The following is a 52,980-nucleotide window of genomic DNA, read 5'->3' as shown; positions in this document are numbered from 1 at the left end:
CGGGCGGGGGATCAGCGGGGAATCGTCGGCCCGCGAGTCGGCGTTGGCGGCCTCGACCGCCCGGGCGACCAGGTCGTGATCGGGCGACAGATGGCAGACCGGGTCGGTGCGGGCGGCGTCGCCAGTGAGCTGGAACGCCTGGCAGCGGCACCCGCCGTAGTCCAGCTCCCGCCGGACGCAGCTCCGGCAGGGTTCCGGCATCCAGTCCGTCCCACGGAACGCGGTCATCACCGGGGACTCGGCCCATATCCGCTCCAGCGTGTCCTCCCGCACGCTGGCCCGCGGGAACGGCAGTGACTGCGCGGCCGGGCAGGGCAGGACATCGCCGTTCGGCGTCACGGTCAGTTGCCGGGACGCCCAACCGCCCATGCAGGGCTTCGGGTAGCGGCTGTAGTAGTCGGGGATGACGTAGATGACGTCCATGCGGTCCCGCAACCGCTCGCGGGCGGCCCGCACGACGACCTCGGCCGCCTCGAGCTGAGCCCGGCTCGGCAGCAGCGCGTCACGGTTCCGCCAGGCCCAGCCGTAGTACTGGGTGTTGGCCAGCTCCACCCGGTCGGCGCCCACCTCCTCGGCCAGCTTGAGCACTTCAGCGACCCGGTCGATGTTGAGCCGGTGCAGCACCACGTTCATCGTGAGCGGCCAGCCCAGCTCCTTGACCACGCCCATCGCCTCGATCTTGCGTTGGAAGGACGGGGACCCGGCGATCCGGTCGGAGGCGGTCGGCTCGTCGGCCTGGATGCTGATCTGCACATGGTCCAGGCCGGCGGCCCGCAGCTGCTCCGCCTTCGGACGTGAGAGCCCCAGCGCGCTGGTCACGAGGTTGGTGTAGAGGCCCAGGTCGTGGGCGTCCGCCACGATCTCCACCAGGTCGCGGCGCAACAGCGGTTCCCCGCCGGACAGGTGGCACTGCAGAACCCCCATCTCGCCGGCCTCGACCAGCACGCGCCGCCACTCGTCGGTGGCCAGCTCGTCCTGGTAGTCACCCATGTTCAGTGGGTTGGAGCAGTACGCGCAGGCCAGCGGACAGCGGTAGGTGAGCTCGGCGAGCAAGCCGAACGGGCTATCCATCGGCGAGCTCCAACCAGCGTCGGGCGACGAGCCGGGTCAAGAACTGCCGCACCTCGTCGTCGGGGACCGTCTGGTAGCGCGTGCCCAGCTCGGTCACGATCTCGGCCACGGTGCGCCGCCCGTCGCACAGCTCGAGGATGTCCGCGCCGCTGCCGTTCAGAACCACCACCGTCTCGGGCTGCAGCAGGATCTGACACTGCCTGGTCCGGCAGAAGGTCAGCCGGACATGGCGCGCCAACCGGGGCCGGTCCGAGCCGGACACCCCGACGCCGGGTCGGGTCCTGGTTCCGGTCTGGGGCGTTCCGGTCTGGGTCGCGTCCATGGTGCTCACTCCGGATAGGCGTGGTCGATGGCGTCCATCAGGCTCCACAGGACGTCGCACTTGAACGACAGCGCGTCGACGGCACGCGCCTGCGACTCGGCGGAGCGGCAGTTTGCGGTGACCACCTCGAGGGCGTGCTCGCAGTCGCGGGGGGCCTGCTCCAGGCGGACGCGGAAGTACGCAAGGCCCTCGGGGTCGATCCACGGGTACCAGCGCTCGAACGCGGCCAGCCGGGCCGCCATCAGGTCGGGCGCGAACAGCTCGGTGAGCGAGGAAGCCACCGCCTCCACCCACGGGCGGGTCCGGGTGAAGTTCACGTAGGCGTCGACGGCGAACCGCACCCCGGGCACCAGGTGCCGGTGGTCCAGGACCTCCTCGCGGGTCAGCCCGGCGGCCTCGCCGAGACGCAGCCACGCCTCGATGCCGCCCTCGCCGGCGGCGGTGCCGTCGTGGTCGACGATCCGTCGGATCCAGCGGCGGCGGACCGCGAGGTCGGGGCAGTTGGAGAGGATCGCGGCATCCTTGCGAGGGATGTTCTCCTGGTAGTAGAAGCGGTTGGCCACCCAGCCCCGGATCTGCCGGCGGCTCAGCAGGCCGGCGTTCATCCGGACGTGGAACGGGTGCTGGTCGTGGTACCGCCGCGAGTGGGCCCGCAACGTTTCGACGAAGCCGTCGGCGCCGGTTCTCGTGGTTGTCGTCGTCACGGCCCTACACCTGGACCTCGAGGCTGTCCATGGCCACCTCCATACCGCTCTCCTCCAGGACGCGCCGGTCGGGCGCGTCCTCCGGGAGGGTCGGGCCGGTGTCGTCCATGCGCACGAACATCGTCCGCCCCGTGCTCAGCGACGGGAGCCGCACCGGGCTGCCCTCCGGCCGTCGACGGGCAGCCGGCCCATCTCCCCGGACGTCCTGGCGGCCAGGCCGAGCCGTACGATCTTGTCGTCGGCCCACTGACCCCGTCGACCAGTGGGCATGCGCACCCCTCGATCGTCCGTCGCCGGCCCGGCCGGCCTGGCCGTCCCGCGCGCTCGGAGGGCGCCGGACCAGGCCGGCGCCGCCCGACGTCCGCTACTCCTCCAACTGAGCGACGTACATGGTCACCTCGGGCGCGACCTTGATCTCATCGAACTCGGGCGTCTCCCACACAGCGAGCTGAGACTCCATGGATTCACCTCCTCACTGCCGATTGCGGCAGGCTCCGGTCACCAGCTACGACGTTTCCGGGAGCGCGAAGACGATCAGGGCGCTTCCGTGCCCCGCGCCGAGCATGCCGGGAAGGAATCCCTCGGCCCATCCGCCCCAGCCGACCGGCACGGCGATGTACTGCCTGCCGTCGACCATGTAGGTGGTCGGGCTGCTGTGGTGGCCGCTTCCGCACTGGAACTGCCACAACTGCTCCCCGGTGCGGGCGTCGAGCGCGTTGAACTCCCCGGAGGCTTCACCGGCGAACACCAGGTCACCGCCGGTGGCCAGCACCGAGGCGCACATCGGGAGTTCGTTGCGCCAGCGCCACTTCTCCTCGCCCGTGGCGTCGAAGGCGCTGATGGACCCGGCCATGTCCTCGATGTCCACCTGAACGCCCGCGCCCCAGTAGGGAATGCTCTCCTTGAACTCCCGGCGTCGCCGGGTGGCCGTGGCGCCGGTGTCCTGGACCGGGACGTAGAAGAGCTCGGTCTTCGGGCTGTAGGCCGCGTGCGTCCATTCCTTGGCGCCGGCCGGACCCGGGTAGAAGTGGACCGGTTCTCCCTCCTTTTCCGGGTACACCTTGGCCGTCACCTGACCGTCCCTTGTGATCGCCCCCCATGTGATGCGGTCCACGAAGGGGGTGATCTGGACCCTCTCGCCGTTCGTGCGGTCAAGGACGAAGAAGTAGCCGTTCTTGTCGAAGTGCCCGAGCAGTTTGCGCCCCTCGTGCTCGAACAGGATGCACTCGGCGATGCTGTCGTAGTCCCACAGGTCGTGCGGGGTGCACTGGTAGTGCCAGCGGATCTGACCACTGTCCACATCGACGGCGATGACACTGTCGGTGAAGAGGTTGTCCCCCTCGCGGACGCCTCCGTCGAAGTCGGGCGCCGGGTTGCCGGTGCCCACGTACAGCAGGTTCGTCTCCGGGTCGAAGGTGCCGGTGACCCAGCAGTTCGCCCCGCCCCGTGCCCAGGCCTCGCCGTCGGCGGGCCAGGTCTCCGAGCCGGGCTCCCCGGGCTTCGGCACCGTGTAGCAACGCCACTGGTGCTCGCCGGTCTCGAGGTCGAACGCGTCGAGGTGGCCGCGTACGCCGAACTCGCCGCCGGAACTCCCGACGATGACCATGTTCTTCACGATCAGCGGGGCGACCGTGGCGCTCTCCCCGGCCCGGACGTCTCCGTAGGTCTTGTCCCAGACCCGCTTGCCGGTGGTGGCGTCGAGCGCGAGCACACGAGCGTTCGCCGTGACGAAGAAGACCTTCCCCTGAGCCACGGCGACCCCACGGTTCACGTTCCCGCAGCACAGGGAGACGTCGAAGGGGACCGCATGCTTGTACCGCCAGATCTCCACACCCGTCTTCGCGTTGAGGGCCCAGACCCAGCCGTCCCAGCCGGAGAGGAACATGACCCCGTCGACGACGATCGGGGCGGCCTCGAACGAGTAGGTCGACGCGCCCGCGATCAGGCCCGTCGTGCCGGCCTGGAAGACCCAGGCGGGGACCATGCGCTTGACGTTCTCCGTGTTGATCTGATCCAGCGGGCTGTACCGCTGCCCGTTGTAGGCGCCGTAGTAGGTGAGCCAGTTCTGGGGTTCCTCGCGGGCATTGAGTATGCGCTCGTAGTTGACGCCGGCCACTACCGGCGGCGCGACATCCCCGCCCGCGACCTTGCCGCTCAGTTTCCCCTGATCGACAGCCTCTCCCGCGTCCACGTAGTCGACGGTGGTCATCTGCTCCTCCTTGTTCCTACGGCCGCGGCTGTTCGGGACGGTCGAGGCGGGCCTCCGGCGGAGCGTCCCCCAGGACGACGATGGCCCCGGTCAGTCCCCGGCCCTCGTCATTCCCCGTGGGCGAGCTGAACCAGTAGTAGCCAGGCCCGTCGAGGTTGAGGTGCGCACGTCCTCGCGAATGGTTCACCAACCAGATGAACTTCCGGTCGCCATTGCTCGGCAGGAGCGCGCAGTGCGTGTTCATGTCGTCATTGACGAGCTCGAGATCGAGATCGCCTCCATGGGGCATGACCAGAATAGAGGGATCCCAGGCCAGCTCATCCGGGTTGATACGAATGGTGGCCTGCATGTGGCCTTCCGATCCCTCGGTGGCCTGCCCGACACTTCCGGTACACAGCACCTGTCCCAGCGTGGCTTTGTTCTGTGCGGCAAGCCCGATCTTGTCCAGCAGGTCGGCTCGCTCATGCGCTGCGGTCGTCATCGGGGCTTCACTCCCCTCATTCCGAATGTGTATTCATTCCGCATCGGCAGCGCTGTCGAAATTTCTTTTTCGCGTCGCGCGTTGCCCGACCGCAATGGGCACTCGAGGAGCGCGCCACGCCGGATGAATCACACCGAAAAGGGTGGCAGGAATTGGTACTCAATAAGCACGCTACGCCGGACGAATCACACCGACAAGGTGAGCGCCGGTTCGGGCCGGTTCATGCCGTTCGTCCGCGACCAGCCACCGTTCGTACCCGATATTCCACCGTTGGGAGGAGCCGGGCCGCACTGCACCGCGTCGCGCCGGGGCCGGCAGCAGACCCGATCAATCGCCTCCGATTCAAACCGCCCCGACCGGTCGCGACGCCTCTGCCGACATCTGGCCCCGATGGAGATCAAGCCAGGTCATACCGATCGAGGTTCATGACCTTGTCCCACGCGGCGACAAAGTCCTGCACGAACTTCTCCCGTGCGTCGTCGCTCGCGTAGACCTCAGCGACGGCACGCAGCTCGGAGTTCGATCCGAAGACGAGGTCGACGCGGCTGCCGGTCCACCTGAGCTCGCCGGTCGTGCGGTCGCGCCCCTCGAAGGTCTCCGCGGTCGCGGAGGTCGGCCTCCACTCCGTGCCCGGGTCGAGCAGATTCACGAAGAAGTCGTTGGTCAGCGACCCGGGTGCCGAGGTGAGGACGCCCAGCGGCGACTGCTGGTAGTTGGCGCCCAGTACCCGCAGACCACCCACGAGGACGGTCATCTCGGGCGCGCTCAGGTTCAGCAGGTTCGCGCGGTCGACCAGCAGATGCTCCGACGGCAGCCGGTTGCCCTTGCCGCGGTAGTTGCGGAACCCGTCCGCGGTCGGCTCGAGCGGGGCGAAGGAGGCCACGTCGGTCCACTCCTGCGTGGCGTCCGTGCGTCCCGCAGCGAAGGGGACCCGGACGTCGTGGCCGGCGGCCTTGGCGGCCTGCTCGACGGCGGCGGCTCCGCCGAGCACGATGAGGTCGGCCAGTGAGATCTTCTTGCCCCCGGTCCGGGAACGGTTGAAGGACTCCTGGACCCCCGCCAAGGTGCGCAGCACCTGTGCCAGCGTCTCGGGGTCGTTGACCTCCCAGCCCCGCTGCGGCTCGAGGCGGATGCGCGCGCCGTTCGCCCCGCCACGCTTGTCGCTGACTCGGAACGTCGAGGCCGACGCCCACGCGGTCGAGACGAGCTGGGAGACCGAGAGCCCGGAGGCGAGGATCCGGCTCTTGAGCGCGGCGATGTCCGCCGGCCCGACCAGCTCGTGGTCCACGGTGGGGATCGGGTCCTGCCAGCGCAGCGTCTCCCGGGGGACCAGTGGTCCGAGGTAGCGCTGGATCGGGCCCATGTCGAGATGCGTCAGCTTGAACCAGACCCGTGCGAACGCATCCGCGAGCTGGTCCGGGTGCTCCAGGAAGCGCCGCGAGATCGGCTCGTAGACCGGGTCCAACCGCAGCGCGAGGTCCGTGGTGAGAATCGTCGGGGCGTGGGTCGTCGACGGGTCGTGGGCGTCCGGCACGGTGCCGGCCCCGGCGCCGTCTCTCGGGACCCACTGCCACAGACCGGCGGGGCTCAGCTCCAGGTCCCACTCGTAGCCGAACAGGGTCTCGAAGAAGCTGTTGTCCCATCTCGTCGGGGTGGGTGTCCACGTACCCTCGAGCCCGCTGGAGATGGCGTCCGGGCCCTTTCCGGTGCCGTAGCTGCTCTTCCAGCCCAGGCCCTGCTCCTCGAGGGGGGCGCCCTCGGGCTCGGGGCCGAGGTGGGCCTCCGGGTCGGCCGCGCCGTGGGTCTTGCCGAACGTGTGGCCGCCCGCGATCAGCGCGACGGTCTCCTCGTCGTTCATCCCCATGCGCCGGAACGTCTCGCGGATGTCCCGGGCGGCAGTGAGCGGGTCAGGGACGGTGTTCGGTCCCTCGGGGTTGACGTAGATGAGGCCCATCTGAACGGCGGCCAGAGGGTTCTCCAGCTCCCGGACGCCGCCGTGGCGCTCGTCGCCGAGCCAGACGTGCTCGGGACCCCAGTAGGTGTCCTCGTCGGACTCCCAGACGTCCGCCCGGCCGCCGGCGAAGCCGAAGGTCGTGAAGCCCATCGTCTCCAACGCGCGGTTGCCCGCGAAGACCATCAGATCGGCCCAGGAGATCTTGCGGCCGTACTTCTTCTTCACCGGCCAGAGCAGCCGGCGCGCCTTGTCGAGGTTGCGATTGTCCGGCCAGCTGTTCAGCGGCCCGAACCGCTGCATGCCGGCGCCCGCGCCCCCGCGGCCGTCGTCGATGCGGTACGTTCCGGCGCCGTGCCACACCATCCGGATCACGAGCGGCCCGTAGTGGCCGAAGTCGGCCGGCCACCAGTCCTGCGACGTCGTCAGCACCTCGTCGACGTCCCGCGCCACGGCGTCGAGGTCGAGCGTCCGGAACTCCGCGGCGTAGTCGAAATCCTCGCCCATGGGGTCGGCCATGGCGGGGTGTTTCCGGAGGATCGTCAGGTTGAGCTGGTTCGGCCACCAGTCGCGGTTGCCCGCGCCCCCGGTCGGCTGACTGCGGTGCCCGGCCGGGACAGACAGGCCCAGGCCGCCCGCGCCCCCGGCGTTCGTCCCGCCGGCCACGGCGTCCGGACTGTCCGACACGGGATTTCTTTCCTGGAACATAGGTCGTCCTGGGGTCCTCAGAAGCCCAGCGCGCGACGCACCGCCGGCGCGTTCCGCCGGGAAACGTGCACCATCTCGTTCGTCCGGTCGTCCATGACCAGAGACAGCTCACCCTTGAGCCCGCGCTCGATCTCCCGGATGCGGCCGAGGTTGACCACATACCGGCGGTGCACCCGCAGGAAGCCGACATCCGCCAGCTCACTGTCGAGCTTGTCCAGGCTCCCCGAGGCGGCCCGCAACCGCCCCTGATCGGTGGAGAGCCACACTTCGTTCCCCTGCGATTCAGCGAAGGAGACTTCCGCCGGCCGCAGCAGCACCATCCGGTTGCCGCGCATCGCGACCAGCCGGCGCGGCTGCTCCCCAGGGTGCGCGGGCCTCTCCGCCTTGGGCAACTGCGCCCCGTCGGAGACACCGAACGAGACCATGTTCCCGATCACGTGTCCGGACGAGAAGACGGGGCGGATGCTGATCGATGTCGGCTCCTCGGCGAGGTGGACGAAGATCTGCGTCGAGCCGACCCAGTCGGGATTGTGGGCTGCCTGCCTGATGGCATACCGGGCGGCTGCGATGAATTCCGGCAACCCGGGGTTCCATCGCAGCGTCGGGTCGACCGCCGGGGTGGATGCCGGGACGCCCAGGAGCACGCTTGCCATGTCGTCGGCGATCACCACCTTGCCCGCAGCGTCCACCGCGGCGAGCGCGGCACCGGAGTGTGCCCTGGCCTGTGTGTAGGCCGCGACCAGCTCGGTGCCGCTGTCCCGGGCGCGCCTCCTCAGCTTGTACTGGATCGCGGTGACCGCGTTCGCCAGCCAGCTTGCCGCGTCCGCAGGAAGCCCGCTGCGCCAGCAGCAGATGTTCAGGACCGCGATCGGTTCCCTGGTCACCACGTCACGCACCGCGATGCCCGCGCAGACCCAGTTGTGGAACGCCTGGCACCAGTGCTCCGCGCCCCTGATCGGTACCGGGCCGTACGCCTCGAGCGCCGTGCCCATGCCGTTCGTGCCGACCGCGCACTCGGACCAGCAGAACCAGGGCGCCAGATTGGAATCGCCCGCTCTGGCGAGCGTGGCCTGGTCACCCCACTCGGCCAGGATCCGGCCAGTGGCATCGGCGACGGTGACGACGCCACCGAGGCTGCCCACTTCATGTGCCACGGAGGCGGCACGAAAGCCCAGCTCAGCGAAGACGACATCGTGCTCGGGAGTATGGTCGAGCTCCGCGACGGCTACCGGGGCCCGCGTGAGGTGAGGGTCGACCCGGTACTGCTCTCGGCAGCGATGCCAAGAGATCGCCACCAGGGGCCGGACACCAGGAACTTGATCGTCGCCCTGCACGAACCGTTCCCACGCCGCGAGCACGGTGCCGCTGCCCAGGTTCGCCGAGATGGGCTCGAGCCGATGTACATCCCTCATGGTTCAGAACCGCCCTTGGTCCATCCCCAACGCCCGACGGCGTGCGCACGGTCCGGCGCCGGTCGCCGCTCGTCGCGGTCGGCCTCGGCGGACTGGGCACTGCGTTGCGCGTCGTCCTGCTTCCAGCTTCGTCACTCGTTCCAGGCTGCGTCACACACCCGCGTTCCAGGCTGCGGCACACCTGCACCCCCGCACTCCCCACCCTAGATAGCGTTGTCGGGCAGCGCACGTCCCGCTCCGTGTCGTGTGCCCGACCCGGGGCTGCCCCTGGACCTTCCGTGAGCAGCGCGAAGCCTCCGATTGACCGTGGTGTGCGCCCGCGGCGCCCGGGTTCACTCCGGGAGGGGACATTGGCCCGCGTCGTAGACGAGCAGGCCGCGTTCGGGCAGCAGACGCGCCTCAGGACTCGGGAGATGCCGGTGCAGTGTGCCGTCGTGCATCAGATGAAGGATCCGCACCTCGAGGGAGAGGACCAGGAAATCGGCGATCATCTTGCGATGGCAGCGCCACCACAGGGTTTCCGCGCACATGACCGCGGTGCGGTCTCCGGACGCCTCGGTGAGCAATTCGTCGATTGCGGAGAGAAACTCCGATGAGCGCATGTGGGCGGCGTACCCGGCGAAAGCACGGTTGCGCAGCGCGGTGTCGGGTGTGTCGGGGCGGGCCTTCCGCCAGCCGCCGAGCCGCTTGTCCCACCGGTAGGCGATGCCGGCCTGCGGCAGCCACTGTGCCATCGCGTCCCGGTTGGCATCGGGATTGTGCCGGCTGCCCGGCGCCGTCCGCACGTCGACCAGCCTGCGTACGCCGGCGCCCTGCAGCAGCCGCGTCATCTCCATGGCGTCGGCAGTGCCGTGGCCGAAACTGAGCAGTTGCATGTCACTCACGCGGGCCTTCGTTCTCAGCAGGGCGCCACCGTCTCGTGGCCGCGGGTGGCGTCCACACCCATCGTGATGGCGGCCCGAACGGTTTGCCTGGTTTCCCCGCCCTGCTGAGCCGTGTCCCGCAGGGCGCCCCCGACGAAACGTGCTTGCCGCATCCCCGAGGGCCCGGTGTCTGGTGTGGGTGGGCGGCCTCCGGTGCTCGGCGTATGAGGAGCCGGGGCCCCCGATCATGGGACCACCCATCACGGGGGAGTGCTCCGGCCGGGGAATCCCCTCACGCGGACTCCTCCCGCAGCCGGGCCATCACCGGCGCGAACGCCTCCATGTACGGCTCCAGGACGGTCAGGTACGAGAAGCCGAACTGCTCCCGCTGCGCCCGCACCCGCGCAACCACGTCGTCCAGGGGGCCGACCAGCACGATGGGCAGGGCCAGCGCCTGCTCCAGGGTGAGCTGGGGCTGCCGTTCCAGCAGCGGCTCGAGCACGGGCTCCGGATCGTCGGTGACGGCCACGAGCTGGAGCAGCAGGTTCAGCTCGGCGGGTTCCGCCCGGCCCGCCGCCGACGCGCGGTACCGGGTGACCCGCTCGTCCAGTTCCTCGGCGGTCAGGGGCTCGAGCGTCCCCGTGGCACGCCCGGGCCGGGCCCCGGTGAAGGCCGCGATGTCCGCGTGCTCGGCCGTGAGCCGCAGCATCCGGTCGCCGTTGGCACCGATCAGCAGCGGCACGCGCTCCTGAGCCGGACGGGGCTGATGGTCTCGGGAACCGAGCAGCCGGTCCAGCTCCTCGACCGTGTGCCTCAGGTGGTCCACCCGCTCGCGCGGGGAGCCGAACGGCAACCCGGCCGTCTCGTGCTCGGACTGCACGTAGCCGGTCCCGAGGCCGAGTTCGAGCCGGCCACCGGTGAGCGCGTCGGTGGCCGCCACCTCGCGGGCCAGCAGCGCCGGATTCCAGAAGCCCGCGTTGAGCACGAACGTGCCGAGCCTGGGCCGCTCCGTCGCCGCGGCGGCCGCCACCAGAGCCGGGAAGGGCGCGACCGTGCCGAGGTGGTCGGGGACCAGGATCACGTCGTACCCGAGCTCCTCGGCGCGACGGCACGTGGCCCGCCACTCGGCGGCCGGCGAGGGCGTGAGCAGGTTGACTCCGAAACGGAACGGACGCGGCATGAACTCTCCTCGCAGGCACGTGTCTTGGGCCGGTACCTCCGATTCCATCACGCCCGCGGCATGCTCACCGGAAGGCTCCGTCACTCGTGCGCGATCGCCGCGAGCACGGTCATCCGGGACGTCCTCAGTGCCGGCAGCAGGGCCGCCACGATGCCCACGAGGGCCGACCCGATCACGGCCGTGACGATCGTGCCCCAGGGGATCGCGAGTGCGGCCATGCCCTGCAGCGCGAGGACCTGCTGGGTGCACACACCCCGTACGAGCCCGAGACCCAGGCCCAGGACCGCGCCGAACACGGCGATCACCACCGACTCCAGCCGGATCATCCGCCGCAGCTGACGATCGTCCCGCGACCAGGCCGACTACAAGGAGCTCGTGCACGACCAGATCGCCGTCCCGCTCTGTCTCGTGTACGCGCTGCTCGGGCCGGCCGCGCTCAGGGTCGGAATGAGGTTGAACGACTGGAACATGAAACCGATCCGGTCGCGCCGCAGCCGGGTCGGCTCCCGGTCCTTCAGCCCGGTTATCTCCGTGTCGCCGAGCCAGACCTGGGATACCGGCTGTGGGGCGGGTCACCCTAGTCTCGGCCGAACGAGGGAGTCGACGACCGGGAGGCGGCCTTGTCCACACCAGCTGCGGAGCGCGCACCGGGCCGGGCACCGGGCGACGGGACCGCGGCCCGCGCCCGCGGGCTGACCAAGGCCTACGGCTCGGGCGAGACCACCGTGCTCGCCCTGGACTCGGTGGACGTGGACATCGCGCGCGGCCGGTTCACCGCCGTGGTGGGCCCCTCGGGCTCGGGGAAGTCCACGCTGATGCACTGTCTGGCGGGCCTGGACAGCGTCTCGGCGGGGCACCTTCCGGCCGGGGCCGCCCGTCCTTGCCGTTGCTAGCACTTCGGCGCTAGCGTCGAAGCATGGCGAAGACCCAGCTGAACGTGCGCGTGGACGAGGACACCGCCCGCGCGGCCCGTGAGCGCGCGACGGCCCGCGGCATGAGCGTCAACCGCTACATCGAAGAGCTGGTGAGACAGGACGCCGGGGAGGCCGGCCGCGCCTTCGTGGATGCCGCCGCCGACTTCATGAAGCAGTACGAGTCCGTGTTCGCCGAGGAGTTCGCCGAGGCGCGCGGCACCGACTCCGGCGAAGGCCGCAGCTGATCCCTTGGACGATCTCAGCATCGACCTCGCCTGGCTGCTCATGCTCGCCGAACGGAGGACACCGGGGGACCCGCAGGTCACCGACTGGGGCGCGCTGGTCGCCGCCGTCGCCCGCCACCGGGCCGAGATATTCGGCGTGCCCGTCTACGACACCCCGCACGCCCGCGCCGCCGCACTGCTCCAGCTGCTCGTCCACGTGCCCGCGCTGGAACGCTCCAACGCGCTGTTCGCCTCGGCCGTCGCCTACGCCTATCTGGTCGCCAGCGGCCTGAAGGTCGTCACCACACCCGAGCAGGTCCGCGACCTCGCCCGGCTGGTGAAGAGCGGCGAGGCGGGCATCGACGACATCGCCCGGGAGCTGCGCCGCTGGAGCTCGTGATCACTGCTCGGCCGGCTCCTCGGGCCGCCATGCGGTGCCGAACGTGCAGTAGGAGGTGGGCAGCTTCGGGCCTCGCCCAGGGACCAGCACCCGCCGGTGCGGGCCCAGTTCGAACCCGGCCTCGCGCAGCGCGGCCACCGGGTCCCGGGACAGGTGACAGCCGCCGTTCAGCGTCGGCCACAGCGTCCGGTCCAGGGCGCGCTGGGTCAGCGTCATCACCCGGCCGCCGCCCCGCCCGTGCTCGAAGTACCGCACCTCGCCGCCCGGTTTGAGCACCCGCCGTACCTCGCCCAGCGCCCGCGCCACGTCCCGCACGCTGCACAGCACCAGCGACAGCACGGCCGCCTCGAAGGCCTCGCTCTTCACCGGCAGCGCCTCCGCCGCTCCCGGGACCACATCCACCGGCACCTGGGCGCGCAGGGCCGACTGCAGGGCCAACTTCCTGAGCAGCGGCTCCGGTTCGATCGCGACGACCTCCGCGACGGTCCCCGGATAGTGCAGGAAGTTCAGACCGTTGCCGGCGCCGATCTCGATCACCCGCCCGGACAGCCCGGCGAGCAGCCGCTCGCGTCTCCCGGCCATGCCGAGCCGGGTCTCGGCGCCCACGCTGAGCCGGGCGTAGTAGCGGGCGAAGAGCGGATGGTGGACGGGGCTCCGCGCCACAGTGCCGGAACCGGCCGACAACAAGCGCATGGCAACCTCCCGGACGGTCGGGCCTACGGTGATTGTCCCCCCGGAAACCCCGTCCCACCCCCGCCGCGACCGCTCAGGCGCGGAAGCGGCGGCCGCCGCATCCCCTTCGGCCCCGCCCACGTGCCCCGGGCCTTGGGCCCAAGCCTGTCGTCCCGGGCCGGAAGGTCCGTCAGGGAGCCTCCCGGAGGCGGAACGCCTCCGCGTCCCAGGCCCCGTCCAGTCGCGGCGCGAGCCATCCCGGTGCCGCCGCGCGGAAGACGGCGGGAGCAAGCGCCCCCGCTCCGGCGGGCAGCGCGCCGAGCAGCGGTGCGCCGGCGACCTCCGGCAGGTCCATGACGTTGCAGCGGGACGCGAGGTCGGGCGCGTCGGGCCAACTGCCGATCACCACCCCGGCCAACTCCATGTCCCGCGAGCGCAGTTCACGAGCCGTCAGCTCCGTCGTGTTCAGCGTGCCGAGACCGGCGGCCGCGACCACCAGCACGGGCGCGCTCAGCAGCCGGGCCGCGTCCGCCAGTGTCCCGCCCGCCGCGTCGAACCGTACGAGCAGCCCGCCCGCACCCTCGACGAGCACCAGATCGTGCTCGGAGGCCAGTTTGGCCGCGGCCTCGGCCACCTCGTGCGGATGCACCGGGGTCATCCCGGCCCGCCGGGCCGCCGTACCCGGGGCCAGCGGCTCCGGATAGCGGGCCAGCTCGGTGGCCGTCACCGGACCCGCGAGCCGGGCGACCTCGTCCGCGTCCCCGCGTTCGTCCGGCCGTACCCCCGTCTGCGCTGCCTTCAGCACGGCCACGGAACGCCCGGCCGCGAGCGCCGTGGCGGCGACGGCCGCGGTCGTGACCGTCTTGCCGACCTCCGTGCCCGTCCCCGTGATCACCAGTACCGGCATCTCATCCCTCCCGCGCCGCGGCGCACACCGCGCGCGCGATCCGCGCCACGTCCGCGTCGCCCGTGACGTACGGCGGCATCGTGTAGACCAGGTCGCGGAACGGGCGCAGCCACACGCCCTCCCGCACGGCGGCCCGGGTGGCCGCGGCCATGTCCACCTCGTGGTCGAGCTGGACCACACCGATCGCGCCCAGCACCCTGACGTCCTTCACACCCGGCAGGTCCGCGGCCGGAGCGAGGCCCTCGCGCAGGGCCGCCTCGATCCGTGCGACCTCCGAGCGCCAGTCCTGCCCGAGGAGCAGGTCGATCGAGGCGCAGGCCACGGCCGCCGCCAGCGGATTGCCCATGAACGTCGGCCCGTGGGCGAGCACCGGCACCTCGCCCCGCGAGATGCCGTCCGCGACCCGCGCGGTGCACAGCGTGGCCGCCATCGTCAGATAGCCGCCGGTCAACGCCTTGCCCACGCACATCACGTCCGGCGTGACGGCCGCGTGCTCCGCCGCGAAGAGCGCACCCGTGCGTCCGAAGCCGGTGGCGATCTCGTCGAACACCAGCAGCACGTCGTGCGCGTCGCACGCCTCGCGCAGCACCCGCAGGTACGCGGGGGAGTGGAACCGCATCCCGCCCGCGCCCTGCACCACCGGCTCCACGATCACCGCGGCCAGTTCCCCGGCATGGCGGCCGATCAAATCGCGCAGATGGTCGGCGTACGACGCGTCGTACTCCGCCGGTGGCGGCTCGGCGAACACCTGACGCTGGAGCACGCCGGTCCACAGCTCGTGCATCCCGCCCTCGGGATCGCACACCGACATCGGCTGCCAGGTGTCCCCGTGGTAGCCGCCCCGCCAGGTCAGCAGCCGCTGCTTGCCGGGCCGGCCGAGCGAGCGCCAGTACTGCAGGCACATCTTCACCGCGACCTCGACCGACACCGACCCGGAGTCGGCCAGGAACACATGCTCCAGACCGTCGGGCGATATGTCGACAAGGAGCTTCGCGAGCCGTACGGCGGGCTCGTGCGTGAGCCCGCCGAACATCACATGGCTCATCCGCCCCAGCTGCTCGTGCGCGGCCTCGTTGAGCACGGGGTGGTTGTAGCCGTGGATCGCCGACCACCAGGAGGACATGCCGTCGATGAGCTCGCCCGAACCGTCGGCGAGCCGCAGCCGGACCCCGCTCGCCGACTCCACGACGAGCGGTTCGGCACGCCCGGGCATCGGGCCGTACGGATGCCACACGTGCCGCCGGTCCAGCTCCAGCAGCTCGGCCACGCCGGGGCCGGACAGGTCAGGCATTGGGCGCGAGGTCCGTTCCGGCACCCCGGCGGCGGACGGCGACGAGGTCGGTGCGCGGCTCGGCCGCGGCGGGCACCGCGGCCGTACCGCACACGTCAGCCCCCTCGTGCGAGCCGCAGACGGACCCGCACCCGGCACTCTCGTGCGACCCGCACCCGGCACTGTCGTGCGACCCGCACCCGCCGCCGGCGGCTGCCGCCCGGTGTTCCGGCAGTGTGACCTCGCCGGCGCCCTCCACCTCGAAGCCGGCGTCCGCGATCATCTCAAGGTCGGCCTTGCCGGCCTGGCCCTCGCTGGTCAGGTAGTCGCCGAGGAAGATGGAGTTGGCCAGGTGCAGCGCCAGCGGCTGCATCGTGCGCAGGTGGACCTCGCGGCCGCCCGCGATGCGCACCTCCACGTCCGGGCAGACGAAGCGGACCATCGCGAGGATGCGCAGGCAGCGCTGCGGGGTGAGGTTCCACTCCTTGGCGAGCGGGGTGCCCTCGAACGGGATCAGGAAGTTCACCGGAACCGAGTCCGGGTCGATCTCGCGCAGCGAGAAGACGACATCGACCAGGTCCTCGTCGGTCTCGCCCATGCCCGCGATCAGACCCGAGCAGGCGGACAGCCCGGCCGCGTGCGCCTTGTGCACCGTGTCCACCCGGTCGGCGTACGTGTGGGTGGTGGTGATGGCCTCGTAGGTGGCCTCGGAAGTGTTGAGGTTGTGGTTGTAGGCGTCCGCGCCCGCCTCGCGCAGCCGCTCGGCCTGGCCGTCGGAGAGCAGACCGAGGCAGGCGCACACCTCGACGCCCTCGTTCTGGTCCTTGATCGCCTTGATGGTCTCGGAGACCCGGTCCACGTCCCGGTCCGTCGGGCCCCGCCCGCTGGCCACCAGGCAGACCCGCTTGGCCCCTCCGGCCAGGCCGGCGGCGGCCGCCTGGGAGGCCTCGTCGGGCTTGAGCCAGGTGTACTTGAGGATGCCGGCCGTGGAGCCGAGCCGCTGCGAGCAGTAGGAGCAGTCCTCCGGACACAGGCCCGACTTCAGATTGACGAGGTAGTTGAGTTTCACCCGTCGGCCGAACCAGTGCCGGCGCACCTTGCCGGCCGCGGCCACCACATCGAGCAGGTCGTCGTCGGAGGTGGCCAGTACGGCCAGAGCTTCCTGGCGGGTCGGCAGCTCGCGCCGAAGCCCCTTGTCCACCAGCGTGTTCAGCAGGTCCATGAGAGCCGATCCTGTCCTACGGGGCCGCTCCGGGCCAAGGAGAGTTTGCACAACACTGACAGTTCGACGTGTGGGTATTGCCACACCGTGGGTGGCGGGTCGTCCCGCTAGTGTCTGTCCGCTACCTACAAAAGCCCCGGAGGACCCATGGCGTTCGGCTGGATCGACGAGCAGGCCGAGGCGCGCCGCCGCGCCGGACTCGTACGGACCCTGCGCCCGCGCCCCGCCGACTCGCCGCTGCTGGATCTGGCGAGCAACGACTACCTGGGCCTGGCCCACCACCCCGAGGTCACCGAAGGGGCGGCCGGAGCCGCCCGGACCTGGGGCGCCGGCTCCACCGGCTCCCGGCTGGTCACCGGCACCACCGAGCTGCACACCGAGCTGGAGCGCGAGCTGGCGGACTTCTGCGGCTTCGAGGCGGCCCTGGTCTTCTCCTCCGGCTACGCCGCCAACCTGGCCGCGGTCACCGCGCTGGGCCCGCACGGTTCCCTGATCGTGTCCGACGCCGGCAACCACGCCTCGCTCATCGACGGCTGCCGGCTCGCCCGGGGCACCACGCAGGTGGTCGGGCACGCCGACCCGGAGGCCGTGGCCAAGGCGCTCGGCACGCACGAGGGGGAGGCGATCGTCGTCTCCGACACCGTCTTCTCCGTCGACGGCGACGCCGCGCCGCTGGCCGCGCTGGCCGAGGCGTGCCGGGAGCACGGCGCGGGGCTGGTCGTGGACGACGCCCACGGTCTCGGTGTGCTGGGCGACGGCGGCCGGGGCGCTCCGCACGCGGCCGGTCTCGCGGGCGCCGAGGACGTGGTCGTCACGGCCACGCTGTCCAAGTCGCTGGGCAGCCAGGGCGGCGTGGTGCTCGGTCCGGCCGGGGTCGTCGACCACCTGGTCAACGCGGCCCGGACGTTCATCTTCGACACGGGACTGGCTCCCGCGGCCGCGGGAGCGGCGCTGGCGGCGCTGAGACTGCTGCGGCGCGAGCCGGACCGGGCGGCACGGGCCCGTGCGGTGGCCGCCGAGCTTCACGCACGCCTGACCGCCGCGGGTCTGGAGGCGGTACGTCCGGACGCCGCGGTGGTCTCCGTGCGGGCTCCGTCCCCGGAGCAGGCCGTGCGCTGGGCGGCCGACTGCCGTGCGGCAGGCCTGGCCGTGGGCTGTTTCCGTCCTCCTTCCGTGCCCGACGGCATCTCACGGCTGAGGCTGACCGCCCGCGCGGACCTCTCCGGGGCCGAGATCGAACGCGCTGTACGTGTGATCGGCGAGACGCGACCATGAGTCGGCGTGACACGGCCGTGCATCGCACGAATGTGGACGGAACTGATCAGTAGTGGTCAGTCTGGTGGTAGGGGAAGGGGATCAGCGGAGCGTGGCCGTGAAGCCCGCCCAGCTCCCGGGGGAGAAGAGCAGCGCGGGTCCGGCCGGGTTCTTGGAGTCGCGCACGGCGAGCAGTCCGGCCCAGGGGCCGGAGCGCGGCCGGGCCGTCTCCACGCAGTTGTTCGCTCCGGTGCTGTAGCTGCTGCGCAGCCATCGCACGTCGTGCAGATCCGTACTGGCAGGGACGTTCCGAGGCAGTGCTGACATGGTGCCTCCTTACGCGCCGTCACCTATCCCGGCGATGTATTCCAGCGATTCCTCGGGTGAAAGGGCGTGGATCCGAAGGGTGTTGAAGGCCTCCGAGTAAGCCTTGAGGTCTTCTTTCCGTTCCAGGTAGAGGCTACTCGTCAACTGGTCGAGAACAACCACATCCAGATCAGAAGTGCGCGGAAATGAGAAGATAACGAAAGGTCCGGTGAGGCCGACATGTGCGCCCGCGCCGAACGGCAGCACCTGCAGCCTTACTTGGGGCAGCCGGGCCGACTCGACCAGCCGTTCCAGCTGGCGCGCCATCACCTCGGGGCCGCCGACCTCGCGCCGGAGCACCGCCTCGTCCAGTACGGCGCTCAGCTCCAGCGGCGGATCCGCGCGCAGCACGTCCTGCCTGGCCAGCCGCACCTCCACCAGCGCGTCCAGCCGCTCCTCGTCCAGTCCGGCCACGACCGCGCGGGTCACGGCCCGGGCGTATTCGGGCGTCTGCAGGAGGCCGGGAACCACCGTGGTCTCCAGGGTGCGCATCCCGCTCGCCTGCGACTCCAGGCTGATGAAATCGCGGTAGGTGGGCGGCAGGATCCCCCGGTAGGCGTGCCACCAACGGCTGCGGCCGCCCGCCTCCTCGGACCCCGCCAACACCATCAACAACTCGCGCAGTTGTGCGTCCCTCACCCCGTAGGCATCGAGAAGTAACCGCACATCGGCCGGTTTCACCCCGCTGGCGCCGGTCTCGATGCGGCTCACCTTGGACTGGTGCCAGCCCACCAGACGGGCCGCGTCGCCACTGGTGAGCCCTGCCCCGGTGCGCAGCGTGCGCAGTTCGGCGCCCAGTTTGCGGCGCCGCACCGCGGGACCGTTCTGCATGGGGTACTCCTTACTCCTTCCGGGCCGCCCATATACGGTCTCGCGTCGCAGAGTTCACCGCTTTGAGCGACAGATATATGCATATCCTGGTGGATCGCTCCCCCGACCGGCCCGGTGATGGCAGTCTGACGAAGAAGCACCAGTCCGGGACCGTACTCGAACCATCCGCTCCTCGTCGGACTGCGGTCCCGTGGGAAAGGGACGACGTCGCCATGGCAGACCATCTGGAAGCATCCGTCACTCTGCCGAGCGATCCAGCCTCGGTCTCCGCGGCCCGCTCCTACGTGGTGGGTACCCTCGCCGAGTGGGGCCTGCCGTCGGACACCGAAGTCGCCGAGACCGTGCGGCTCATCGTCTCCGAACTCGCCACCAACGCCGTACAGCACACCTTCGGACAGTCACCCACCTTCACGGTCGACATCGCGCTGGACCGTGACGAACACCTGCGCATCGGTGTCACGGACAGCCATCCGCGCTTTCCGAAGAGACTGCCCGCCGCCGTCCAGCAGGACAACGGCCGTGGCATGGTCATCATCCGCTGGCTCACCGCCGAGTGCGGCGGCAAACTCCGCGTCCGCCCCACCCGCGAGGGCGGCAAGACGGTCTCCATCGAACTCCCCTGGAGCATCCCGGCCGAGCCGGTCACGGCGGCGGGACAGCAGGAGCCGTAGCCCTCCGGGCGCGAGAGGACGGGGGGAAGGGGCTGTACGCCCCCGAGGCGTGCGTGGGGCGGCGGTGGGAGACGTGGTTCTTCGGGCGGGGGTTGGTGCGGGGGAGTGGTTCTTCGGGTGGGACGTTGCGGTGTGCGGACGTGGCTCCTCGGGTGGAGTGTTCGGTGGCTCGGACCACCGTCCCTCGGGGCCCGGCGCTCGCATAGGGGGAGCTGTGACGTGTCGGCGCCCGAGGCAGGGGGGCCGTAGCCTTGCCGGCCCGGGTGCTCGAAGAGAGGCCCTGGCGCCTGACAGCCTCCGACGCCTGGGCCGCCGCTGTCCTCACGCCCAGCCAGTCCGCCCCGCCCGGCCGAACGCCCCGTGCGGCAGGGCACGGAACGCCTCCGCCGCCGGAGCGAGCTCGTCGGCCCGGCGTACGTGCTGCAGCTCGGCGTACGGACCCTGTGGGCGCTACGGCGGCCCGCCGGCGGCTCCGCCGAGGCGGCGCCGCCGACCGCGCATCCGCTCCGGCAGGGCTTCGTCACCAACGCCCTCGACCCGAAGGCGTCGCTGACCTTCCTCAGCCTGCTGCCCCAGTTCGTGCCGTCCGGCGGCTCCGCCCTGCCCAGGACACTGCTGCTCGCGCTGATCGTCTGCCCGCTGGCCCTGACGTGGTTCCAGGCTGGCCCTGACGTGGTTCCAGGTGGTGGCCCTGCTGGTGGACCGGCTGGGCGGATGGCTGCGCCGGCCCCGGGCCGCCCGCATGCTTCAGGCGGGCACCGGGGCGGCACTGACGGCTCTCGGAGCGGCCCTGCTGCTGGAGCCGCTCCTGCCCTGAGCCAGGGTCAGCTGACCCGGCCGTACCAGACGCTCCTGGTCCAGATCTTCTCCAGCCGCACCACGGCCCCGGTCCTCGGGGCGTGCCAGATCTTGCCCTTCCCGGCGTAGATGCCTACGTGGTAGACGCTGGACCCCGAGTGGAAGAACACCAGGTCACCGGCCTTGCGGCTGTTGGCCGAGATGTGGTGGGTCTTGTTGTACTGCTGGGCTGCCGTACGCGGCAGCTTCTTGCCCGCCTTCTTGAACGAGTAGAGCGTCAGCCCCGAGCAGTCGAACCGGCGCGGCCCGGTGGCGCCCCAGGCGTACGGCGCGCCCTTCTTGGACGCCGCGATCTGGAGCGCTTTCGTCGCCAAGGTCGCGGCCGAGGCGTCGGTGGCGAGGCCCGGAACCGCGATCGAGCCGCCCACGGCGGCGAGGGTGAGGGCCGAGGCCGTACCGGCACGGGCCATCAGCGACGGGACACGATTGAGCGCAGTCATGCGCAACCCTTCGTCAGCCGCCTGTGAAGGATGACCTGTCGGATTCGGGCTGGCGAAGTAGCCCGGCCGCGTTGCCGCGGCTTCACCCCAAGGGCTGCTCGGCACGACCGTCCGTCTGCGACGAACGTCCGTCCCGGCGACCCGTCTTGCTTGGGTCCTCCACTCCTGCCGATCCACTCCTGTCGACCGGTCATCCAGGCGGCGGCAGGACTCGGCGTCCGCCCGGACCGCCCCGCCGCGGTGGCGGGGGCTTGTCGTCAGACAGGGATCTTCACTCACAGGAGTCGCAAAATCCCAACGCAATCGGGGATTTGTGGCGTTACTCACCACTCACCCGTTCGGGTGGACACTGCTGTGTTCGAGTCGACGTCAGATCCCGCGCGTAGCCCCGGACCTGGGGCGGAGCACCTCCTCGCGGGCCTGGGAACCCTTCGCTGCGCAAGTCGGGAGGCCCGGAAAAAGGTCCGCAGATACGCCGGTCGGGGGTACGTCGTTCGGGCCGTTTCAAGCCCGGCCCGCACGGCCCGTCGACACGAGGGACCGGTCGGGCCGGACGCGCGTCCGGATCAGCCGACGCAGTCGGGCGGGAGCGCGACGCGCGCGGTGCGGCGCTCGCCGTCCAACACCCGCAAGGCCCGTGCCAACGTGTCCCCGTGCAGCTCCGTCTCGCCCCGCTGGTGCATCAGGGCCAGCGCGTCGCGCAGTTCGGCCGCCTTGCGCACCAGGGCCTGCGCCGCGCGCAGCCCGCGGTAGGTGTCCCCGGACTGCGCCGGGTTGATCCGGCCCAGCAGGTCGGCCGCCTCCAGGTAACGGTCGATCAACTCGCCCTCGGCACGCGTCAGTGCGGGCAGCGGCGGAAGCTCCGGTGGCAGCATCGGCGGCTCACCCCGCGTGCCGGGTGCCGGGGGTGGCCCTGCGGCTCGGGACGACACCGTCCACCAGGCCGTACGCCAGTGCGCCTGGCGCGTCCAGCACCAGGTCCCGCTCCAGGTCCTGGTGGACCTGTTCCGCGGTGCGCCCGGTGTGCCGGACGAGCATCTCCTCCATCAGCGTGCGCGTTCGGACCAGCTCCTCGGCCTGGATCAGGAGGTCGCTCGGCTGTCCTTGGGCCGGTTCGGGCAGGGCGGGTTGCTCCAGCACCACGCGCGCGCCGGGCAGGGTGAACCGCTTGCCCGGAGCCCCGGCCGCGAGCAGTACCACGGCCGCCGAGGCGGCCTGGCCCAGGCAGTAGGTCTCCACGTCACAGGTGACGTACCGCATCGTGTCGTAGACCGCCGTCATCGCGCTGAACGAGCCGCCCGGGCAGTTGAGGTACAGCGTGATGTCCCGGTCCGGGGCCGTGTGTTCGAGCTGCATGAACTGCGTGATCACGTCGGTGGCCGCCGTGTCGTCGAGTGGCGTCCCAAGGAAGACGACCCGGTTCTCGAACAGCTTCGAATACGGATCCAGCGTGCGCCGGCCCGTGCCGGTGCGCTCGGTGAACTCGGGCAGTACGTGACGGGCGGACGGTCGGGTCATGGGCGTACCCCTCCTCGCGACAGGGCCTCGATCGGCCTCGCTTCTGTAAAAAATGTACAGGACGTACATGGCCTTACGGTGGGCGTACATCCTGGTGATCCACTGGATGTCGCAGTTCAGAGGCGCTTTTCTGCCGTGGGCGAGCAGGGATGTCTCACGGAAGCTCACGCCCGGTCAGGTGGCGGCTTCCCCGCCAAAGCCCAAGAGCGGCGCGAGGTGATCCGAAGCGGCCCGCAGATCCTCCGGGCTCGGATGGACGTAGACACGCTTGGCGAAGTTGGCGGAAAGGCGACCGGCACACGCAGCGAGAATGACGTCCGGGACACCGTTGACGGCAAGGGGCATCAGGCACGAATGCCGCGCGCCGTGCAGGGCGGCTAGGCCTCGTCGTCGCGGACGCGGGCGAACAGCGCCTCGTCGAAGACGGGGGTTGACCGCGGCTCGGGCTCCGGCGGCGGGGTGTTGAGGCGGAGCGGTTGGGCGCTGACGGGGGCGAGGGCGACCGCGGTGCCGCCCGGGCGCCCGTTCGCGCGTGCGCTGCCCGGTGTCGCACGTCAGCAGCCGCACGGCCCCGTGCGGCACCCGCACAACGAGTTCACCGCCGAGGAGGCCAAGCGGATCCGCAACGACCTCGACAACGCCTGGCCCCGCACCGGTGCGGGGAAGGAGTTCACCCGCGACGTCGACACCCTGTACGACGAACGCGAGCTCGTACGGCGTTCTCCGGCGGCGACTTCCGACCCGCACGCCTTTCCGCCCTCGACGGGAGGAACCGCATGCGCCTTCGCCAAGCCCACGCGTTCCTCCGAGCCGCCACCGCCCTCGAAGCGGCCGGGCTCGGCTTCGAACCGCGCTGTTGCATCACGACTGTCCGGCCACGCCACGGGACATCGCCAGGGAGCGTATGAGCGGTTTCGCCGAGATCGCCGATCCGGACGACCCAGATCCAACGCCCGCACGTACATTGAAGGTCAGCCCCTCACCTGGGGCGACCCCATCCACTGCGCACGCTGCACCACCCACGCCCTCGCCCGGCCGGCCGAACCGCGCTGCCGCCACGGTGTGTGGCGCCGGCCCGGCAAGCGCTCGCGATCGGCAAGGAGGCCGGGCTGACCCCGGCGCCCGCGTTGTAACGCTGAGCGACGATGTCCCCGCCCCTGTTCGGCAGGCGGCGGGGGCTTCTCCGCGTGCTCAGGCGGCCTCGACGACCTCTGCGCGGACGGCCGCGGTCCACTGCACCTCTGGGGGCCGTACAAGGGCGGCCGAGCCAGGTGCACCAGGCAGCCGCACACCGACCGGCGGCACGTCGACCACTACACCGGCCGAAAGTCCCTCACCGATACCAAGGGCGTCGAGTGGACGAGCCGACCCGAACCCCGCGATAGCCGCTGTCGGTGCACGCCGCACCGACAGCGGGCGGACTCGCCTCCGCACCTCGTTCCCGACCGCAGCCCTGGACCTCATGGACACCCTGAACGCTCCGTAAGCTAGACGTATGGCCTACGAGATTCCGGTGACGCAAGCCAGGGCTGAGCTCGCCGACCTGATCAACCGGGTGGTGTACGGCGGTGAGCGCGTCGTCGTGACCCGGCACGGCAAGCCGCTCGTCGCGCTGGTCTCGGCCGCCGACCTGGAGCGGCTCGACGCCCTCGACGAGCCGGCCGAGGGGCAGGTGGTCAGTTCCGTGTCCGGGGTCCGTGAGGTCACGCCCGCGGCCCGGGAGCGGCAGCGCTTCGGGATCGCGGCCGAGCACCGGGGGCCCGGCGTCTCGTAGCGGGGTATGGGGGCGCTCATCGCGCGGTCATGCGTCGATCAAGGTCTGGTTAACGTCGCTGAAACTCCGGCGAACTAGCCTGCCGATCCACGCCACCAGGGGATTTTCTGCCCGTGTTGATCACCGTCGGGCAATTTGTCTGCGTGTGACACCTGTCCCGTCGTGGTGGCTGCGGCAACCGGACCCCGCACGGTCCGGAGCAAGGACTGTGAGGTGGGACGTGCAACTGACCCCGCACGAGCAAGAGAGGCTGCTGATCCATGTGGCGGCCGACGTGGCCGAGAAGCGCAGGGCCCGTGGGCTCAGGCTCAACCACCCGGAAGCGGTCGCCCTCATCACGTCGCACATCCTCGAGGGGGCCCGTGACGGCCGCACGGTCGCCGAGCTGATGTCCTCCGGCCGCAAGCTCCTCACCAGGGACGACGTCATGGACGGCGTCCCGGAGATGATCCACGACGTCCAGGTCGAGGCCACGTTCCCGGACGGCACCAAGCTCGTCACCGTCCACGAGCCGATCATCTGAGGGGGTTCCGCGATGATTCCCGGAGAGGTTCTCTTCGCGGACGGCCCGGTCGTCTACAACGAGGGCCGCGAGGTCACCCGGCTGACCGTCCTCAACGCCGCCGACCGGCCGGTCCAGATCGGCTCCCACTACCATTTCGCCGAGGCCAACCCCGGCCTGGAGTTCGACCGGGCCGCCGCGCGTGGCAAGCGGCTGAACGTGGCCGCCGGCACCGCCGTGCGGTTCGAGCCCGGCATCCCCGTCGACGTCGAACTCGTGCCCCTCAACGGCGCCCGGATCGTGCCCGGACTGCGCGGGGAGACCGGAGGTGCCCTCGATGCCTGAGATCTCCCGCGCCGCCTATGCCGACCTGTTCGGACCCACCACCGGCGACCGCATCCGGCTCGCCGACACGGACCTGCTGATCGAGATCGAGGAGGACCGCTCCGGCGGCCCCGGCCTCGCCGGTGACGAGGCGGTCTTCGGCGGCGGCAAGGTCATCCGCGAGTCCATGGGCCAGTCGCGCGCCACGCGTGCGGAGGGTACGCCCGACACCGTCATCACGGGTGTCGTCATCGTCGACCACTGGGGCATCGTCAAGGCCGACGTCGGCACGCGCGACGGCCGGATCACCGGCATCGGCAAAGCCGGCAACCCCGACACCATGGACGGCGTCCATCCCGACCTGGTGATCGGCCCCGAGACCGAGGTCATCGCCGGCAACGGACGGATCCTGACGGCCGGCGCCATCGACGCGCACGTCCACTTCATCTGTCCGCAGATCGCCGACGAGGCGCTGTCCGCCGGCATCACGACCCTGGTCGGCGGCGGCACCGGACCCGCCGAGGGATCCAAGGCGACCACCGTGACGCCCGGCCCCTGGCACCTGGCCCGGATGCTGGAGGCGATGGAGCAGTACCCGGTGAACGTCGGGTTCCTCGGCAAGGGCAACACCGTCTCGCACGAGGCGATGCTCTCCCAGATCCGTGGCGGCGCCCTCGGCCTGAAACTGCACGAGGACTGGGGCTCCACCCCGGCCGTCATCGACGCCTCGCTGACGGTCGCCGACCGCACCGGCATCCAGGTCGCGATCCACACCGACACCCTGAACGAGGCCGGCTTCGTCGGCGACACGCTCGCCGCGATCGCCGGGCGGGGTATCCACGCGTACCACACCGAGGGTGCCGGCGGCGGACACGCGCCGGACATCATGACGGTCGTCTCCGAACCGCACGTGCTGCCCAGCTCCACGAACCCGACCCGGCCGTACACCGTCAACACCGCCGAGGAACACCTCGACATGCTGATGGTGTGCCACCACCTCAACCCGGCGGTACCGGAGGACCTGGCCTTCGCCGAGTCCAGGATCCGGCCGTCCACCATCGGCGCGGAGGACGTCCTCCACGACCTCGGCGCGATCTCGATCATCTCCTCCGACTCCCAGGCCATGGGCCGCGTCGGCGAGGTCGTCCTGCGCACCTGGCAGACCGCGCACGTGATGAAGCGGCGCCGGGGCGCGCTGCCCGGTGACGGGCGTGCGGACAACCACCGGGTACGGCGGTACGTCGCCAAGTACACGATCAACCCGGCCCTCGCCCAGGGCCTCGCCCGCGAGATCGGCTCGGTCGAGACCGGCAAGCTCGCCGACCTGGTGCTGTGGGAGCCCGCGTTCTTCGGGGTCAAGCCGCACCTCGTCATCAAGGGCGGCCAGATCGCCTACGCGCAGATGGGCGACGCCAACGCCTCCATCCCCACGCCGCAGCCGATCCTGCCCCGCCCGATGTACGGGGCCATCGGACGGGCACCGGCCGCCAACTCGGTCAACTTCGTCGCGCCGCTGGCCATCGAGGACGGGCTGCCGGAGCGGCTGCGGCTGGGCAAGCGCTTCGTCGCCATCGAGTCGACGCGCGGGGTGACCAAGGCGGACATGCGGGAGAACGACGCGCGTCCGCAGGTGCGGATCGACCCCGACAGCTTCGCCGTGCACATCGACGGCGAACTGGTCGAGGCGACACCTGCCACCGAACTGCCCATGGCCCAGCGCTACTTCCTCTTCTGATGGCCCGGGCAGCACTGCTCGTCCTGGCCGACGGCCGCTTCCCGGCCGGAGGGCACGCGCACTCCGGCGGGGCGGAGGCCGCCGTCAAGGCGGGACGGATCACCTGCGCCGCGAGCCTGGAGGACTTCTGCCGGGGACGGCTGCACACCGCCGGGCTCGTCGCGGGTGCGCTGGCGGCCGCCGCCGTACTGGGCGTGGATCCGGCGGAGTTGGACGCGGCAGCGGACGCCCGTACACCCTCACCCGCGCTGAGGGCCGCCGCGCGCAGGCTCGGCCGGCAGCTGATGCGGGCCGCGCGTGCGAGCTGGCCGTCCGGCGAACTGGACGCCTTGGCACGGCAGTTCCCCAAGGGGGCGCACCAGCCGGTCGTGCTCGGCCTCGCCGCCCGGTCGGCCGGGCTGGGGCCCGAGGACGCGGCGTACTGCGCGGCGTACGAGAGCGTGAGCGGGCCCGCGACGGCCACGGTTCGCCTCCTGAGCCTCGATCCGTTCGACGCGACCGGTGTACTGGCTCGACTGGCGCCGGAGCTGGATCGCGTCGCGGATGCGGCGGTCGAAGCGGCGCGGAACGCGCTCGACGAAGGGGCCGACGCGTTGCCGGCCGCGTCCGGGCCGCTGCTCGAGATCGGTGCGGAGTGGCACGCGACCTGGCCCGTACGTCTGTTCGCGTCATAGTTGAGACATAGGAGCCGTACATGCACCTCGACCACACCCATCACGGCCCCGCCGCCGTCGGCGCCGACGCGCACCGCCCCGACGGCATGCGCCGCGCACTGCGGATCGGGCTCGGTGGGCCCGTCGGGTCCGGGAAGACCGCGACCGTCGCCGCGCTGTGCCGGACTCTGCGCGACGAGCTGTCCCTGGCCGTCGTCACCAACGACATCTACACCCGTGAGGACGCCGAGTTCCTGCTCCGGGAGGCCGTGCTGCCGCCCGAGCGGATCACGGCCGTGGAGACCGGCGCCTGCCCGCACACCGCGATCCGTGACGACATCTCCGCCAACCTGGAAGCCGTGGAGGACCTGGAGGACGCGGTCGGGCCGCTGGACCTGATCCTCGTCGAGTCCGGCGGGGACAACCTCACCGCCACCTTCTCCAAGGGGCTCGTGGACGCGCAGATCTTCGTGATCGACGTCGCCGGCGGTGACGACATCCCGCGCAAGGGCGGCCCCGGCGTCACCACCGCCGACCTGCTCGTCGTCAACAAGACCGACCTCGCCCCGTACGTCGGCTCCGACCTCGCCCGGATGGCCGCCGATGCCAAGGCGCAGCGGGCCGAACTCCCGGTCGTCTTCCAGTCGTTGCGCGGTGCGTCCGGGGTCGCGGACGTGGCCGCATGGGTGCGGGGGCGGCTCGCGGCGTGGACGGCATGACGGCGACCGGCCTCCGGGCACACGCGCGGATCGTCGCCCGCGCCGACGGACGCGGCGGTACGGCGCTGCCCGTGCTGGACGGCGACGGCCCGCTGGCGCTGCGCCGCACCCGCGCCAGCGGCTCCGAGGCACGGGTGATGGTCGTCGGAGCGATGAGCGGCCCGCTCGGCGGTGACCGCTTCTCGGTGGACGCGCGGGTGGAGGAGGGCGCCCGGCTGCACGTCGGCTCGACCGCCGCCACGATCGCGCTCCCGGGGCAGGCCAAGGGCGAAGCCCGCTACGACGTACGGCTCGACGTGGCCGACGGAGGGGAACTGCGCTGGCTGCCCGAGCAACTGATCTCGGCCCGGAACAGCGACCTGCACGTCACCACCCGGGCCGAACTCGGCGCCGGGGCACGGCTCGTGCTGCGCGAGGAGCAGGTGCTGGGCCGGTTCGGCGAGGAACCCGGGCGGCTCACCAGCCGGCTCACGGTGCGTGTCGCGGGCCGGACCGTGCTGGACCAGGAGCTGTCCTGCGGGCCCGGTGCACCGGGCGGCTGGGACGGTCCCGCCGTGCTCGCCGGACATCGCTCGGTCGGCCAACTGGTGGTCATAGGGCACGAGTTCGCCGAGCAGCCCGCTGCTGCCCGGATGCTGGGGGAGCGCGCCGCGCTGGTACCCCTCGCCGGGCCCGCCGTCCTCGTCAGCGCCGTCGCCCCCGATGCGCTCACGCTGCGGAGGCAGTTGGACGAGGCGCTGACCCTGCTCACTCGTGCTGCTCCGCTCAGCGGGATGTGATCGTCCGTTTATCGGATTGGTAAAGAAGGTCCGCGACCCCTGTTCCCGGACGGCTCACAGCGGAGAGGATCCCCGCCTGACCACTTGTAGCGAAGTAGTAGGGGGAGGGCCCACTTGAGGGACAACAGAGCGAAGAGCCGCCTGCTGGCGCTCGGTTCCGCCGGAGCACTCGTCACCGCGACCCTGATCGCCGGTGCGGTGGCGGCTCCCGCGGCCAGCGCCGACAGCCGCCACGGCCGTGACCGCGAGGCCCGGGGCACCGAGATCGCCGCCGCCCGCGCCGCCAAGGCCGGCATCGACTGGCAGGACTGCCCCGCCGACTGGGGGCTGGAGAAGCCCATCCAGTGCGGCTGGGTGAGCGTTCCGCTGGACTACGCCCACCCGTACGGCAAGCAGATCAAGCTCGCCGTGGACCGCATCGGCAACACCGGGACCGAGAAGGAGCGCCAGGGCGCCCTCGTCTACAACCCGGGCGGTCCCGGCGGTTCCGGTCTGCGCTTCCCGCGCCGGGTCACCACCAAGAACGCCATCTGGGCGAACGCGGCCAAGGCGTACGACTTCGTCGGCTTCGACCCGCGCGGCGTCGGCCACTCGGCGCCCATCTCCTGCGTCGACCCGCAGGAGTTCGTCAAGGCGCCCAAGGCCGACCCGGTACCGGACACCGAGGCCGACAAGACCGCGCAGCGCAAGCTCGCCCGCGAGTACGCCCAGGGCTGTGCCGAGCGCAGCGGCGCCATGCTGCCCCACATGACCACGCCGAACACCGCCCGCGACCTGGACGTCATCCGTGCCGCCCTGGGCGAGAAGAAGCTCAACTACCTCGGCGTCTCCTACGGCACCTACCTCGGAGCGGTCTACGGCACCCTCTTCCCGGGCCACCTGCGCCGCATGATCGTGGACAGCGTGGTCAACCCGTCGCGCGAGAACATCTGGTACCAGGCCAACCTGGGCCAGGACGTCGCCTTCGAGGGCCGCTGGAAGGACTGGGAGGACTGGGTCGCCGCGAACGACGCCGCCTTCCACCTCGGCACCACCCGCGCCGCCGTCCAGGACAAGTGGCTCCAGCTGCGCGCCACCGCCAAGAAGAACCCCATCGGCGGGGTCGTCGGCCCGGCCGAGCTGATCTCCTTCTTCCAGAGCGCCCCGTACTACGACTCCTCGTGGGTGACGGTCGCGGCGGTGTTCAGCAAGTACTACGCCGGTGACGCCCAGGCGCTCATCGACGCGGCCACTCCGGACCTGACGGACACCGCGGGCAACGCGGCGGCGGAGAACAGCAACGCGGTCTACACGGCCGTCGAGTGCACCGACGCCAAGTGGCCCACCAGCTGGCAGAAGTGGGACCGGGACAACACCCGGCTCAACGAGAACTACCCGTTCATGACCTGGGCCAACGCCTGGATGAACCTGCCGTGCGCCACCTGGCCGGCCAAGCAGCAGACCCCGGTCGACGTCAGGACCCACAAGGGCCTGCCGAAGGTGCTGATCGTGCAGTCCACCCGGGACGCGGCCACCCCGTACGAGGGCGCCGTCGAACTGCACAAGCGTTTCAAGGGATCCCGCCTGATCACCGAGAAGGACGCGGGCTCCCACGGCGTGACCGGCCTGGTCAACCCGTGCATCAACGAGCGGGTCGACGCCTACCTGATCGACGGCAAGCTGGACACCTCCGACGTGACCTGCGCGCCGCACGCCACGCCCAAGCCGTAGCCGCTCCGGTACGGCGACCGGGGGCGGCCGGACTCTCCGGCCGCCCCTTCGTCATGCGCCCGCCCGCCAGGCGTCCTCGGCGGCGTAGTCGAAGACGTCCGGATACGCCCGCGCCATCAGCGGGAAGCACTCCCGCCAGTCCCGGTCGTGGAGTGCGCCGGTCAGCCAACGCACCGTCGAGGGCAGGCTGTCCGCGTACGACACCACCGGCCGGTAGCCCAGCTCCCGCTCGGCGGCGGACATGTCGAGGACGACCGGCAGCGGCACCGACCACGGAGTCGAGCCCACCGTCCCACCGGGCGGGGGTCCGTCGACGAGTGTGGTCTTTGTCGCCACGCCCATGACCGCGTCGATCGCCGCCCCGATTTCGGCGACCGTCGGCGCCTGCGGGTCACAGGCGTTGAGCACCCGGGACCCGGGCCGGGCCGCCGCCAGCCGGACCAGTTCGGCGATGTTGCGGGCGCTCGCCGGATGGAACCGGCTCTCTCCCCGGTACGCGAGCACCCGCTCCCTCCGCCCGTCGAGGTTGCGCTTCACGAAGTACAGCTCGCGCGGGAGCGGGCTGTACGGCCCGTGCACGGCCCCCGCCCGCAGCAGGGTCGTCGGCAACCCAGCCCCGGCCGCGAGCAGTTCACGCTCCAGGGCGGCCTTGCGGGTGCTGTTGGTCGCCTCGCCCGGCGCCACCGTCGGCTGGGTCTCCGCGATCGGGACCGGATAGACCGGGAAGCCGTCCGGCTCACCCTGGGTGTCGAAGCCCCGCCCCTTGCCGTCCTCGTAGACGTTCACGCTGGAGACCACCACCGCCGAGCCGATCCGGCCCGCGAGGGCCGTCAACTGCCGTGCGTGACCGGCGCCGTGAGCCACAACGTCGACCACCAGGTCGCAGCCGTCGCCCACCACGGCCGCGAGCGCAGCGTCGTCCGAACGGTCCAGCCGGACCGCCCGCACCCCCTCGCCCCACGCCTCGTCCCGGCCACCGCCCCGCGAGGCGGCCGTCACCTCCCAGCCGTCCCGCACCAGCGCGTCCACCGTCGGACGGCCGATCTGCCCACTCGCTCCGATCACCACAGCGCGTTTCATACGGCGACCCTAGGCACGCCCGGGGCCCTGACCGAAGTGCTTCTGCCGAGGGCAGAGTCAGCTGAGCGGCGCCCTCGGGAACCTGCGCTCCTTCTTCTCCGCCGCCTGCTCCGCCTTGACCACGGCCGCGTACTGGTCGACGTACTCCTGCTCGGACAGCGAGAGGATCGCATACATGATCTCGTCGGTGACGGCCCGCAGGACGGCCTTCTCGTCCTCCATGCCGGCGTAGCGGGAGAAGTCGAGCGGCTTGCCGAAGCGGATGACGACGGGGTGGATGTTCGGAATGACCTTGCCGGGCGGCTGCGCCTCGAAGGTGCCGATCATCGCGCAGGGCACGACCGGCACCCCGGCCTTCAGCGCCATCACGGCGACCCCGACCTTGCCCTTGTAGAGCCGCCCGTCGTGCGACCGCGTCCCCTCCGGGTAGATGCCCAGCAGCTCGCCCTTGCTCAGCACCCCGAGTCCCTCGCGGATCGCAACCTGCCCCGCCTTCTTGCCCGAGCGGTCCACCGGGATCTGCCCGGCGCTGCGGAAGAAGAACGCGGTGAGGCGTCCCTTGATGCCGGGCCCGGTGAAGTACTCCGCCTTGGCGAGGAAGGTGATGCGCCGTTTGAGTATCGCCGGCATCAGGAAGTGGTCGGAGAAGGACAGATGGTTCCCTGCGACGATCGCCGGCCCCGACGCCGGCACGTTCTCCAGCCCCTCGATCCGGGGCCGGAAGGCCAGTCTGAGCAGGGGGCCCAGCAGGACGTACTTGAGCAGGTAGTAGAACAAGGGGTCGCTCCTCACTCTGGTGGATCGGCTCAACCGCCGCGTTCTCGCAGGTCAACGGGCGTCTGGTGGGGTGTCAGTGTAAGTGCGTGCGCAGCCGCGGGGAACAGGGCACGGACGTACCCATGCTGACCCATCGCACGCTTTACTGACGGGTACTCAGGCGGCCGGTTGGGTGGTCCCGATGCGGGCGCTGCCTTGTTCGGGCGTGGCCGAGGCGAACGGGGGAGCGGAATCACCGTCCTGACAGGCCGTGGCTTTGAACTTCGCCATGGGGACGGTGATCTGGGATGCGTCACCGCCGGCCGAGACGCCGTCGTAGAGGGCAGTTCCGGGGGTGAGCCGGTCGCGGTCGGCCAGGGTGAAGGAGACGCTCCCCGAAGACCATGAGTCGTCCTTGGTCCAGCCGTAGAGGATGTGGATGGTCCCAGCGGTGAGGGGAGCGCGAGACCTCGACGCGGTCCAGCCGGCGGAGGGAGCGTCGAGGGGCCAGGTGGCGAGACCGGCGCCGAGGGGACGGTCGGCGGTCCATGAACCCACTGTCACCGTACGGTCGGCGTCGGCGCTGTCCACGTAGAGCGCCGCGCCGTCGATCCGGTGTCCGCAGACCATCATGACGCCGAGCAGGTGGCCGTCGCCGGTCACGGAGATGCCGGGGACGGCGTCGACGGGAACCGTGCACCCTGTAGTCGTCGCCAGGGCCGCACCTGCCGCCACCGTTGCCACGAAGCGCCGGAACAGCGGCTTCGAGACCGTCGACTGCATGGAGCCCCCTCCCCCCGGGGAGGGGATCTCTCCATCCGCCCCCTGTACCCCCGGATGCCGGGAACGACCTGCCTCAGGCCGTGCTCCCGCCACCCACTCGTCGCGCCCTCGTTGTGGCCTTGTGTCCGCTGGTCCGGGCCGGCCCATGGGTCTCGTCACTCGAAGAGCGCAGCCCCTCGACGGCCTCGCCGGGCCGTCGGATCTGCGGATCAGGGCCCTGGCCGGTTCCGCGGGCCCGGCAGTGTGCGGGCGGCGTCCTTACGGTGGTGCCATGTCGGTGATCGGTGGCAGGAGCGGGCAGGGGTCCCCGAGCGGGATTCGTAATGTACTGGGTTCGGCCGGGCTGTTCGTGCTGTCGGTCGTGGCCGCGTCCATCGTTCCGCACGAGCACCGGTTCACGCTGCGGTGGTCCGCCCTCGTGCTCGCCGCGGTCGGCTGCTTCGCGCTTCTGTGGCGCCGCCGGCACCCGTTTGTCGTAGCGGCGGTGGCGGTCGGCTGCGGGGTGTGCTTCCAGTTGCTCGGTTTCCGGGAGAGCCCGCTGGTGACCAGCCCGATCGTCGTGTCCGTCTACACGGTCGCCGCGCGGACGGACCGGCGGACCGCCTGGACGGTGGCATCCGCTTCGGCCGTCGTGCTGGTCGGAGCGGCCGTGCTGCACGCGCCGGGATCCTGGCTGGAGCCGGACAACGCCGCGATGCTGGCGTGGACGGCCCTGCCGGCGGCGGTGGGAGACGGGATGCGCTCGCGCCGCGCCTATGTCGCGGCCGTGGAGGAACGGGCGGAGCACGCGGAGCGGACACGTGAACAGGAGGCACGTCAGCGTGTGGCGGCAGAACGGGTCCGGATCGCGCGCGAACTGCACGACGTCGTCGCCCACCACATCGCCCTGATCAACGCTCAGGCCGGCGTCGCTGTCCATCTGGGGCAGCAGCGTCCCGAGCAGATCCTGGCCGCGCTGAAGGACATCCAGGAGACCAGCCGGTCCGCGCTGGATGAACTGCGGGTCACCGTGGGCCTGCTGCGGCAGTCCGACGATCCCGAGGCACCGCGCGACCCGATTCCGGGCCTGGCGCAGGTGCCGGCACTCCTGGCCTCGTTCGAACGTGCGGGCCTGGCCGTACGGTACAGCCGGCACGGTGCCGTCGAGCCACTGGCGTCGGCGGTGGACCTGGCCGCCTACCGCATCGTGCAGGAGGCCTTGACCAATGTGCGCAAGCACGCCGCGGCGGATCACGCCCGACTGTTCCTGCACTACCGCCCTCAGTGGCTGACGATCACCGTCGAGGACGACGGGCGTGCCGAACCGTACGAACCCCGGTCGGGGACCGGTCACGGGCTGATCGGCATGCGTGAGCGGGCGGCCAGCGTGGGCGGGAGACTGACCGCGCGGGCGCGGCCCGGGGGCGGCTTCACCGTGACCGCCGAACTGCCGCTGCGGCCCGGCTCCACGACGAACGAGCCGGTGCCGGACAGACTGCTGGAGGAGAGGCGGGCGTGACGATCCGCGTACTGCTGGCCGATGACCAGGCACTGCTGCGGGGCACCTTCAAGATGCTGTTCGATGCCGCGGAGGACATGGAGACGGTGGGGGAGGCCTCCAACGGGCGCGAAGCCGTGGAACTGGCACAGGCCCATCGCCCCGATGTGGTCCTGATGGACATCCGCATGCCCGACATGGACGGTCTCGACGCCACCCGGCTGATCAGCGAGGCCGACGATCTCGCGACGGTGAAGGTCCTCATCCTGACCACTTTCGAGGACGACGAGTACGTCGCACAGGCGCTGCGAGCGGGTGCGAGCGGCTTTCTGGGCAAGGGGGCACGACCGGAGGAGCTTCTCGACGCCGTGCGCACGGTCGCCGCCGGTGAGGCGCTCCTGTCTCCCGCGGCCACCCGGGCGTTGATCACGCGTTTCCTGGCCCAGCCGGAACCCTGCACCGACGTGGTGCACGAGCGGCTGGCGTGCCTGACTCCCCGCGAACGCGACGTGACCAGGCTCGTCGCGCTGGGTCAGTCGAACGAGGAGATTGCCGAACGTTTGTTCGTCAGTCCGTTGACCGCCAAAACCCACGTGAACCGGGCCATGACCAAGCTCGCGGCCCGCGACCGGGCCCAGCTGGTGGTCATCGCCTACCAGTGCGGCCTGGTCTGTGCGACTACGGAGCCCGCCGACTACTGCGGCCGTAGTACCCAGGAGTGACTGCACGGGGACGACGCGCAGAGGGGGGCTCCTGAGCGAGCCTGGATGCATGACGCAAGGGCTGCGATCCGAGCCACCGTCGCCGGACGTCGTCCGAATCCCTCGGCGTGCCGAAGCGCGCCTTGCGTCGCAGCCCGGAGAGGAGTCCCCCATGTCTGCTTCCCTCGAGGAGTGCCGCGCGCTCCGTGACCTGCTGGCCGGACACGCCCTGAAGCTCCTGGCTCCCCAGGAGGCCAGTGCCGTCATCCCGCACCTGGCGGTCTGCTCCGCATGCAGGGACGAGCATGACTGCCTCGCTGCCGTGGCCGCACACCTGTCCGCTCTGCGTGACGCCCTGGCCGACGGCGGCTCGGGGCACCAGCCGCGCCACGCGTCACCGCGTCAGCGCTGTCGGCGCGGCACGGCCCGCAAGGCCCTGGCCGGGTCGCTCACGCTGTCGCAATGGGTTGACCGGATGGCGTACGTCAGGTGAGCCCGGAAACGAGGCGCAGCCGCTTGCCGCGCGGGCGGCCTTTGAGGGTCCGGCCCCTCCCGGCACCGCGAGAGGGGCCGGAAGGCGGTGCGCGTCAGTGGTACGCGTGCACGACCGCGTGCCCTCTGCCGCGACCGATCATCCACCGGTTCACCGGAGTCGTCAGCACGAAGGCGAGGACCAGGGACACCGCGAGCGAGGCCCAGAACAGCGCCTCGGACACACCCGCGTCCATGGCACCGGGCACGCCCACGACGACGGTGTTGTCGATCAGTTCCATCACGGCGATGGACACCGTGTCCGCGGCCAGGGCCACCTTCAGCGCCTGGCGGACGGGAAGCCCTGCGCGCAGGACGCCCCGCATGGTCAGCGCGTAGCCGAAGACGAAGGCCAGTGCGATCGAGACGACGACAGTGGCCGCGTTGTGCAGGCCGGCGGCCGTGCCGATGACCATGCCCAGGACTTCGCCGACGGTGCATCCCGTCAGGCAGTGCAGGGTCGCCTGCGCGGCCATGCGCCAGGAAGTGCCGGGGGCGTGCTGGTGCTGGTGCGCGGTGTGATCCATCGTCGGCCTCCCCGTGTCGGTGTGCGTCACCCACACACCAACCACATACCCCATGGGGGTATTCCCGTGTCGGGATGGGCGAGGTCAGGGCGGACAAGGCCAGGACGGGCGGCCTTCGGGCCGGCCCGCAGCGTTGTCAGGTGCCGTAGTCACCACTCCTGCGATCCACCGCGTCCCACCGGGACCCGCTCGTGGTCCGCCCGGTACGGCAGTCCGGGTGCAGCGCCGTGTGCCGCCCTGTCTCCGAGCCAGGCCAGGAACGCAACGACGAACAACCCCTCGACCAGCAGCGACAGGGGTCCGTACGGCGATTCCCAGCCGGCTTCGTAGTAACCGCCCGGCAGGCCGACGGTACGCGACAGCGCGAACCCGACGATCATGCCGAGGCTGACCAGCACGCCGGTCAGCCAAGCGGTCAAGGGACGCTTCATCACGACGAGCCCCCCTGCCACGACGAGCATGACGGCGCTCCCCACGGCGAACAGCAGACCGATGTAGAACATCTCCTCGAGGTGATCAGGGACGAGCAAGGTGTGCAGCACCGTGTTGGCGACGGCGCAGGACACGGCCAGCCCCCTCCAGGCGACTTCAGCGGCATTGGTGGAGCGCATGACGAATCCAGGGGTCACATGTATGGATCTCAAGGAGCCTCGGGGGCGAGGAAACGGCTCGACCTACCCGATCCGTGGCGGAGATGGTCAGCGCGGCGCGATCCGGCCGCCATCGCATCCCGATGCCGGCCATGGGGTGTGGCGGAGCCCATGAACGACGCTGATTCCCAGGGAGAAATGCTTCCCGTGAGTCGATACGCACAACGGTCCTCAAGGGATTGGCCGCTTCCCGATCGCGACAACGTCACGTTGGGCCCGCCCGGATCCAAGTCGGCTTCCCTTTCCCCTGTTTCGGACCGATGCCGGATTGACCGCCGACTTCAGTGACGCTCGGTCAGCCGTGTCGCTCGCGCGCACGCCCGCAGGGCGGATCACCCCCGGCGGGTGAGGGCAGCCGTGGCGGAATGTGGTCCGATACCCGTGTGAGCAGGACCGCGGACGATTCGCCCCTGTCGTCGCCGACGGGTGGGACGGTCGGGGACGGCCTCGCGCGCCCCGTGGTCACGGGCGTCACGCGACTGGTCGTGGGTCTGGCCGACATCGCGTCGCAGACCGTCGCGGCGGCGCGCCCCCGGTATCCGCGCCCCGGCCGGCCGGCGCCGCTGGGCGACGCGGTTCTCGGTCTCGCGCTGGAGGTCCAGCGGCGGTCGGTGTCCGCGGTCGTGGGCACGGCCGACCGGGCCGGGAACTGGGCGCGCGCCACGACGCGGCTGCTCGTGCCCCCGACCGTGCTGGGCGCGGTGGACCGCCGCATCGCCGGCTGGAGTGCGCGGGGAGCGGCGGAACGGGCGCGGGCCCGCAACGAGGCACGCCCCCTGGCGCGGGCAGTGCTCCGGGCCCTGACGGCCGCCGTCGTGGACGAGATCGACCTCGATGCGGTGGCCGATCGCCTGGACGTGGACCGCGTGGCCCGGCGCGTCGACCTGGACGCCCTGCTGGCCCGGGTGGATCTCGACTCGGTCCTGAGTCGCGTCGACCTGGACTCCGTGCTGGCCCGCGTCGACGTAGACACCCTCCTGGCCCGCGTCGAGGTAGACAGCCTTTTGGCCCGCGTCGACGTAGACAGCCTCCTGGCCCGCATCGATGTCGATGCCGTCGTCGACCGCATCGACCTCGACGCGGTGGTGGACCGGCTGGACGTGGACCGGGTCGCCCGGCGGATCGACCTCGACGCGGTACTCACCCGGGTGGACCTGGTGACGTACACCGAGCAGGTCCTGGAAGAGCTCGACGTCGGACGCATCGTGAGGGACACCGGCGGCAGCATCACGGCGGAGACGCTGGACGCGTTCCGCGAGCAGAACGCCCGGGCGGACCGGTTCGTGGACCGGATCGCCGAGCGGCTGCTGCACCGCGGGGGGCCGGACGGGGCCGCCCCGACAGCGGCGCCGCCGCCCGGCAAGAGGCCCGGGGAGCCGGGCGGGGGACAGGAGACGCCGTGACCTCGGTGGCACGCATCCATCCTCAGGCGGTGGTCCAGGGCAGGGCCGCCGGGATCGTCTCGCGCGTCGTGGCGGCCGCGGTCGACCTCCTCGTCGTGCTCGGCATGGTCGCGGCTGTCGAGTTCGGGTACGCGGCGCTGCGCTATCTGCTCCTCGGTCCTCCCTTCGCGCTGCCCGACCTCGGCGTCGGGGGCGCCACGGGATTCGGCTCCGCCGTCGCGGTCGTCTATCTCGCGGCCAGCTGGGGCACGGCCGGGCGTACCGTCGGTGACCAGCTGATGGGGCTGCGGGTGACCAGCCGGGCGGGGGCCAGGCTCAGGCCGGCCACCGCCGTGCTGCGGGCCGTGCTGTGCCTCCTCTTCCCGCTGGGTCTGCTGTGGATCCCGGCCAGCCGGCGCCGGGCGTCCGTCCAGGACCTCGTGGTGGGCAGCGCCGTGGTGCACGACTGGTACGGCCGCTCGCGGACCTCCGCGCACCGTCGGCGTGACTGAGCCGGCACGCGCGCCCGTCCGGAGGCGCCGGGCGCCCGAGACGGCAGCCGACCCAGGCCCGGCGGCGGCCACCGGCCGGCGCGCAGGAAGTCGCGCGTCGACGATCTCGTCGGTGGAGGAGACACCGACCGTCCCGGCCCGTCCCGTGAGGCTGCGATCGACGGCCTCCACGCCGAGCGACGCCCTGCCGGCGTAGATGTCCCGGCCACCGGCCACGGCGCGTCGTTCCTCGCCGGCGCAGCGGACGACGTCGCTGACTTGGAAGCCGGCTCGCAACAATCCGGCCCGCTCGCCCGGCGGGGACCGCATGGCGCGGGTGAGCGGACCCGGGTGGCTGATGCCGCGTCAGCCGGTGTAGGCCGCGAAGATCCTCGCGAACTCGTAGGGGGACTGCGGGACGTTCGTGCACTGGTACAGGGCGCCGGTGCAGGCGTTGCGGCCGGGGGGAGCCGCCGCCCCCGATCCCGGACCGCCCGGCGCATCGCCTCGGGCGGATGGCGCGTCCGCACCGGCGGGTCACCGCAACTTCCCTCGCCCCGGCCTCGTACGATGTCCCCGATGCGCAGCGCCGGACAGCAGCCCCAGCGACCGCCCCAGCGGCGGTGGCGTGCGCTGCTCGTACTCGTGGTGCTGGCCGGGCTGCTGGGCATGCACGCTCTGGCGCCCGGTGGCGGTACCGGCCATGCGGAGCACGTCCGCTCCGCGCCCATGGGGGCCGCGCTGACCGCCTCCGACGACTGCCCTGGTGGCGACGGCCACTGCGGTGGCAACCACCTGCACCACGCCGATCCCACCTGCGCGTCCGGGGCCGTGAACGCCGGACCGCAGCTGCCCGCGCTCGCACCCGGCCCCGTGACGGCCCCGGTGCCGACCGGTGCCCTGCGCGCGTGCGCGGTCGGCGCGCCGGACGGTGCCCGTGCGCCGCCCTCCCTGGCGGAACTCCAACTCCTGCGGATCTAGAGGCGCCGACGACCGCATGCGCTGCGGTCGTGCTCCCACGCGTGCCCGAAGACACCTTTCGAACAGCAGGAGTTCAGCATGACCACCCGTACTCCCACGTGCCGTGCCGCCCTCGTCGCGGCGACCGGCCTCGCCTCCCTCGTCCTCGCCGCCTGTGGTGGAGGCGGGGGTGCCGGCGGCGTCCGCGCGGGCCACGGCAGCTCGGCGAACCCGAGCGCGTCCACCGCCACGGCCCACAACGCCCAGGACGTGGCGTTCGCCCAGGGCATGATCCCGCACCACCAGCAGGCCCTGGAGATGGCGCGGCTCGCCGACGGCCGCGCCTCCTCGGCGCGGGTGAAGGACCTCGCCGCGCGCATCGAGAAGGCGCAGGACCCGGAGATCCGCACCATGACCGGCTGGCTGAAGACCTGGGGTGCGCAGGTCCCCATGGCCGGCACGGATCGCTCAGGCCATGCGGGCATGTCGGGTATGTCCGACATGATGAGCGACGACGACATGGCGGCCCTGAAGAAGGCCGGCGGCAAGGACTTCGACACCATGTTCCTGTCCCTGATGGTCGACCATCACCAGGGCGCCGTCGCCATGGCCACCACGGAGAAGAGGAAGGGCGAGTACGGTCCCGCCAAGGGCATGGCGGGCGGTATCGTCAGCGCCCAGAACGCCGAGATCAAGGAGATGAAGCAGCTCCTCGGCGAGGGCGGGAGCAAGGGCTGACCGAGTGGGCAGGGGGCCGGTCGGGTACCGCCGGCCCCCTGCCCCCGCCTCAGTTCCCCTCGGCCAGCACCTTCTCCAGCGCGCCCAGCGCGGAGCGCAGCTCCTCCGCCGTGATGGTCAGCGGGGGCGCCAGCCGGATCGTGGAGCCGTGCGTGTCCTTGGCCAGGACGCCCTCCCGCATCAGGCGTTCACTGATCTGCCGGCCGGTGCCGATGGCCGGGTCGACGTCGACGCCCGCCCACAGCCCGCGCGAGCGGAAACCGGTCACGCCCCTGCCGACCAGCTCGGTCAGCCCGCCGCGCAGGACCACGCCCAGCTCGGCCGCCCGGCGCTGGAACTCACCGCCCTCCAGCAGCTCGACCACCGCCGTGCCGACCGCAGCCGCGAGCGGGTTCCCGCCGAACGTGGAGCCGTGCTCGCCCGGGTGCAGCACACCCAGCACCTCGCGCCGGGCCACCACCGCCGACACCGGCACGATGCCACCGCCGAGCGCCTTGCCGAGCAGCAGCACGTCCGGTACCACGTCCTCGTGCTCGACGGCGAGGGTACGGCCGGTGCGGCCGAGTCCGGACTGGATCTCGTCCGCGATGAACAGGCAGCCCTTGCGGCGGGTCAGCTCCCGGACCCCCGACAGGTAGCCCTCGTCCGGGATGATCACCCCGGCCTCGCCCTGGATGGGCTCCAGCAGCACCGCAGCCGTCGTCTCGTCGACCGCCGCCTCCAGCGCGGCCAGGTCGTTGTAGGGAACGACGCGGAAGCCGGGTGTGAAGGGACCGAAGCCCGCCCGGGCCGACTCGTCCGTGGAGAAGCTGACGATGGTCGTCGTACGGCCGTGGAAGTTCTCCGCCGCGACGACGATGGTCGCCCGGTCGGCGGGGACGCCCTTCACGTCGTACGCCCACTTGCGCGCCACCTTGATGCCGCTCTCCACCGCCTCCGCGCCGGTGTTCATCGGCAGCACCATGTCGAGGCCGGTCAGCTCGGCGAGCCGCTCGGCGAACCCGGCGAGCATGTCGTTGTGGAAGGCGCGGGAGGTGAGGGTGAGCCGGTCGAGCTGGCGGTGCGCGGCCTCGATCAGCGCGGGGTGCCGGTGGCCGAAGTTGAGCGCCGAGTAGCCGGCCAGCATGTCGAGGTAGCGGCGGCCCTCGACGTCCTCCACCCAGGTGCCCTCCGCCCGGGCGACGACCACGGGAAGAGGGTGGTAGTTGTGCGCGAGGACCGGCTCCTCCGCCCGGATCAGGTCGTCGGACGTACGCGTGCGCGCGGGTGCGGTCATCAGCGAATCTCCTGGGTGCAGCACTTGATGCCACCGCCGGCCTTGTGGAACTCCGACAGGTCGACGGGGACGGGGACGTAACCGTGGTCGGCCAGGCGCTCGGCCAGCGCCTCGGCCTGGGGGGCGATGAAGACGTGCCGGCCGTCGGACACCGAGTTCAGGCCGAACGTCATCGCGTCGTCCCGGGTGGCGAGCACCGCGTCCGGATACAGGCGCTTGAGCACCTCCCGGCTGCCCGGCGAGAACGCCTCCGGGTAGTAGACGATGTTGTCGTCGTCGAGGACGAACAGCGCGGTGTCCAGGTGGTAGAAGTACGGGTCCACCAGGGTCAGGCCGATCACCGGATGGCCGAGGAACTCCTGCGCCTCCCGATGGGCCTCGCGGGTGGTGCGGAACCCGGTGCCGGCCAGCACGTACCGGCCCGTCCACACCAGGTCGCCCTCGCCCTCGGTCACCGACTCGGGGCGGTACACGTCGTAGCCTGCCGCCTTGAACCAGGTGTCGTAGTGGACCGACTCGGGGCGCCGCTCCGGCGCGTGGAACAGGGAGCCGAAGACCCGGCCGCCGACGACGAACGCCGCGTTCGCGGCGAACACCATGTCCGGCAGGCCCGGGACCGGATCGACCGCGTCGACGGTGTGACCGTGGGCGCGGTAGGCGCGGATCAGCGCCTGCCACTGCTCCTGGGCCAGATCCACGTCGACGGGCTTGTCGGGATGCATCCAGGGATTGATCGCGTACTGCACGGCGAAGTGCCTGGGTTCACAGACGAGGAAGCGCCGGGCGCGCGGCACACGACTTTCGGCCACAGAGGGTTTCCTCCGCTTTCCTGTGTGTCACTGAGGGGTGACCACCACGGTAGAAACTGAGGGATACGGAGGACAAGAAAGGAAAGCTGCGTGGATGCGCAGCATCGCTGCGTTGTTTCTCCCGACGACGCATGACTCCTGCGTTTGATCCGCGTCATTCCGGTGCGGCGTGGGTGGCGCCCGCTTCCGGGCTTTCCGGGAGGAGGTGGGACAGGACCATCACACTGATCGTCTTCCGGATGAACGGCTCGGCGCGGATCCGCTCCAGCACCTCCTCGAAGTGCTCCACGTCCCGCGCCCGCACGTGCAGCAGTGCGTCCGCGCCACCGGTCACCGTCATGGCCGCGGTGATCTCCGGGTGGTTGCGCACCACCTCCGCCAGGCGCCGCGGCGGGGCCGCGCCCTCGCAGTACACCTCGACGTACGCCTCCGTGCGCCAGCCGAGCGCGGAGGGCTCCACGGTCGCCGTGAACCCGGTGATCACACCGGTCTCGCGCAGTCGGTCCACGCGCCGTTTGACCGCGGTGGACGACAGCCCGATCGCCGCGCCGATCTCGGCGAAGCTGGTCCTGGCGTTCGCCATCAGCGCGGTGATGATCTTTCGGTCGAGGTCGTCGAAGGACGCGGTCCTGCTGTTCATGCGGGCACTGTAATCAGCCCTGCCCGCGGAAGCGGCCCTAGGACTGGGTGAGGACCATGGCGAGTGTCAGCAGCCCCAGCACCACCCATCCGAACCACAGCCAGCCGTTGCTGCCGAGGGCGACCGTGTAGGCCGTGACGACGACGAGCCCGCCGACGGTCATCGCCCCCATCGCCTTCGTGGAACCGTTCGTGGAACCGGGCATCGCGGCACCCTCCTCATGGTCCGTCCTCACCATGGTGCCCCGATTCCCGCCCGGAGGGGATACCGCGGAGTCAGCCCTCGCGCGCGTTGAGGGAGGCCAGATAGGCGTTGTACGCCTCCAGCTCCTTGTCGCCGTCCCGGTCGGCGGCCCGGTCCTTGCGCTTGGCCTGCCGCTGTTCGGAGCGGTACCACTGGAACAGGAGCGCGATCAGCACCAGCACGGACGGGATCTCGCTGAACGCCCAGGCGATGCCGCCGGCCGCGTTCTGGTCGGCGAGCGCGTCGATGCCGAGCGAGGCGGGCGGGTTCCGGAACGTCTCCACCATCGGCGTCGACCCCATCATCAGCGCGATGCCGAAGAACGCGTGGAACGGCATGCCCGCGAACAGCTCCAGCATCCGCATCAGGTACCCGGGCCGGTACGGTCCCGGGTCCACGCCGATGATCGGCCAGAAGAAGACCACGCCCACCGCGAGGAAGTGCACCATCATCGCGACGTGCCCGGTCTTCGACCCCATCAGGAAGTCGAAGATCGGCGTGAAGTACAGGGCGTACAGGCTCGCGATGAACAGCGGGATGGTGAAAGTCGGGTGGGTGATGATCCGCATGTACCGGCTGTGCAGCAGCGCCAGCAGCAGCTCGCGCGGCCCCTTGCGGCCCCTGCCGGCCGGCGGCAGCGCGCGCAGCGCCAGCGTGACCGGGGCGCCCAGCAGGACCAGGATCGGCGACAGCATGCTGATCACCATGTGCTGCACCATGTGCACGCTGAACATGACCATGCCGTAGTCGTTCAGCCTGGTGGACATCATCAGCGCGATGGTCAGCACCCCGACGACGTACGACACCGTACGGGCCGCGGGCCATGCGTCCCCCCGCCGCCGCAGCCGCACCACGCCCCAGCCGTACATACCGAGCCCGAGCAGACAGGCGACGAGGAAGAACGGGTCGGCGGACCACTCGAGCCCCCGCCCCAGCGTGAACGGCGGCAGATCCATGTTCATGCCGTGCCCGCTGTGATCCATCCGGCGGCTCCTGATTCGTGGGGGTTGTGCGTGTCTGTCCGCCCCCAAGAGTAGAACCGCCCCCGGTCACGGCTGCGACCGGGGGCGGGTTGTCTCGGGCGAACTACAGCACGCACTCCGCCTCGTCGTACCGCTCCGCGGGAACCGTCTTCAACATCTCCACGGCCTTGGCCAGGGACACCATCACGATGTCCGTCCCCCGCAGAGCCGTCATCATCCCGAACTCGCCCCGGTGCACCGCCTCCACCGCATGCCACCCGAACCGGGTGGCCAACACGCGGTCGTAAGCGGTCGGCGTGCCACCCCGCTGCACATGCCCGAGGATCACCGGCCGCGCCTCCTTGCCGAGCCGCTGCTCCAGCTCGACCGACAGCTGACGCGCGATCCCCGCGAAACGCTCATGGCCGTAGATGTCCTTGCCGCCCTCGTCGAACTCCATGGAGCCGGGCCGCGGCTTGGCCCCCTCTGCGGCGACCACGATGGCGAACCGCTTGCCCGCCTCGAACCGCGCCCCGACCCGCTTCGTCAACTCGTCGATGTCGAAGGGCCGTTCCGGCACGACGATGGCGTGCGCGCCGGCCGCCATGCCGGAGTGCAGCGCGATCCAGCCGGTGTGCCGGCCCATGACCTCCACGATCAGCACGCGCTGGTGGGACTCGGCGGTGGTCTTCAGCCGGTCCAGGGCCTCGGTGGCGACGCCCACCGCCGTGTCGAAGCCGAAGGTGACGTCCGTGACGGCGATGTCGTTGTCGATGGTCTTGGGCACGCCCACGATGGGCAGGCCGTGGTCCGAGAGCAGGCGGGCCGCCTTCAGCGTTCCCTCGCCGCCGATCGGGATGATCGCGTCAAGGCCCAGCTCCTGGACATGGCCCTTGGCCCGCTCCACACCGTCCCGAAGATGCTCCGGACGGACCCGGGAGGAGCCGAGGATCGTGCCGCCGCGCGCCAGGATGCCGCCCACGGCGTCGAGGTCGAGCTTCATGTAGTCGCATTCCAGGAGGCCCTTCCAGCCGTCCCGGAAACCGATGACCTCGTCGCCGTGGTCGGCGACGGCACGGTGCACGACGGACCGGATGACGGCGTTCAGGCCGGGGCAGTCGCCGCCGGACGTGAGGACACCAATGCGCATAGCCCGAAATACCTTCTCAACGTGGGCCGGGAAACCGGACCACGTCGTCCGGCGGATTCCCGGCCACCCTACCGGCGTGAGGGGGTGGCTCCGTAGCGGGCGTCCGCCTGCTGGACGCCCCCGCACATGTGAGCGGACGGCCCGTCAGGCGGGCTCACCCCGAGGGTGCCGGAAGACGCTGAAAGGTCCCTGACATGACGCTTACGCAGGCTGCTGCGCAACAGTGCCTACGCAGGCTGCTGCGCGGCCGCGATGCGCTCGTTGCGGAGCGCCTCGTACCACCGGTCGTCGATCGGGGGCAGCGCGTTGACATCGAGGGCCAGCTTCAGCAGCAGGTCGGCGATCTGCGGGTTGCGGGCCAGCACGGGCCCGTGCATGTACGTGCCGAAGACCGTCCCGTTGTACGCGCCCTCCGTGCCGTCCCCGGTGCCGTTGCCCTTGCCGATCTGCAGCCGGGCGAAGGGACGGGCGCTCGCACCGAGATGGGTGACGCCCTGGTGGTTCTCGAAGCCGGTGAGCGGGGGCAGGCCGAGCTGCGGGTCGATGTCCGCGAGGACGTCGCCGACGCACCGCTCGCCCTCGCCGCGCACCGACACCACGTCGAGCAGGCCGAGGCCCGGCTCGCGCTGGCCGAGGTCGTTGATGAACTCGTGGCCCAGGATCTGGTAGCCGGCGCAGACGGAGAAGACGATCGCGCCGTTCTCCACCGCGCGGTGCAGATGGCCGTCGCGGCGCAGCCGCTCGGCCGCGAGCCGCTGCGGCCGGTCCTCGCCGCCGCCGATCAGGTAGATGTCGCCGGAGGTCGGGATCGGCTGGTCGCTGCGCACGTCCAGCCGGGCCACGTCCAGGCCGCGCTGCCGCGCCCGGCGTTCCACGACGAGCGCGTTGCCCTGGTCGCCGTAGGTGCTCAGCAGGTCCGGGTAGATCCACACCAGCCGCAGTTGGTTGTCGCTCATGAGGTGATCGCCCTTCGAAGATCAGTTGCCGACGCGGCGGCGCAGGTCCTGGAACGCGGTGTAGTTCGCGATGACCTCGATGCGCCCCGGCGGGGCCGTCTCGACGGCCTGGTCGAGGTTGTCGCAGACCTGGAAGTGCTGGTTCGCGACCTCCAGACGGACGGCGAGGTCCAGCTTGCGGTCACCGATGACGAAGATCGGGTGCCCGGTCAGGCGGGTGTAGTCGACGTCCCACAGCCAGGAGGTGTCGGTGCCGTCGGCCCCCCGCGCGTTCACGGAGAGGATCACCGGGGTGGGTGGCGGGTCGATCAGGGAGAACGTCTCCAGCCAGCCGGCCGGGTTCTTGGCCAGCAGCAGCCGCAGATCACGGTTCTGGAACTGGACGACGTCGTACCGTCCCGCGACGGCCTGCACCTGGTACATCCGCTCCAGGGCGACCTGCGGCGGCACCCCGAAGACGGCGGCGACGGCCGCGGAGCTGGCCGCGTTCGCCTTGTTGGCGCGCCCCGGCAGCTGCAGGTGGATCGGCCACGCAGACCCGTGCGGATCCAGCACGTGGTCGCCGGAGAGCGCCCAGGTGGGCGTCGGCCGGCGGAAGCCGCACTCGCCGCAGAACCAGTCGTCGCCGGGGCGCTGCATCACGCCACCGCACGACGGGCAGGACCAGGCGTCGTCCTTCCACATCTGCCCGGCCGCGACCCAGATCACATTCGGGGAGGAGGACGCGGCCCACACCACCAGTGGGTCGTCACAGTTGGCGACGATGACGGCCTTGGACCCGGCCAGGCCCTCACGCCAGTTCTCGGCCAGCATGCGGGTCTCGGCGGCGCGGTCCAACTGGTCGCGGGAGAGGTTCAGCAGGGCGATGCACTTGGGGCCGGTGTCCCGGGCGACGCCGGCGAGGTACTTCTCGTCGACCTCGATGACCCCGAACTTTGCCTCCGAGCCGCCCGCGAGCGCGGAGGTGATACCGGCCGGCATGTTGGCGCCGAGCGCGTTCGACACGACCGGGCCCGCGGCGCGCAGCGCCTCCGCGATGAGCCGGGTGGTCGTGGTCTTGCCGTTGGTGGCGGACACCAGGACGACGTCCAGGTTCTGCGCGAGCCGTCCGAGGAGGTCGGGGTCGAGTTTCAGCGCGACCCGGCCACCGATCACCGAACCGCTGCCGCGCCCCGCGGCGCGTGATGCCGCGGCGACCGCCTTGCCCGCCGTAACGGCCAGCTTGGCCCGCGGCGAGAGCGGGTCCGAGTTGCCTGCCATCAGTTCTCGATCCTCCTTGCGTACGCGCCGCGCCTGGGGCCATCCGGCAACGTGGTGTGAACCTGAAGCCTATCGAGATCCATTCGCACACCCGAATCCCGGCCCACACCTGTGCGGCGGGCATGAGCTGAACGAACCGTACCCTTGCCGCCATGCGACACGGCTCGATCCCGGGCGCCCACGGGCGCGTCCGGCCCCTTTCCCTGCTCCCGGACTCCGTCCTGCGCGAGCCCTGCCGGGAGGCCACCGCCTTCGGCCCCGAACTGGCGGATCTCGTGGAGGACTTGTTCGCGACCATGTACGCGGCGCAGGGGGTGGGCCTGGCCGCCAACCAGATCGGGGTGCCTTTGCGGGTGTTCGTGTACGACTGCCCGGACGACGAGGATGTGCGGCATCTCGGGCATGTGGTGAACCCGCGTCTGGTGGAGGCGGACGGCGTGGTGATCCGGGGCCCGGAGAGCTGTCTGTCCCTGCCGGGCCTGGAGGCGGGCACGGAGCGTTACGACCATGCGGTCGTGGAGGGTTTCACGGTGACCGGGGAGCCGGTCACCGTCCACGGCACCGGCTTCTTCGCCAGGTGTCTGCAGCATGAGTGCGACCACCTGGACGGCACGGTGTACGCCGACCGCCTGTCGGGCCGGCGCCACCGCAGACTGATGAGACAGATCTCCCGATCTTCATGGCACCGGGCAGGTGGGCCTGCCTGAGGGGGCGCTGGTGCTGTGCCCGCTGTGCGGCGCCCCCACGCGGGCGCGGGCAAGCCCCGCTCCCGCATCCGGGACACGACAGTCAGAACCCCGGACCGCCCATCTTGTCCCCGGCCGCCGCAAGACGCCCCCACAACAGGTCCGCGAGCGACCTCACCAACTCGGCACGGGTGCACGGCCGCTCCCCGAGCCACCAGTCCCCGGCCGCATGCATCATCCCGACGATCCCATGCCCCCACACCCGGGCCAGCCGCTGACTGCCGGGTCCGAGATCCACGCGTTCCTCGATGACCTGGGCCAGCTCCTCTCCCATCCGCCGAAGCAGGGGAGCGCTGTGCTTGCCCACGTCGAACCCGTGGTCGCCGCCTGTGCTGCCCTCGGCCGGATGCATGAGGAACCGATACACCTGGGGGCGTGCCTCGATGGCCGTGAGATACGTGTCCAGGGTGGCCTCGACCCGCTCCCGCCGATCCGCCGGGGCGTCCAGCGCCGCCCGCAGCGAGTCGAGCAGTGCGTCGGTGTGCCGCTTGGCAAGCGCGGCGTAAAGTCCGCCCTTGTCGCCGAAGTGGCGGTAGAGGATCGGCTTCGTGATGCCCGCCTCCGCCGCGATCGCGTTCATCGAGGCCTGTGGGCCGTCGCGCAGCACCACCCGGTCGGCGGCTTCCAGCAGCTCGCGCCGTCGGCGGTCGGCGGACCGCTGCTGATCGGTCCGCTGCGTGGTGTCCATGTGCTCTCCCCACCCGTGCTGATTCGGTGACGCCTGCGCAAACTAGCACTGTCCATGCCCCTGACATCGAACGGGATGCCGAGGCGCCTTCGGGAGTTGACTTTTCCTACCGGTCAGTAACAGACTCGGGTTACCGCTAGTAACACCGCACTACCGCCGCTGGAGGGGACATGGCCGAGTTCACCATGGAGCTCAACGACGAACAGAAGGAGGTCCGGGACTGGCTGCACGGTTTCGCCGCCGACGTCATCCGCCCCGCGGCCGCCGAATGGGACGAGCGTGAGGAGACTCCTTGGCCGGTCATTCAGGAGGCCGCGAAGGTCGGCATCTACTCCCTCGACTTCTACGCGCAGCAGTACTTCGACTCCACCGGCCTCGGAATTCCCCTGGCCATGGAGGAGCTGTTCTGGGGCGACGCCGGCATCGCCCTCTCCATTGTGGGCACGGGACTCGCGGCCGTGGGCGTTCTCGCCAACGGAACCGAGGAACAGATCGGCACCTGGATACCCCAGATGTACGGCGACGCGAACGACGTCAAGGTCGCCGCGTTCTGCTCCTCCGAGCCCGACGCCGGCTCCGACGTCGCCTCCCTGCGCACGCGTGCTGTGTACGACGAGGCCAAGGACGAGTGGGTGATCAACGGCACGAAGACCTGGGCGACCAACGGCGGCATCGCCAACGTCCACGTGGTCGTCGCCAGCGTCGACCCGGAGCTGGGCTCCAAGGGCCACGCCTCCTTCATCGTCCCGCCGGGCACGCCGGGCCTCGCCCAGGGCCAGAAGTTCAAGAAGCACGGCATCCGCGCCTCGCACACCGCCGAGGTCATCCTCGACAACGTCCGCGTCCCCGGTTCCTGCCTGCTCGGCGGCAAGGAGAAGCTGGACGAGCGGCTCGCCCGGGCCCGGGAGAAGGCCAAGGCGGGCGGTGAGCGGGTGAAGAACGCGGCGATGGCCACGTTCGAGGCGAGTCGGCCCGCCGTTGGAGCCATGGCGGTGGGCACCGCCCGGGCCGCATATGAAGTGGCTCTCGACTACGCCAGGACCCGGGAGCAGTTCGGGCGGCCGATCATCGACAACCAGGGGGTCGCCTTCCAGCTGGCGGACATGCGCACGCAGATCGACGCGGCCCGTCTGCTGGTGTGGCGGGCCTCGTGGATGGCGGTCAACGGCAAGCCGTTCACGGCGGCCGAGGGGTCGATGTCGAAGCTGTTCGCCAGTGAGACGGCGAAGAAGGTGACCGCGCAGGCGATTCAGATCCTCGGCGGCAACGGGTACACCCGTGAGTACCCGGTGGAGCGGATGCACCGGGACTCCGCGATCTACACCATCTTCGAGGGTACGAGCGAGATCCAGCGGCTCGTCATCGCGCGCACCTTGGCCGGGATGCCCATTCGGTAGCACCGTCGGGGTGCTGCGCGATCCGGTCCGCGCGTTCCTCGCGGCCGGTCGCGCCCCCGGCGGAGCCGCGTGTGGAACACGGCCCCGCGCCCCTGGGGGCGGCACTCACCGGTGCCGCAGAGGCGTGAGCTGCTGGATGTCGTACTTCGCCCTCAGCGCCCCGATGGCCTCCTGGTCCGGTGGGCCGCCGTCCCCCAGTATCTCCAGCAGCTCCTCGAAGTAGCGCTCGTGGTCCGGTGGGGGAGACGCCTGGAAGAACATCTTGGCGGGCTCGTCCGTCGGGTTGGCGAAGGCGTGCGGGCACCCCGGTGGTACGACGATGACCGTGCCCGGAGTCGCACGGACCACCCGACTGCCCGAAGTCGACTCCCACCGCTGCCAGTTGTCCGGGGTACGGATGCGCGGCTCGAAGGCGAGCACGTCGAGTTCGCCCTCCAGGACGTAGAACAACTCCTCGCTGCGCGTGTGTACATGGGCGCCGACGTCGAAGCCCGGCGGGACGTCCACCTCGAAGGTGGAGGCCATCCGCGAGTGCGTGCCGGTCACCTTGAACGTCACCCGCTGGGCGGGCGTCTCCACGACACGGCCCTGGCCCGGCGGGACGAGCAGCCCCTCGAACCGCTCCGTCTCCTGGACCGGCGCGTCCGCCTGGGCCGGTGCCGCCCCTCGGGCCGCGGGCCCTTCCGGTACCGCCAGTCCTTCGGTCCTGGTCATCTGCCGCTCACCACGTCACGGGCAGGGCCTCGGGACCGCGGATCAGCGCACCCTTCCGGAAGGGCACCTGCTCCGGCGGTACGGCCAGCTTCAGACCGGGCACCCGGTTCAGCAGGGTCTCCACCAGGAGCTCGCACTCCAGCCGGGCCAGCATGCCGCCGGGGCAGTAGTGCGGGCCGAAGCCGAACGCCACGTGCGGGTTGGGGCTGCGGGAGAAGTCGATGCTCTCCGGGTCGGGGAAGACGTCCGGGTCGCGGTTGGCGGCCAGGTAGGAGACGTAGACCGGGTCGCCGGCCCGGATCCGTACGCCCCTGATCTCCACGTCCTCCAGGGCGATCCGGGAGAGGCCGACGGCGTTGCGGTGCGGGATGTAGCGCAGCAGTTCGTCGATCGCCTTCGGGCGGATCCCGGGGTCGGAGCGCAGCCGCTCCACCAGGTCGGGGCGGGTCAGCAGCAGGTAGAACATCTGCCCGCTGTTGTTGGTCACCGCCTCGCCGCCGATCTGCAGGAGGACGGCGAGACCGACGGCCTCCTCCAGGGTGACCTCGGCCCGGCCCACGGCGGCGCCGAGCAGCGAGGCCACGTCCTCGGCCGTGCTGCCCTCGCGCAGCCCGATGAGGTCGGAGAAGTAGGCGCTCATCTCGTGCTTGGCCTTCTCGCTGACGTCCTTGCCGTGCGAGGACGACAGGATCAGCTGGGTCCAGGTGTGCATCCCGTGCCGGTCGGCGGCCGGGACACCCATCAGCTCGCAGATCACCGCGATGGGGAACGGGCTGAGGATCGTCGCCGTCAGATCGGCGGGCGGTCCGTTCTGGAGAAGTTCTTCGACCAGCTCGTCCAGCATCACGCGCGCCTTGTCGCGGACCCGCTCCACGCCCTTCGAGGTGAAGGCGGCGGCGACCGAACGACGCAACCGGGTGTGGTCGGGCGGGTCCAGGAAGCCGACCGCGCCCCGGTCCGGGATGAAGTGCGGGGCGAGCCGGGTGACCTGCTTGCCCATCACCGCCTCGCGGCTGAAGCGGGGGTCGTTGCTCACCCTGCGCACGTCGTCGTAGCGGGTGACCAGCCACGCCCAGCCCTCGCCGTTGGCCAGCTGGATGCGGGCGAGCGGCCCCTCGCGCATCAGCTCGTTCAGCACCGGGTCGAACTCCGGGCCGGCCAGATCGACGGCCGGCCAGTGCCGGACCGGGGGCAGGGTCTCGGTGAGGGTCTCTTCGCTCATCGTGTCATCTCGCCGTCCTGGACCCAGCGGCCCACGGTCATCTCGGCGGTGATGCCGGGCCCGAACCCGGCGAGCAGGCCGCGTGCCCGGTGCTCGGCACCGCCCTCCTCGAAGAGGCGGCGCAGCGCGTCCAGGACGACGGCGCTGGCGATGTTGCCGTACTCGGTGAGCGTGGCCCGGCTGAACCGGAACGCGTG

At 71.0% G+C, this 52,980-nt stretch carries 58 protein-coding genes, 4 pseudogenes and 1 riboswitch (2 of these 63 running past the window's edge); of the genes and pseudogenes, 23 read left to right on the top strand and 39 right to left on the bottom strand.

Annotation, left to right across the window (positions count from 1 at the left end; all coding sequences use genetic code 11):
- The 13 genes and pseudogenes from pqqE to ACFZDC_RS28430 form a co-directional block, all read right to left on the bottom strand.
- A protein-coding gene (pqqE, locus tag ACFZDC_RS28490) for a pyrroloquinoline quinone biosynthesis protein PqqE (RefSeq protein ID WP_391328382.1) crosses the window boundary here: on the bottom strand, window positions 1-1,071 show its 5' portion. It extends 63 nt beyond the left edge of the window; 1,071 of the gene's 1,134 nt are visible here — the first part of the coding sequence; the start codon lies at window positions 1,069-1,071; its stop codon lies off the left edge, out of view.
- Window positions 1,064-1,393: a pyrroloquinoline quinone biosynthesis peptide chaperone PqqD gene (gene pqqD / locus ACFZDC_RS28485; RefSeq protein ID WP_391328380.1), complete on the bottom strand. Its 330-nt coding sequence runs from the start codon at window positions 1,391-1,393 to the stop codon at window positions 1,064-1,066. The genes pqqE and pqqD overlap by 8 nt, the downstream gene beginning before the upstream one ends.
- A gap of 5 nt (window positions 1,394-1,398) precedes the next feature.
- Complete coding sequence (pqqC, locus tag ACFZDC_RS28480; protein ID WP_391328378.1) at window positions 1,399-2,097, bottom strand: pyrroloquinoline-quinone synthase PqqC; 699 nt, start codon at window positions 2,095-2,097, stop codon at window positions 1,399-1,401.
- Between the two features lie 135 nt (window positions 2,098-2,232).
- Window positions 2,233-2,367: a hypothetical protein gene (locus ACFZDC_RS28475; RefSeq protein ID WP_391328376.1), complete on the bottom strand. Its 135-nt coding sequence runs from the start codon at window positions 2,365-2,367 to the stop codon at window positions 2,233-2,235.
- A 94-nt stretch (window positions 2,368-2,461) separates the two neighbouring features.
- Window positions 2,462-2,557: a pyrroloquinoline quinone precursor peptide PqqA gene (gene pqqA / locus ACFZDC_RS28470; RefSeq protein WP_391328374.1), complete on the bottom strand. Its 96-nt coding sequence runs from the start codon at window positions 2,555-2,557 to the stop codon at window positions 2,462-2,464.
- Between the two features lie 45 nt (window positions 2,558-2,602).
- Entirely contained in the window at window positions 2,603-4,306 is a 1,704-nt protein-coding gene (locus ACFZDC_RS28465; protein ID WP_391328372.1) for a PQQ-dependent dehydrogenase, methanol/ethanol family, read from the bottom strand.
- Between the two features lie 16 nt (window positions 4,307-4,322).
- On the bottom strand, window positions 4,323-4,787 hold the full coding sequence (locus tag ACFZDC_RS28460) for an MSMEG_3727 family PQQ-associated protein (protein WP_391328370.1): 465 nt from the start codon (window positions 4,785-4,787) through the stop codon (window positions 4,323-4,325).
- Window positions 4,788-5,184: 397 nt separating this feature from the next.
- Window positions 5,185-7,368 carry a catalase/peroxidase HPI gene (gene katG, locus ACFZDC_RS28455; protein ID WP_391328502.1) on the bottom strand — a complete coding sequence of 728 codons (2,184 nt, stop codon included), beginning with the start codon at window positions 7,366-7,368 and terminating at the stop codon, window positions 5,185-5,187.
- A 95-nt stretch (window positions 7,369-7,463) separates the two neighbouring features.
- Window positions 7,464-8,858, bottom strand: a complete 1,395-nt coding sequence (locus ACFZDC_RS28450; RefSeq protein WP_391328368.1) for a LytTR family transcriptional regulator DNA-binding domain-containing protein — start codon at window positions 8,856-8,858, stop codon at window positions 7,464-7,466.
- A 332-nt stretch (window positions 8,859-9,190) separates the two neighbouring features.
- On the bottom strand, window positions 9,191-9,733 hold the full coding sequence (locus ACFZDC_RS28445) for a DUF488 family protein (protein WP_391328499.1): 543 nt from the start codon (window positions 9,731-9,733) through the stop codon (window positions 9,191-9,193).
- A gap of 280 nt (window positions 9,734-10,013) precedes the next feature.
- On the bottom strand, window positions 10,014-10,901 hold the full coding sequence (locus ACFZDC_RS28440; RefSeq protein WP_391328366.1) for a TIGR03621 family F420-dependent LLM class oxidoreductase: 888 nt from the start codon (window positions 10,899-10,901) through the stop codon (window positions 10,014-10,016).
- 80 nt (window positions 10,902-10,981) lie between these two features.
- Window positions 10,982-11,242: pseudogene (locus ACFZDC_RS28435) on the bottom strand (FtsX-like permease family protein); the annotation flags it as partial.
- A gap of 87 nt (window positions 11,243-11,329) precedes the next feature.
- A pseudogene (locus tag ACFZDC_RS28430) lies at window positions 11,330-11,452 on the bottom strand (ABC transporter ATP-binding protein); the annotation flags it as partial.
- Window positions 11,453-11,521: 69 nt separating this feature from the next.
- Here ACFZDC_RS28430 and ACFZDC_RS28425 point away from each other — a divergent pair.
- From ACFZDC_RS28425 to ACFZDC_RS28415, 3 genes and pseudogenes are all read left to right on the top strand, one after another.
- A pseudogene (locus ACFZDC_RS28425) lies at window positions 11,522-11,770 on the top strand (ATP-binding cassette domain-containing protein); the annotation flags it as partial.
- A gap of 47 nt (window positions 11,771-11,817) precedes the next feature.
- Window positions 11,818-12,060, top strand: coding sequence for a toxin-antitoxin system HicB family antitoxin (locus ACFZDC_RS28420; RefSeq protein WP_391328364.1), 243 nt, complete (start codon window positions 11,818-11,820; stop codon window positions 12,058-12,060).
- A gap of 4 nt (window positions 12,061-12,064) precedes the next feature.
- A complete protein-coding gene (locus ACFZDC_RS28415; protein WP_391328362.1) occupies window positions 12,065-12,439 on the top strand; it encodes a fic family toxin-antitoxin system, toxin component in 375 nt (124 codons plus the stop codon).
- On the opposite strand, the gene ACFZDC_RS28410 is transcribed toward ACFZDC_RS28415, so the two are convergent.
- The 4 genes from ACFZDC_RS28410 to bioB all read right to left on the bottom strand — a co-directional run bounded on the left by ACFZDC_RS28410 (window position 12,440) and on the right by bioB (window position 16,510).
- Window positions 12,440-13,132 carry a methyltransferase domain-containing protein gene (locus ACFZDC_RS28410; RefSeq protein WP_391328360.1) on the bottom strand — a complete coding sequence of 231 codons (693 nt, stop codon included), beginning with the start codon at window positions 13,130-13,132 and terminating at the stop codon, window positions 12,440-12,442.
- Between the two features lie 169 nt (window positions 13,133-13,301).
- On the bottom strand, window positions 13,302-14,018 hold the full coding sequence (gene bioD / locus ACFZDC_RS28405) for a dethiobiotin synthase (RefSeq protein ID WP_391328358.1): 717 nt from the start codon (window positions 14,016-14,018) through the stop codon (window positions 13,302-13,304).
- Window position 14,019: 1 nt separating this feature from the next.
- A complete protein-coding gene (locus ACFZDC_RS28400; RefSeq protein ID WP_391328356.1) occupies window positions 14,020-15,309 on the bottom strand; it encodes an adenosylmethionine--8-amino-7-oxononanoate transaminase in 1,290 nt (429 codons plus the stop codon).
- Window positions 15,302-16,510 (bottom strand): biotin synthase BioB, encoded by a 1,209-nt coding sequence (bioB, locus tag ACFZDC_RS28395; protein WP_391328354.1) that lies wholly within the window; start codon window positions 16,508-16,510, stop codon window positions 15,302-15,304. Before bioB ends, ACFZDC_RS28400 begins: the two co-directional genes overlap by 8 nt.
- Window positions 16,511-16,657: 147 nt before the next feature.
- Here bioB and ACFZDC_RS28390 point away from each other — a divergent pair, with 147 nt between their 5' ends.
- Window positions 16,658-17,785, top strand: coding sequence for an aminotransferase class I/II-fold pyridoxal phosphate-dependent enzyme (locus ACFZDC_RS28390; RefSeq protein WP_391328353.1), 1,128 nt, complete (start codon window positions 16,658-16,660; stop codon window positions 17,783-17,785).
- Window positions 17,786-17,866: 81 nt separating this feature from the next.
- Here the strand turns inward: ACFZDC_RS28390 and ACFZDC_RS28385 are convergent, their stop codons facing one another.
- Window positions 17,867-18,091: a DUF397 domain-containing protein gene (locus ACFZDC_RS28385; RefSeq protein WP_391328351.1), complete on the bottom strand. Its 225-nt coding sequence runs from the start codon at window positions 18,089-18,091 to the stop codon at window positions 17,867-17,869.
- 9 nt (window positions 18,092-18,100) lie between these two features.
- A complete protein-coding gene (locus ACFZDC_RS28380; RefSeq protein ID WP_391328349.1) occupies window positions 18,101-18,961 on the bottom strand; it encodes a Scr1 family TA system antitoxin-like transcriptional regulator in 861 nt (286 codons plus the stop codon).
- Window positions 18,962-19,173: 212 nt separating this feature from the next.
- On the opposite strand from ACFZDC_RS28380, the gene ACFZDC_RS28375 reads away from it, so the two are divergent.
- Window positions 19,174-19,632 carry an ATP-binding protein gene (locus tag ACFZDC_RS28375; RefSeq protein WP_391328347.1) on the top strand — a complete coding sequence of 153 codons (459 nt, stop codon included), beginning with the start codon at window positions 19,174-19,176 and terminating at the stop codon, window positions 19,630-19,632.
- Window positions 19,633-20,013: 381 nt separating this feature from the next.
- Window positions 20,014-20,449: pseudogene (locus ACFZDC_RS28370) on the top strand (LysE family translocator); the annotation flags it as partial.
- A 7-nt stretch (window positions 20,450-20,456) separates the two neighbouring features.
- Here ACFZDC_RS28370 and ACFZDC_RS28365 read toward each other — a convergent pair.
- The 3 genes from ACFZDC_RS28365 to ACFZDC_RS28355 form a co-directional block, all read right to left on the bottom strand.
- Complete coding sequence (locus ACFZDC_RS28365; RefSeq protein WP_391328345.1) at window positions 20,457-20,930, bottom strand: NlpC/P60 family protein; 474 nt, start codon at window positions 20,928-20,930, stop codon at window positions 20,457-20,459.
- 3 nt (window positions 20,931-20,933) lie between these two features.
- Window positions 20,934-21,157: riboswitch (cyclic di-AMP (ydaO/yuaA leader) on the bottom strand.
- 339 nt (window positions 21,158-21,496) lie between these two features.
- On the bottom strand, window positions 21,497-21,805 hold the full coding sequence (locus ACFZDC_RS28360) for a hypothetical protein (protein ID WP_391328343.1): 309 nt from the start codon (window positions 21,803-21,805) through the stop codon (window positions 21,497-21,499).
- A gap of 7 nt (window positions 21,806-21,812) precedes the next feature.
- Entirely contained in the window at window positions 21,813-22,448 is a 636-nt protein-coding gene (locus ACFZDC_RS28355; RefSeq protein ID WP_391328341.1) for an ATP-dependent Clp protease proteolytic subunit, read from the bottom strand.
- 1,495 nt (window positions 22,449-23,943) lie between these two features.
- Here ACFZDC_RS28355 and ACFZDC_RS28350 point away from each other — a divergent pair.
- From ACFZDC_RS28350 to ACFZDC_RS28315, 8 genes are all read left to right on the top strand, one after another.
- Entirely contained in the window at window positions 23,944-24,222 is a 279-nt protein-coding gene (locus ACFZDC_RS28350) for a type II toxin-antitoxin system prevent-host-death family antitoxin (protein ID WP_391328340.1), read from the top strand.
- 220 nt (window positions 24,223-24,442) lie between these two features.
- Window positions 24,443-24,745, top strand: coding sequence for an urease subunit gamma (locus ACFZDC_RS28345; protein ID WP_093479411.1), 303 nt, complete (start codon window positions 24,443-24,445; stop codon window positions 24,743-24,745).
- 12 nt (window positions 24,746-24,757) lie between these two features.
- Window positions 24,758-25,069, top strand: coding sequence for an urease subunit beta (locus ACFZDC_RS28340; RefSeq protein WP_391328337.1), 312 nt, complete (start codon window positions 24,758-24,760; stop codon window positions 25,067-25,069).
- Window positions 25,062-26,783, top strand: coding sequence for an urease subunit alpha (locus ACFZDC_RS28335; RefSeq protein ID WP_391328335.1), 1,722 nt, complete (start codon window positions 25,062-25,064; stop codon window positions 26,781-26,783). Before ACFZDC_RS28340 ends, ACFZDC_RS28335 begins: the two co-directional genes overlap by 8 nt.
- A complete protein-coding gene (locus ACFZDC_RS28330; protein ID WP_391328333.1) occupies window positions 26,783-27,457 on the top strand; it encodes an urease accessory UreF family protein in 675 nt (224 codons plus the stop codon). Before ACFZDC_RS28335 ends, ACFZDC_RS28330 begins: the two co-directional genes overlap by 1 nt.
- A 20-nt stretch (window positions 27,458-27,477) precedes the next feature.
- Window positions 27,478-28,155: an urease accessory protein UreG gene (gene ureG / locus ACFZDC_RS28325; RefSeq protein WP_391328331.1), complete on the top strand. Its 678-nt coding sequence runs from the start codon at window positions 27,478-27,480 to the stop codon at window positions 28,153-28,155.
- Window positions 28,152-28,934 (top strand): urease accessory protein UreD, encoded by a 783-nt coding sequence (locus tag ACFZDC_RS28320; protein ID WP_391328329.1) that lies wholly within the window; start codon window positions 28,152-28,154, stop codon window positions 28,932-28,934. Before ureG ends, ACFZDC_RS28320 begins: the two co-directional genes overlap by 4 nt.
- Window positions 28,935-29,048: 114 nt before the next feature.
- Entirely contained in the window at window positions 29,049-30,644 is a 1,596-nt protein-coding gene (locus ACFZDC_RS28315; RefSeq protein WP_391328327.1) for an alpha/beta fold hydrolase, read from the top strand.
- 51 nt (window positions 30,645-30,695) lie between these two features.
- Here ACFZDC_RS28315 and ACFZDC_RS28310 read toward each other — a convergent pair whose 3' ends face one another.
- The 3 genes from ACFZDC_RS28310 to ACFZDC_RS28300 form a co-directional block, all read right to left on the bottom strand.
- Entirely contained in the window at window positions 30,696-31,724 is a 1,029-nt protein-coding gene (locus tag ACFZDC_RS28310) for an NAD-dependent epimerase/dehydratase family protein (protein WP_391328325.1), read from the bottom strand.
- Window positions 31,725-31,781: 57 nt separating this feature from the next.
- Window positions 31,782-32,501 carry a 1-acyl-sn-glycerol-3-phosphate acyltransferase gene (locus ACFZDC_RS28305; RefSeq protein ID WP_391328323.1) on the bottom strand — a complete coding sequence of 240 codons (720 nt, stop codon included), beginning with the start codon at window positions 32,499-32,501 and terminating at the stop codon, window positions 31,782-31,784.
- 156 nt (window positions 32,502-32,657) lie between these two features.
- Entirely contained in the window at window positions 32,658-33,263 is a 606-nt protein-coding gene (locus ACFZDC_RS28300) for a hypothetical protein (RefSeq protein ID WP_391328322.1), read from the bottom strand.
- 271 nt (window positions 33,264-33,534) lie between these two features.
- Between ACFZDC_RS28300 and ACFZDC_RS28295 the strand changes: the two genes are divergently transcribed.
- The 3 genes from ACFZDC_RS28295 (at window position 33,535) to ACFZDC_RS28285 (ending at window position 35,934) form a co-directional block, all read left to right on the top strand.
- A complete protein-coding gene (locus ACFZDC_RS28295) occupies window positions 33,535-34,761 on the top strand; it encodes a histidine kinase (protein ID WP_391328320.1) in 1,227 nt (408 codons plus the stop codon).
- Window positions 34,758-35,462 (top strand): response regulator, encoded by a 705-nt coding sequence (locus ACFZDC_RS28290; RefSeq protein ID WP_391328318.1) that lies wholly within the window; start codon window positions 34,758-34,760, stop codon window positions 35,460-35,462. The genes ACFZDC_RS28295 and ACFZDC_RS28290 overlap by 4 nt, the downstream gene beginning before the upstream one ends.
- A gap of 151 nt (window positions 35,463-35,613) precedes the next feature.
- Window positions 35,614-35,934 carry a zf-HC2 domain-containing protein gene (locus ACFZDC_RS28285; RefSeq protein WP_391328316.1) on the top strand — a complete coding sequence of 107 codons (321 nt, stop codon included), beginning with the start codon at window positions 35,614-35,616 and terminating at the stop codon, window positions 35,932-35,934.
- 94 nt (window positions 35,935-36,028) lie between these two features.
- Here ACFZDC_RS28285 and ACFZDC_RS28280 read toward each other — a convergent pair whose 3' ends face one another.
- Window positions 36,029-36,499, bottom strand: coding sequence for a DUF4396 domain-containing protein (locus ACFZDC_RS28280; RefSeq protein WP_391328314.1), 471 nt, complete (start codon window positions 36,497-36,499; stop codon window positions 36,029-36,031).
- Between the two features lie 149 nt (window positions 36,500-36,648).
- On the bottom strand, window positions 36,649-37,110 hold the full coding sequence (locus tag ACFZDC_RS28275; protein WP_391328312.1) for a hypothetical protein: 462 nt from the start codon (window positions 37,108-37,110) through the stop codon (window positions 36,649-36,651).
- A 422-nt stretch (window positions 37,111-37,532) separates the two neighbouring features.
- Here ACFZDC_RS28275 and ACFZDC_RS28270 point away from each other — a divergent pair, with 422 nt between their 5' ends.
- The 4 genes from ACFZDC_RS28270 (at window position 37,533) to ACFZDC_RS28255 (ending at window position 40,720) form a co-directional block, all read left to right on the top strand.
- Entirely contained in the window at window positions 37,533-38,552 is a 1,020-nt protein-coding gene (locus ACFZDC_RS28270) for a hypothetical protein (RefSeq protein ID WP_391328310.1), read from the top strand.
- Complete coding sequence (locus ACFZDC_RS28265; protein WP_391328308.1) at window positions 38,549-39,043, top strand: RDD family protein; 495 nt, start codon at window positions 38,549-38,551, stop codon at window positions 39,041-39,043. Before ACFZDC_RS28270 ends, ACFZDC_RS28265 begins: the two co-directional genes overlap by 4 nt.
- Window positions 39,044-39,601: 558 nt before the next feature.
- Complete coding sequence (locus ACFZDC_RS28260) at window positions 39,602-40,003, top strand: DUF6153 family protein (RefSeq protein ID WP_391328306.1); 402 nt, start codon at window positions 39,602-39,604, stop codon at window positions 40,001-40,003.
- Window positions 40,004-40,081: 78 nt separating this feature from the next.
- Window positions 40,082-40,720, top strand: coding sequence for a DUF305 domain-containing protein (locus ACFZDC_RS28255; protein ID WP_391328304.1), 639 nt, complete (start codon window positions 40,082-40,084; stop codon window positions 40,718-40,720).
- 49 nt (window positions 40,721-40,769) lie between these two features.
- Here ACFZDC_RS28255 and rocD read toward each other — a convergent pair whose 3' ends face one another.
- The 8 genes from rocD to ACFZDC_RS28215 all read right to left on the bottom strand — a co-directional run bounded on the left by rocD (window position 40,770) and on the right by ACFZDC_RS28215 (window position 48,016).
- Window positions 40,770-41,996: an ornithine--oxo-acid transaminase gene (gene rocD, locus ACFZDC_RS28250; RefSeq protein WP_391328302.1), complete on the bottom strand. Its 1,227-nt coding sequence runs from the start codon at window positions 41,994-41,996 to the stop codon at window positions 40,770-40,772.
- Complete coding sequence (gene ddaH / locus ACFZDC_RS28245) at window positions 41,996-42,805, bottom strand: dimethylargininase (protein WP_391328300.1); 810 nt, start codon at window positions 42,803-42,805, stop codon at window positions 41,996-41,998. Before ddaH ends, rocD begins: the two co-directional genes overlap by 1 nt.
- A gap of 154 nt (window positions 42,806-42,959) precedes the next feature.
- Complete coding sequence (locus ACFZDC_RS28240; RefSeq protein WP_391328298.1) at window positions 42,960-43,445, bottom strand: AsnC family transcriptional regulator; 486 nt, start codon at window positions 43,443-43,445, stop codon at window positions 42,960-42,962.
- Window positions 43,446-43,482: 37 nt separating this feature from the next.
- The gene (locus ACFZDC_RS28235) at window positions 43,483-43,650 is read right to left on the bottom strand and encodes a hypothetical protein (RefSeq protein WP_391328295.1); all 168 of its coding nucleotides are present in this window, start codon (window positions 43,648-43,650) and stop codon (window positions 43,483-43,485) included.
- A 70-nt stretch (window positions 43,651-43,720) separates the two neighbouring features.
- Entirely contained in the window at window positions 43,721-44,671 is a 951-nt protein-coding gene (locus tag ACFZDC_RS28230; protein WP_391328294.1) for a cytochrome c oxidase assembly protein, read from the bottom strand.
- A 103-nt stretch (window positions 44,672-44,774) separates the two neighbouring features.
- Entirely contained in the window at window positions 44,775-45,800 is a 1,026-nt protein-coding gene (locus tag ACFZDC_RS28225) for an ATP-dependent 6-phosphofructokinase (protein ID WP_391328292.1), read from the bottom strand.
- A 227-nt stretch (window positions 45,801-46,027) separates the two neighbouring features.
- Window positions 46,028-46,756, bottom strand: coding sequence for a type 1 glutamine amidotransferase (locus ACFZDC_RS28220; RefSeq protein WP_391328290.1), 729 nt, complete (start codon window positions 46,754-46,756; stop codon window positions 46,028-46,030).
- 21 nt (window positions 46,757-46,777) lie between these two features.
- A complete protein-coding gene (locus ACFZDC_RS28215; RefSeq protein WP_391328288.1) occupies window positions 46,778-48,016 on the bottom strand; it encodes a MurT ligase domain-containing protein in 1,239 nt (412 codons plus the stop codon).
- Window positions 48,017-48,168: 152 nt separating this feature from the next.
- Between ACFZDC_RS28215 and def the strand changes: the two genes are divergently transcribed.
- A complete protein-coding gene (def, locus tag ACFZDC_RS28210) occupies window positions 48,169-48,723 on the top strand; it encodes a peptide deformylase (RefSeq protein ID WP_391328287.1) in 555 nt (184 codons plus the stop codon).
- Window positions 48,724-48,805: 82 nt separating this feature from the next.
- Here the strand turns inward: def and ACFZDC_RS28205 are convergent, their stop codons facing one another.
- A complete protein-coding gene (locus tag ACFZDC_RS28205; RefSeq protein ID WP_391328285.1) occupies window positions 48,806-49,450 on the bottom strand; it encodes a TetR family transcriptional regulator in 645 nt (214 codons plus the stop codon).
- 170 nt (window positions 49,451-49,620) lie between these two features.
- Here ACFZDC_RS28205 and ACFZDC_RS28200 point away from each other — a divergent pair, with 170 nt between their 5' ends.
- Window positions 49,621-50,847 carry an acyl-CoA dehydrogenase family protein gene (locus ACFZDC_RS28200; RefSeq protein ID WP_391328283.1) on the top strand — a complete coding sequence of 409 codons (1,227 nt, stop codon included), beginning with the start codon at window positions 49,621-49,623 and terminating at the stop codon, window positions 50,845-50,847.
- A gap of 105 nt (window positions 50,848-50,952) precedes the next feature.
- Here the strand turns inward: ACFZDC_RS28200 and ACFZDC_RS28195 are convergent, their stop codons facing one another.
- The 3 genes in view from ACFZDC_RS28195 to ACFZDC_RS28185 are tightly spaced (at most 7 nt apart) and all read right to left on the bottom strand, a layout consistent with a single transcriptional unit that may run on beyond the window.
- Complete coding sequence (locus tag ACFZDC_RS28195; RefSeq protein ID WP_391328281.1) at window positions 50,953-51,561, bottom strand: cupin domain-containing protein; 609 nt, start codon at window positions 51,559-51,561, stop codon at window positions 50,953-50,955.
- Window positions 51,562-51,568: 7 nt separating this feature from the next.
- Window positions 51,569-52,783: a cytochrome P450 gene (locus tag ACFZDC_RS28190; RefSeq protein ID WP_391328280.1), complete on the bottom strand. Its 1,215-nt coding sequence runs from the start codon at window positions 52,781-52,783 to the stop codon at window positions 51,569-51,571.
- Window positions 52,780-52,980, bottom strand: partial view of a 3-oxoacyl-[acyl-carrier-protein] synthase III C-terminal domain-containing protein gene (locus ACFZDC_RS28185; RefSeq protein WP_391328278.1) — the 3' portion only. Its footprint extends 864 nt past the window's final position; the window shows 201 of its 1,065 coding nt (coding positions 865-1,065); its start codon lies beyond the right edge, outside the window — the gene reads right to left on this strand; its stop codon occupies window positions 52,780-52,782. Before ACFZDC_RS28185 ends, ACFZDC_RS28190 begins: the two co-directional genes overlap by 4 nt.

Source organism: Streptomyces sp. NPDC007905 (genome assembly GCF_042959345.1).
GTDB lineage: Bacteria > Actinomycetota > Actinomycetes > Streptomycetales > Streptomycetaceae > Streptomyces.
Note: the sequence above shows the minus strand (reverse complement) of the source record. Positions and strands in the feature narration are given on the sequence as shown.

What these genes read in the sequence shown, in the direction of transcription:
- pqqD (WP_391328380.1), bottom strand. Translation starts at nt 1,393, where the DNA reads ATGGACGCGACCCAGACCGGAACGCCCCAGACCGGAACCAGGACCCGA.
- ACFZDC_RS28475 (WP_391328376.1), bottom strand. Translation starts at nt 2,367, where the DNA reads ATGCCCACTGGTCGACGGGGTCAGTGGGCCGACGACAAGATCGTACGG.
- pqqA (WP_391328374.1), bottom strand. Translation starts at nt 2,557, where the DNA reads ATGGAGTCTCAGCTCGCTGTGTGGGAGACGCCCGAGTTCGATGAGATC.
- ACFZDC_RS28465 (WP_391328372.1), bottom strand. Translation starts at nt 4,306, where the DNA reads ATGACCACCGTCGACTACGTGGACGCGGGAGAGGCTGTCGATCAGGGG.
- ACFZDC_RS28460 (WP_391328370.1), bottom strand. Translation starts at nt 4,787, where the DNA reads ATGACGACCGCAGCGCATGAGCGAGCCGACCTGCTGGACAAGATCGGG.
- ACFZDC_RS28450 (WP_391328368.1), bottom strand. Translation starts at nt 8,858, where the DNA reads ATGAGGGATGTACATCGGCTCGAGCCCATCTCGGCGAACCTGGGCAGC.
- ACFZDC_RS28445 (WP_391328499.1), bottom strand. Translation starts at nt 9,733, where the DNA reads ATGCAACTGCTCAGTTTCGGCCACGGCACTGCCGACGCCATGGAGATG.
- ACFZDC_RS28440 (WP_391328366.1), bottom strand. Translation starts at nt 10,901, where the DNA reads ATGCCGCGTCCGTTCCGTTTCGGAGTCAACCTGCTCACGCCCTCGCCG.
- ACFZDC_RS28420 (WP_391328364.1), top strand. Translation starts at nt 11,818, where the DNA reads ATGGCGAAGACCCAGCTGAACGTGCGCGTGGACGAGGACACCGCCCGC.
- ACFZDC_RS28410 (WP_391328360.1), bottom strand. Translation starts at nt 13,132, where the DNA reads ATGCGCTTGTTGTCGGCCGGTTCCGGCACTGTGGCGCGGAGCCCCGTC.
- bioD (WP_391328358.1), bottom strand. Translation starts at nt 14,018, where the DNA reads ATGCCGGTACTGGTGATCACGGGGACGGGCACGGAGGTCGGCAAGACG.
- ACFZDC_RS28400 (WP_391328356.1), bottom strand. Translation starts at nt 15,309, where the DNA reads ATGCCTGACCTGTCCGGCCCCGGCGTGGCCGAGCTGCTGGAGCTGGAC.
- bioB (WP_391328354.1), bottom strand. Translation starts at nt 16,510, where the DNA reads ATGGACCTGCTGAACACGCTGGTGGACAAGGGGCTTCGGCGCGAGCTG.
- ACFZDC_RS28390 (WP_391328353.1), top strand. Translation starts at nt 16,658, where the DNA reads ATGGCGTTCGGCTGGATCGACGAGCAGGCCGAGGCGCGCCGCCGCGCC.
- ACFZDC_RS28385 (WP_391328351.1), bottom strand. Translation starts at nt 18,091, where the DNA reads ATGTCAGCACTGCCTCGGAACGTCCCTGCCAGTACGGATCTGCACGAC.
- ACFZDC_RS28380 (WP_391328349.1), bottom strand. Translation starts at nt 18,961, where the DNA reads ATGCAGAACGGTCCCGCGGTGCGGCGCCGCAAACTGGGCGCCGAACTG.
- ACFZDC_RS28375 (WP_391328347.1), top strand. Translation starts at nt 19,174, where the DNA reads ATGGCAGACCATCTGGAAGCATCCGTCACTCTGCCGAGCGATCCAGCC.
- ACFZDC_RS28365 (WP_391328345.1), bottom strand. Translation starts at nt 20,930, where the DNA reads ATGACTGCGCTCAATCGTGTCCCGTCGCTGATGGCCCGTGCCGGTACG.
- ACFZDC_RS28360 (WP_391328343.1), bottom strand. Translation starts at nt 21,805, where the DNA reads ATGCTGCCACCGGAGCTTCCGCCGCTGCCCGCACTGACGCGTGCCGAG.
- ACFZDC_RS28355 (WP_391328341.1), bottom strand. Translation starts at nt 22,448, where the DNA reads ATGACCCGACCGTCCGCCCGTCACGTACTGCCCGAGTTCACCGAGCGC.
- ACFZDC_RS28350 (WP_391328340.1), top strand. Translation starts at nt 23,944, where the DNA reads ATGGCCTACGAGATTCCGGTGACGCAAGCCAGGGCTGAGCTCGCCGAC.
- ACFZDC_RS28340 (WP_391328337.1), top strand. Translation starts at nt 24,758, where the DNA reads ATGATTCCCGGAGAGGTTCTCTTCGCGGACGGCCCGGTCGTCTACAAC.
- ACFZDC_RS28335 (WP_391328335.1), top strand. Translation starts at nt 25,062, where the DNA reads ATGCCTGAGATCTCCCGCGCCGCCTATGCCGACCTGTTCGGACCCACC.
- ACFZDC_RS28330 (WP_391328333.1), top strand. Translation starts at nt 26,783, where the DNA reads ATGGCCCGGGCAGCACTGCTCGTCCTGGCCGACGGCCGCTTCCCGGCC.
- ureG (WP_391328331.1), top strand. Translation starts at nt 27,478, where the DNA reads ATGCACCTCGACCACACCCATCACGGCCCCGCCGCCGTCGGCGCCGAC.
- ACFZDC_RS28320 (WP_391328329.1), top strand. Translation starts at nt 28,152, where the DNA reads ATGACGGCGACCGGCCTCCGGGCACACGCGCGGATCGTCGCCCGCGCC.
- ACFZDC_RS28310 (WP_391328325.1), bottom strand. Translation starts at nt 31,724, where the DNA reads ATGAAACGCGCTGTGGTGATCGGAGCGAGTGGGCAGATCGGCCGTCCG.
- ACFZDC_RS28300 (WP_391328322.1), bottom strand. Translation starts at nt 33,263, where the DNA reads ATGCAGTCGACGGTCTCGAAGCCGCTGTTCCGGCGCTTCGTGGCAACG.
- ACFZDC_RS28295 (WP_391328320.1), top strand. Translation starts at nt 33,535, where the DNA reads ATGTCGGTGATCGGTGGCAGGAGCGGGCAGGGGTCCCCGAGCGGGATT.
- ACFZDC_RS28285 (WP_391328316.1), top strand. Translation starts at nt 35,614, where the DNA reads ATGTCTGCTTCCCTCGAGGAGTGCCGCGCGCTCCGTGACCTGCTGGCC.
- ACFZDC_RS28280 (WP_391328314.1), bottom strand. Translation starts at nt 36,499, where the DNA reads ATGGATCACACCGCGCACCAGCACCAGCACGCCCCCGGCACTTCCTGG.
- ACFZDC_RS28275 (WP_391328312.1), bottom strand. Translation starts at nt 37,110, where the DNA reads ATGCGCTCCACCAATGCCGCTGAAGTCGCCTGGAGGGGGCTGGCCGTG.
- ACFZDC_RS28260 (WP_391328306.1), top strand. Translation starts at nt 39,602, where the DNA reads ATGCGCAGCGCCGGACAGCAGCCCCAGCGACCGCCCCAGCGGCGGTGG.
- ACFZDC_RS28255 (WP_391328304.1), top strand. Translation starts at nt 40,082, where the DNA reads ATGACCACCCGTACTCCCACGTGCCGTGCCGCCCTCGTCGCGGCGACC.
- rocD (WP_391328302.1), bottom strand. Translation starts at nt 41,996, where the DNA reads ATGACCGCACCCGCGCGCACGCGTACGTCCGACGACCTGATCCGGGCG.
- ACFZDC_RS28240 (WP_391328298.1), bottom strand. Translation starts at nt 43,445, where the DNA reads ATGAACAGCAGGACCGCGTCCTTCGACGACCTCGACCGAAAGATCATC.
- ACFZDC_RS28235 (WP_391328295.1), bottom strand. Translation starts at nt 43,650, where the DNA reads ATGCCCGGTTCCACGAACGGTTCCACGAAGGCGATGGGGGCGATGACC.
- ACFZDC_RS28230 (WP_391328294.1), bottom strand. Translation starts at nt 44,671, where the DNA reads ATGGATCACAGCGGGCACGGCATGAACATGGATCTGCCGCCGTTCACG.
- ACFZDC_RS28225 (WP_391328292.1), bottom strand. Translation starts at nt 45,800, where the DNA reads ATGCGCATTGGTGTCCTCACGTCCGGCGGCGACTGCCCCGGCCTGAAC.
- ACFZDC_RS28220 (WP_391328290.1), bottom strand. Translation starts at nt 46,756, where the DNA reads ATGAGCGACAACCAACTGCGGCTGGTGTGGATCTACCCGGACCTGCTG.
- ACFZDC_RS28215 (WP_391328288.1), bottom strand. Translation starts at nt 48,016, where the DNA reads ATGGCAGGCAACTCGGACCCGCTCTCGCCGCGGGCCAAGCTGGCCGTT.
- def (WP_391328287.1), top strand. Translation starts at nt 48,169, where the DNA reads ATGCGACACGGCTCGATCCCGGGCGCCCACGGGCGCGTCCGGCCCCTT.
- ACFZDC_RS28205 (WP_391328285.1), bottom strand. Translation starts at nt 49,450, where the DNA reads ATGGACACCACGCAGCGGACCGATCAGCAGCGGTCCGCCGACCGCCGA.
- ACFZDC_RS28200 (WP_391328283.1), top strand. Translation starts at nt 49,621, where the DNA reads ATGGCCGAGTTCACCATGGAGCTCAACGACGAACAGAAGGAGGTCCGG.
- ACFZDC_RS28195 (WP_391328281.1), bottom strand. Translation starts at nt 51,561, where the DNA reads ATGACCAGGACCGAAGGACTGGCGGTACCGGAAGGGCCCGCGGCCCGA.
- ACFZDC_RS28190 (WP_391328280.1), bottom strand. Translation starts at nt 52,783, where the DNA reads ATGAGCGAAGAGACCCTCACCGAGACCCTGCCCCCGGTCCGGCACTGG.